Genomic DNA, 56,935 nt, shown 5'->3' on the forward strand with positions numbered 1-56,935 from the left:
GGGGGGGATTTTCCGATGACACAACGACGTACATTTTCGCGCTCCGCCCTTGCCGGAGTCGCCGCTACAGCGCTCACCGGCGCGATGGTGTGGGGCGGCTCCTCGGGGGCGTGGGCCGCCCCGCCGCTCGAGTTCGCCGACACGGTCACCGTCGAGGCGATCATGGAGCGCCTCGGTGCTCTGCAGAGCATCGCCGACGCGCCCGGCAACGGCGGCAACAGGGCCGCCGGCAGCCCTGGTTATGAGGCCAGCGGCCAGTACGTGGAGAGTGTTCTCCAAGAAGCGGGCTACGTCACGACGAGACAGGTCTTCGATGTCACGACGCAGACCATCGTGTCGCAGTCGGTCGCGGTCGACGGCGAGACGCTGACCGCAGAACAGGCGATCCCCATGACCTACACACCGGGCACCCCGTCGATCACCTTCGATGCGGTCGCGCCCACCGTGAGTACGGGCTGCACCGCCGACGAGTGGGCGGGCGTCTCGGCTACGGACCGGATCGCCGTGGTGAGCCGGGGAGTCTGCTCGTTCACCGAGAAGTCTCTCGTGGCCGCCGCGGCAGGCGCGCGGGCCGTCCTCATCTACAACTCGGAACCGGGACCGCTGAACGGCACGTTCGGTGAGGTGACCGCGGGTACCGTGCCGACCTTCGGCATCGAGGCAGACAGAGGAGCCGCGCTCCTCGCCGCAATCGGAGAAGGGCCCGTCCCCATCTCCGTGGCGCTCGAGCAGACCGTGGAGACCGTCTCCACCTTCAACGTCATCGCCGAGACCGGCACGGGGCGCCCCGACAACGTCGTGATGCTCGGCGCCCACCTCGACAGTGTTCCGGAGGGGCCGGGAATCAACGACAACGGAAGCGGCTCGGCCACACTCCTCGAGGTCGCCGTGCAGCTCGCGAAGCAGGGAGAGCTCAACAACATGGTGCGCTTCGCCTGGTGGGGCGCTGAAGAACTCGGGCTCGTCGGATCGACTCACTACGTGGACGACCTCGCCGTGAACGACCCTGATGCGCTCGGCCGAATCGCGACCTACCTCAACTTCGACATGGTCGGTTCGCCCAACTACATCATCGGAACCTATGACGCCGATGAATCGAGCGTGCCTGCCGACGTGGAGATCCCGGAAGGGTCCGCCGAGACCGAGGACGTCTTCGAGAACTACTTCACGTCTATCGGCCAGCCGTTCGTCGGAACGTCGTTCGACGGCAGAAGCGACTACCAGGCCTTCATCGACAACGACATTCCCGCGTCGGGCCTGTTCACCGGTGCCGACGACGTGAAGACCGACGAAGAGGTGGCTCTGTTCGGTGGCATCGCCGGCGAGACCCACGATCAGAATTATCACCAGGCCGGTGATGACCTCGCCAACATCAACCAGGAGGCGTTGGGGATCATGTCGCGCGCGATCGCCTTCGCCACGGCATCGCTCGCGAATGACACCGTTCTGATCAACGGTGTCGCCGCGCCCGTCGATGAGACGCCCGGCCCGCCGACTGCACCTGCGCCCGCTCCGAAACCCCAGCCGGCGCTCGCCGCCACGGGATCGAGCGAAACCGTTCCGCTGGTGATCGCGTCAGCCCTCACCCTGCTCCTCGGCGCGACGATCGTCACCGTCCGTGCGGGCCGCCGCTACGAGAGGACGTCTCCGAGGTCGTAGGCCACGGGCGTCTCGAGCTGGTCGAAGGTGCACGAGCTGGCGTCCCGATCGGGGCGCCAGCGGTCGAACTGCACCGTGTGACGGAATCGAGAGCCTTCCATCTGGTCGTAACGCACCTCCGCCACCATCGTGGGCTCAAGCCGCATGAAGGACGCGTCTTTGCCCGACGAGAACCGGCTGCGTTCGCCTTCGCCCCTTAGAAACGCGCCATCGGCGCCCCGCATGACGGCATGGTCGAGCTCGGCGACGAGCTCGAGGCGTCGGGCGGCGGTGAAGGCCGATGCGCCACCGACGCTCCGTAGCTCGCCCGTGTGGTCGTAGAGCCCGAGGAGAAGGGAGCCCACGCCCTCGCCGCTCGCGTGCACGCGATAGCCCAGTACGACCACATCGGCCGTGCGGTGATGCTTCACCTTGAGCATGACGCGCTTGCCTGGGGCATACGCGGCCGACAAGGGCTTGGCCACGACACCGTCGAGCCCGGCCCCCTCGAAGTCGACGAGCCAGCGCCGGGCGACCTCGACAGAGAGCGTGAGTTGGGTGAGGTGAAGGGGCGCGACGGCCGTACTGAGCAGCTGCTCGAGTGAGCCTCGACGATCGGCGAAAGATGTCTCGAGCAGCGATTCTCTGTCGCGGTCGATCAGATCGAAGGCGATGAAGCTCGCCGGTGTCTCCTCTGCGAGGCTCCGGATGCGGCTCGCGGCCGGGTGGATCCGTTGCGAGAGCGCATCCCAGTCGAGCCGTTCCGCCCCGGCGGAACCTCGACGCACGACGATCTCTCCATCGATGACACAGGGCGCCGTGAGCTGAGAGCGGAACGCCTCGACGAGTTCCGGGAAATATCGGGTGAGGGACTTGGTTCCGCGGCTGGAGATCTCGACGGACTCTCCGTCGAACGACACGATTCCGCGGAACCCGTCCCACTTGGGCTCGTAGCCGAGACCGCCGACGACGCTGGCCGGGTCGGGAAGAGAGGTGACGGCCTTCGCGAGCATGGGCGAGGGAGCGGGAGGATGTGCCATAGCAACTATCCTTCTCCGCCGTCGACGCGCAGCCAACCCCTTGCCGGGATGGAGGGCAAGCCCCATGTAGGGCGAGACGGCGTCCCTAGCATGGAGGAATGACGAACGACGATACGCCCGACAACAGTCACCGACGACCCGACGGGGTAGACGACGCCACGGTCGAGGCCCTGGGCAAGCTGTCGGAGGCACTCGAGACCGTCGAGCACGCACGAGGCCAGCTGTACGCCTTTCACCGTCTGACCGGAGCGGCCGATCTGGCCTTGGGTGAGGCCGTCGACCTTCTCCGTGCAGCAGGGCACGACGAGATCGCCTCAGAGCTGAACGAGGAGCTCGTCGGTCGAAACGTCATCAAGGGCCGGTGGACGTTCCAGATCGTCGAAGACTACGACGACGGGTACTACTCCGCCTTCCGTCAGGCGGAGGCATCTGCTCGAGCGCTGCTCGCCGATGGACGCCGCCATCTCTTCGAAGCCGAGATGAAGGAGGACAGGCGCACTCACGGTCGACGCGGGCACGAAGCCCGACCGTCGGGCACGTAAGTCAGTTCTCGACGTCTTCTTCGTCTGCGAGAGCGAAGTCCTCGAGTTCGGCTGCCTCTGCATCCGCCGCACGGTCGGCGCCCGGTGTGCCTGCAGTGCCCTCGTCGAGCGTTCCCGTTCCGTCGGGGTAGCCGGCGGCGTCCGGATACTCTTTGTCGGCGCCGGGGCGAGCCGCGGATTCGTTCTGTGACATCGATGATCTCCTTCGTCTGCACACTCAGAATGCCACGTCCGCGCTCCCGAGAACAGGTCGCTCGAGAAACGCCATGCACGTCTTGCACAGAGGTTTAACCGAGAAATCTCAGGGTGGCTTCGCATACTGTCGGCTTCGCCCGCGCGCAGGATCAGGCCGCGGGCGCACCCGACACCGATCGTCACGCCACGAGGCCACGCCCCCGCTTACCCGGTTGCGATGATGGCCTCGTCCCCTCCGGACAGACAGAGAACCACGGGGCAACGCGAGCACCTGCCACGAGCGCGCTCGTTTTCGGCGTGCCGGTCGTAGATCCATTGGACGACATGCACCAGGCTCCACAATCCGTTTCCACCCGAACTGCGTCTACTCGACGTGAGCTGGCGAAGAACCGCCGGCAGACCACCCGCAAGCGGTACCTCGCCGCGACCGCCATCGTGGCCGTCGCAGGCTCGCTCGTCGGCACAGGTCTCATCGTCCAGTCCAACTCCGCATCGGCCGAACGCGCCGCGGCGACAGCGCAGCTGTCGAGCGGCACCGGCCTGCAGCACGAGCAGTTGGGCGTCTACGCGACCATCGCCAAGGCGCAGACCGACCAGAAGGCCAAGGCGACCATCGACGACGCGAACCAGGTGATCGCATCCGTTCAGAACAAGGTCGACACGACCCCGCTGTCGACCACGGTGGCGTCGCTGGCGTCGTATCAGACCCTCGACAGGGACACGGTCTTGTCGCTGATGAAACAGGCCTCTGAGGCGAAGGCGAACGTGCAGGCGGCCGCCAGTCAGGCCGACCAGGCTGCCGCCGAGGCGGCTGCCGCAGCGGAGGCCGCTGCCGCCGAGGCTCTGGCCGCGGGCAACACCGTGGCGGGTGCGAAGGCGACCGCCCAGTCCCTCGCCGCCTCGAAGTACGGCTGGGGCGACGACCAGTTCTCGTGCCTGGTCTCGCTCTGGACGAAGGAATCCGGCTGGAACTACCAGGCCGAGAATGCCTCGAGCGGAGCGGCAGGAATCCCTCAGGCTCTTCCGGGAAGCAAGATGGCCTCGGCCGGCTCCGACTGGGAGACGAACGCGGCTACGCAGGTGAGCTGGGGACTGGACTACATCAAGCGCGGCTACGGAACGCCCTGCGCTGCCTGGTCGCACTCGCAGTCGGTGAACTGGTACTGACGCTCTCCGTCGCAACCCCAGGGTTGCCCTAGACTGGCGACACCCACTGTCGATCTCGTCGAAGGAGTGCTTCATGGCCCACGATCTCGAACATCTGAGGCAGGTCTGCTCGGCACTCGGCGAGGCCACGAGATGGCAGATTCTCGGCAGAGTGGCGGGCGCCGAACTCTCGGCGTCGGCCCTCGCCGAATCGGTTCCGGTCAGCCGGCAGGCCATCGCCAAGCACCTCGCCGCCCTCGACGCCGCCGGATTGGTGTCGTCGAAGCGGGTCGGCCGTGAACTACGGTACTCGGCGCGACCCGATGTGCTGAGCGAAGCATCCCGGCACCTCGGCGAGATCGCCGCCGCCTGGGCTCAGCGAACCGCGGAGTGACCGTCGGCGTCCGCCGAGATCACGATGAGCGGGTCGTGAGAAGACTCTTCATGTACTCGATCTCGCCGGACTGAGCGAACACGATCGCGCGGGCGAGCGTCGTGACGAGCGGATGCGTGCTTCGCTCGAGGACCGCGTCGGCCATGTCGACACCACCACGATGATGAGCGATCATCAGGCTCAGAAAGAGCGACTCGGCCTCGCCCCCGTTCGCTGCGCGCAGCCGCTCGAGATCGGATTCGCTCGCCATGCCCGGCATGGCGACGGATGAGGAGGAGGTCTGCTCGGACGAGACGGAATCGGTCGTGGCCGGTGTTCCATGGTCGTGGCCCTGTCCGGCACCACCTGCCAGCGTCGGAGCAGACATCCACTCCATGATCTCGCCGGGACGGGCCTGGGGAACGCCCCAATCGTTCAGCCATGCGTACATCTGACCCGACTGCTGAGCCTGGCTGGTCGCGATGTCGTATGCCAAGCTTCGGATGTCGGGGTCATCGGTGCGATCCCGAATGATGAGAGCCATCTCGACGGCTTGATCGTGATGCGTCTGCATGTCACGAGCGAAACCGGCCTCGACACTCGACGAGGTCGGGTCGGCGCCCCGAGCGGCGAGCATCCAGCCCCCGGCCAGACCTACCGTGAGAACGAGCGCGCCCGCGATGGCGCCAGCTGCGATGAGGCGCCAACGACCATTCCCGCTCGCGCGCTCCATGGCGGTCACGCCACGCGGCCCGGCGCGTTGATGCCGCCCGTGCAGGCGGCTCCGGGTTCCGGAGCGTCGTTCGAACGCCAGAATCTGTCGAGGAACGATCCGAGGCGCACATCCGAGGGATTGTCGAGGGCGACCTGGGCGCCCCACGCGCTGGCGACGATGGGAGAATCGAGTCCCTCGACGGGGGATACCACGATGTAGGAATCGGGCAGCTCGGAGCGGAGAGCGTCGACACCCTCGGCGTCGAGCTGCGCGGGGTCGTACGCGAGCCAGACGGCACCGTGTTCGAGCGCGTGCACGGCGTTCTCGTTCGGCACGGGCTCAGCGTAGACGCCGCAGTTCAGCCAGGCGGCAGCGTGGTCGCCGCCGACCGGGGGATTCTGGGGGTAGTCGACAGGCGTCGTGACGTGGTTCGCTGTGAGCCCCGGGTAGGTCTGCAAGCCTTCGATGGCGATATTCGACGGATCGGGCTTAGGAGTCGCCGAGGTGACGACGAATCCGATCAGGAGTCCGATGACCGCGACGGCTGCCACGGATCCCGTGACGATGCCGATCACGCGATTGCGTTTCTGTCGAGCCTGCGCCTGGCGGAATGCCGCGAGCTTGGCGTCACGATCCGCGGCGCGCTCCTGCTTCACCGTCAACTTCTGAGGGCGGTCGGATGCTCGGGCGTCTTCGGGCGGCGGGGTCACGTCTCTCGATTCGGTCGGATTCTTCGGTTGTAGCTACAACCTGTCATGAGCGGGCTGGATGAAGACTGTGAATGGGGGATCATCAGGCTTCGTCGTGGGCGAGGCTGGTCGCATCGGCCCACGCGGGAGAGGTGAAGGTCGAATTGCGAGCGAGGAGCGCATCGACGACTTCGACCGAGTAATCGAGGCGAACCTGGTGGGCGCCTCGGAGAAGGACCCAGGGGAGACCGCGGGCGGTCAGACCGTCGATGATCCATCGGGTCATCTCGGGGCGTATGTGCTCGCCGTCTCTCCAGCCGTCCTGATCGAACGGCACGTCGACATGATCGGTCACGAGATAGAGATCGCGACGGGGGAGATCCGTCGTCGCCGCGTCGAGCGCCGCATGGCTGTGCGCGCCGACATAGCGGCGCTCCCATAACGACGTGGCGAAAGCATCGGTATCGGCGATCACGAGGGCACAGTCGACGGCGGCCGCGTGCTCCATACGCGTCTGCTCCCGGGCGATGTGCGCGAAGTGCTCGGGCAGCCAGACGAGGTCGTCGACTGCCGGAACCGGCTCACCGGTCGCCCGGGCCTCCGCCCTGGCGCGGGCGTGCAGCTCATAGGTGAAGCGCCGACCGTACTCGTCGACGTCGGCGATTCGCTCGAAGCCCGGCCGAGTGCGGTAGTGGCGTCGTAGCGCCTCAGCGAGGGTCGTGGTGCCGGTCGACTCGGCGCCGATGACGACGATGCGAGTCGCGAGCTCGAGACGTGCCGGTTCGACGATCTGAGTCCAGCGTTCGGCGAGGTTCTCTCTCGCCGCGGTTCCGCTCATCGGAACGCGACGTCGTTCTGGGTCGTCGAGCACATGCTCAGCCGACAGCCGGGTCGCCAACTCTCGTCCGTAGTTCTCCGAGCTGAAGACCACATCGATCGCATCGATCCCGGCGTTGCGAAGAGCAGCGATGGTGACCTCCTGATGGGCGACCCAGGCGATCTCGCTCTCGTAGTGCACGGGCGCGTCGTCGAGCACGCCGAGAATCGTCACACTCGTCAGGTGCCTCGTCGCGTCGGTCAGCCAGGCCACGCGGCGCTGGAGCGGGATGGTCTCGATCTGCGTCGCCATCACCAGCACCACCAGCCGGTCGGATTCTCTTGCGGCGCGCTCGATCAGGGCCAGGTGCCCGAGGTGAGGGGGGTAGAACTTGCCGATGATCAGGCCGGTGCGCGTCGTCACGTGGCCGACACCCGACGATCGGCGACACCGCTCGAGCCGCGCTCTGCTGAACCTCGCCGCAACTCGATCCTCCATCGACGGAGGCCGTCGATGCACAGCGCGAGGAAACCGGTGTACAAGATCGCGGTGAGCCAGAGGCCTTTCGAGGCGTAGAGGGGAATCGACACCGCATCGACGACGATCCAGACCCACCACTGTTCGATGATCTTCCGGGCCTGCCCCCACGTCGCCAAGAGAGAAGCCGCCAAGACGAAGGCGTCAGGCAGGGGTACGTTCGAATCCGTCGCTGCACCCAGGAGCAGCGCCGCGGCTGCGGTGAGCGCAACCGTGCCTCCGAGCCCCCAGTACCGCTCGCCCCGCGTGGCTCGACGTATCTCGACGACCGTCCGGGACGTGCTCGACGTCCGGCGTGTCCAGAGAACCCACCCGTACACGGCGATCGCAGCGAAGATCACCTGCAGAACGGCATCGGCGTAGAGGCCGGCGCCCACGAACAGGATCAGAAACGCGACGTTGTTCGCGATACCGACCGGCCAGTTCCACACGAATTGACGCGTGACGGCCCACACACAGAGTGCCCCCGTGACGAATCCGATCACCTCGATGACGGTCACGTCCTCGCCGAAGATGGAGAAGGCCGTGGCCTGGAAGAAGTCGAGCAGATCGAACATGACGAAGCGCGGCCTTTCTCGGGCATTGGACAAGCGGGGAGAATTCAAGAGTAACGATCGCGCGCACCGCGGAGGATTTGGCCTGCACGACCCGGCTTGCGAGCATGGATGAGGTCATTCGGCCCGATCAGCCACATCCCGGTCGCACCATCAAAAGGGGAACACGATGCTCACCGATATCCTGCAGTCTGAGGTCGTGCGAAGCATCCTCGGTGCGCTCATCGCCGTGGCGGCCGCCGTCGTCATCGTCGTCGTCACCGCGATCGTGTTCCGAGTCACCGCTCGCCACCGGCCGTGGGCGGGCCAATTGATCGACACCGCACGGAGGCCGTTCAGGGCTGCCCTCGTCGTGGGCTTCGTCTGGGCGTCGTTGGCGATCACCGTGACAGATCAACAGCTCGCCTCCGCCCTCGGACTTATGATGCGGATCCTCACCATCGTCACCGTCGCGTGGCTGGTCGGCGCGATCATCGTGTTCCTCGAGAATCTCGGGCTCGCGCGCTATCGCATCGACACTCCCGACAACCGTGTCGCTCGGCGGGTGCGCACGCAGGTGCTCATTCTCAAGCGGCTCAGCATCGTGGTCGTGGTGGTGGTCGCTCTCGGCGCCGTCCTCCTCTCGTTCCCCGGTGCCCAGACCTTCGGTGCCAGCCTTCTCGCGTCTGCTGGACTGCTCTCGATCATCGCGGGCCTCGCAGTCCAGTCGAGTCTCTCCAATGTGTTCTCGGGAATGCAGTTGGCCTTCAGCGACGCGATCCGCGTCGATGATGTCGTGATCGTCGAAGGCGAGTGGGGCCGAGTGGAGGAGATCACCCTCACCTACGTCGTCGTCCACATCTGGGACGACCGGCGCATGATTCTGCCCTCGACGTACTTCACCTCGAAGCCCTACCAGAACTGGACGCGGCGCAACTCCGAACTCCTCGGCTCCGTCGAGTTCGACCTCGATTGGCGGGTCACTCCGCAGCACATGAGAGAAGAGCTCGACCGGGTCCTGTCACGCACCCCGCTGTGGGACGAGCGGGTGAAGGTGCTCCAGGTGACGGATGCGGTGGGAGGCTACGTGCGGATCCGCATCCTGGTGAGCGCGGTCGACGCTCCCACGCTCTTCGACCTGCGCTGCTTCGTGCGAGAGGAGCTCGTGACCTGGTTGCACGAGCAGAGCCCCGTCTCGCTTCCCCGCGTGCGTGTGCAGGACACGAAGGACGCCGACATGCGCCGTCCCTCGCTCGACCCCGAGCCGAACCCGGGAACGGGTGGTCTCTTCTCGGGCGATCCCGATGCCGTGGACAGAGCGAACCTCTTCACGGGCCGGATCGACGTGATCCGCCCGCCCGAGGTCGACTAGGAGTCAGGATGAAGTCCTAGCGCCGTCTCGCGGGGCGATCAGTCCGGCGGCGCCGCGTCGCAGGTGAACCGCGACGACGATGAACATCACACCGAAGATGATCGCGTAGACGCCGACGATCCAGACGAGGCTCAGCACGGTGGCGCCGGGGGTCACGAGAGTGACGATGGCGAGCAGGATGCCGAACACCAGGGTCAGCACACCGGATACGATTCCGATCGTCCTGCCCCGACCATGGTGCAATCCTGCGGCGGATCGGAGTCCGATGGCACCGTGCACCACCGCGTAGATCACGATCGTCCACAGGGCGAACAGGCCGCCGACGAGCCCGGCGAGAGCCGGCACGACAAGCGCCACCAGCCCCGCGATGATCGAGACGGCGCCCTGGAATACCAGCCATCCCCATCCGCTGCCCGGAACGCGCATCTGCAGGGCGTGCGCGACCGCCGTCACACCATCGACGATGGCGTAGGCGGCGAACACGATCACGATGCCTGTCAGCGCGGCGCCCGGGGCAGCGATGGCGATGATGCCGAAGATCACGGCGAAGATACCGCGGAGAAGTACGGCCCACCAGATGCCCTTGGCGACGGTGGCGAGCGGATTATTCGTCATGCTGCGTAACGTAGTCCCGCACGTCCCCGTTGCTCAAGAGGGCTGCGTCAGGGCGTGAGGACCACCTTGATGCATCCGTCTTCCTTCTTCTGGAACACGTCGTACATCGCCGGCGCTTCTTCGAGCGACACGCGGTGGGTGGTCAGGTCGAGCACCCCCAGGGGATCCCGAGAGTCTTCGACGAGGGGGAGCAGATCGTCGATCCAGCTGCGCACGTTGCACTGCCCCATACGCAGCGAGACCTGCTTGTCGAACATCGACTTCATCGGCATCACATCGGCCTCTCCGCCGTAGACGCCACTGAGCGACACCGTTCCCCCTCGGCGCACGACGTCGAGTGCCGTGTGGAGTGCGGCCAACCTGTCGATGCCCGCCTTGTCCATCGCCGGCCTCGCGAGCGCGTCAGGCAGGATGCCCACCACGGCCTGGGCGAATCCGGCACCCGGCGACCCGTGCGCCTCCATGCCGACGGCATCGACGACGGAGTCAGGGCCGCGGCCCTCTGTCTGATCGCGGAGGACGTCGACGATGTCGTCGTCGAGATCCCAGACCTCGGCGCCGTAGCGAGCGGCCAGCTCACGCCGCTCGGGCACGGGATCGACGGCGAGCACTCGATAACCGAGGTGGGTGCCGACGCGCGCGACGAACTGGCCGACCGGCCCCAATCCGAGCACACCCAGGGTGCCGCCATCCGGCACATTCGCGTACTTCACGCCCTGCCAGGCCGTGGGCAGGATGTCGCTCAGGAACAGGTAACGGTCGTCCGGCCCTTCCGGCGAGACCTTCACGGCATTGTAGTCCGCCAGGGGAACGCGCAGGAGTTCCGCCTGCCCTCCCGGTACCTGTCCGTACAACTTCGTGTAACCGAACAGCGACGCCCCGGATCCCTGGTCTCGGACCTGAGTCGTCTCGCACTGCGACTGCAGACCGCGGCGACACATGTAGCAGTGGCCGCAGGCGATATTGAAGGTCACGACGACGCGATCCCCGACGGCGATGTTCCGCACGTCGGACCCGACCTCCTCGACGATGCCCATGGGTTCATGACCGAGGATGTCGCCGCGGTCGAGGAAGGGCCCGAACAACTCGTAGAGGTGCAGATCGGAGCCGCAGATCGCTGTCGACGTGATGCGGATGATCGCATCGGTCGGGTCCACGATCTTCGGATCGGGGACCGTCTCGACGTGCACGTTTCGTTTTCCTTGCCAGGTGAGTGCTCTCATGTATCCATCGTGCACAGAAACTGCCGGGTCGAGTCGACGGGTGGACAGGCGTGGAGCGACCGTGTACCGGGCGGGCCGCCACGGGGCGCGGCCTCAGGATTGGCCGGTATTCTCGTGCTCGGGGGGTGTGAGTCACACCCTGATCAGGAAGGTTCACGAGCGGCATGTCTGACAGTCCGGCCTCGGCCACTCCTTACGAGGTGCTGGGGATCACACCCGCGGCGAGCGTCGACGAGATGCGCCGCGCTTACCGGCGGCGTCTGCGCGAGACGCACCCCGATACGGGTGGGTCTCCGGCGAGATTCCACGCGGTTCAGGCGGCCTGGGAGGTGCTGGGCGACCCTTCCTCTCGCTCGGCCTACGACCGGGGATCGTCGGCGACATCGGCCCGTAGTGGCTCCGCCCGTCCTGCGGGCTCGTCCTGGACCGCCCGAGCCTCGGCACCGTCCAGCGCATCCAGTTTGAAGGCGCGCTCGTATGGGCACCCCGGGGGACAGGCCAGGGAGCGTTTCCTCACTCTCATCAGGGAGTGGGCGGGGCGTGGAGCGGATCTGGCGGATCCCTATGACGCAGCTCTCGTGCGAAGCGCACCGCGCGAGATCCGCTGGCTCCTCGGCAAGGCGCTCGCGGAGGAGCAGACGGCTCGCGCCCTCTCCGACCTCGGAATGGGATTCACCGTCTGGAACGACGTCGCGACCCCCACGGGCAACAAGCTCGATCACATCGTCCTCGGACCAGCCGGTCTCTTCGCCGTGATGTCGGAGGACTGGGGCGAATCCGTGCGCCTTCATCGGGGAGAATTGTCGGGCGACGCGATCGACGACGGGGAACAGCCGGTCCGTGATCTCGTTCGGTCGGCGCGCAAACTCGGTAGATCGCTCGGCGTGCGATTCGATGGCCAGGTGATCGTCGTTCCCGACGGTGCGCTCACCGACGCGTCGGCGGAATCGATCGAGCGAGGCCGCAATGCGGGCACGGTCGCCATCGAGCGATCGCGGCTGTCGGACGTGATGCGTTCCGGTGTGTCGAACGGCGATGCGCGCCGCGGTGACGTCTTCGAGGTTCGAACGCGACTGCAGCAGGGTGTGCAGCTGGTCTGACGCTCGGCAGGAACCGAGGAGCTCCTCGACGGCGTCAGTGGCCCCGGAGCTTCTCTATATCTCGTCGCTCGCGCTTGGTCGGTCGTCCGGCTCCTCGATCGCGGATGGGCACGAAGGGCACGTCCTCGCGCGCGGGCGGAGCGGGAGTGTTGTCGGTCATGCTCTCCGCGGCGACGGTGGCGCTCACCCGCTTGGCGAGGATCCTCGTGACGACGACGATCCGCTCGGCGTCGGGCGTTCGGAGCCTGACCTCGTCGCCCACGCGAACCGCGTGTGCCGCCTTCACCTTGTCGCCGTTCACTCGCACATGCCCGGCGCGGCAGGCCGCGGTGGCGAGGGAGCGTGACTTGATCAGGCGAACGGCCCAGATCCAGCTGTCCACGCGGATCGACGAACCTGCTTCCATGCCTCGACTCTACGAGACCCGGACCGCCGTGAAGGTCGACTAGAACATGTGTTCGAATATCCGTATGCTCGAGATATGACTCTCGCGTACCAGGCCTCACTGTTCGATGATCCGGGCGCCCCGCCTGTCGTGGGTGCGCTGGGCGACGAGGTTCGCCGCATCTCGCTCGAATCGGGTGCGTGGATCGATGTGAGGCCGGGGTGGGTCGCCAACTCCGACTCGCTCTTCGAAGATCTCGTCAGCGCGGTCGAGTGGCGAGCCGACACCCGCGAGATGTACGACAGGGTCGTCGAGGTGCCGCGGCTCGTGAGCTGGTTCGGTGCTCGGGATCGACTGCCGCACCCGACGCTCGACGAATCGATGCGTGTGCTGAACGAGCACTACTCCCGTCTCGATGCCGAGCGATTCGCGACGGCGGGCCTGTGCTTCTATCGAACCGGCGACGACAGCGTCGCCTGGCACGGTGATCGAGTGGGCAGGTCGGTGCAGCGCGATACCCGAGTGGCGATACTCTCTGTCGGCGCCGAACGTGTGCTGTCCGTGCGTCCGGTCGGCGGCGGTGAGATCTCCCGCTTCCCGGTTGGCCACGGTGATCTCATCGTCATGGGTGGCAGCTGTCAGCGCACCTACGAGCACGCGATTCTCAAGTCGGCCAAGGCCGTGGGTCCTCGCATCAGTGTGCAGTTCCGCCGGGCCTGAGCGACAGCTACACCGAAACGGCGAGGTTCGCCAGCTGCTGCGCGAAGGGGATGACGGGTTCGTCGACGGGGCGCGTCGCGGGGCGTCCGTCGACGATCTCTGCCAGTTCGCCGGCCGCCCTCGTGATCCGTACGGCGAGATCCCCGTGCGCGCCGCCGGTGCTTCCCCAATCCTCAGACGCGGCGAAGACCGACGTGGGCACGACGACGGACTGCAAGTACGCGAAAAGCGGGCGGACCGAATACTCCAGGGCGAGCGAGTGTCGAGCCGTGCCGCCGGTCGCCGCGATGAGCACGGGCTTGCCGGCCAGGCTGCGGGGCTCGAGGATGTCGAAGAACGACTTGAAGAGTCCGCTGTACGACGACGAGAAGATCGGAGTCACAGCGATGACGGCATCGGCCTCGACGATGGTCTCGATGGCGGAGGCGAGCGCACCCGAGGCGAAGCCGGTGAGCATCGTGTTCGTGATCTCGTGCGCCAGGTCGCGCAGTTCGATCACCGTGACCTTCGCGTCCGAACCGGCGTCTGCCAGCGCCCGTGTGGTCGCCTCGCCCAATCGGTCGCCGAGCAGGCGGGTCGACGAGGGCTGGCTGAGTCCCGCCGAGATGATTGCGATCGACTTGTTCATGATGATCTCCACTCCGACATTTCTATGCGTTTGCATCTACATCGATTCGAAACCCTACGGGCGCGCTGAATATTCCCGGCAGGTGGTGGCGGTGGCTTCTCGTCGAGATGAGGCAGAATCGGGTCATGGATACCCTCGAGCCCGGTGCGTACATCCACTACAAAGGCGGCCACTACGACGTCGTAGGCGATGCGCGGCACAGTGAGACAGAAGAGAGGCTGGCCGTCTACCGATCGGCGGACGGTTCGCTCTGGGTCCGGCCGCTCGACATGTTCCTTGGCGAGGCCATCGTCGATGGCGTAGCGGTGCCGCGCTTCACCAAGCTGTGATGGCGACGAACCCGCTCGACGCGGCGGGTCGTCGGCCCCAGGGAAGCGGAGACGCGTGGGTCACCGCCCCCGATGGTCGGAAGTTCTGGGGGACCTTCGGCGCAGCAGGTCTTCTCGTGCACGACGACCGGGGTGTTCTCCTGCAACTCCGAGTCGAGTGGAGTCATCACGGTGGAACCTGGGGTCTGCCCGGGGGAGCGCGCCACGAGGGCGAGTCGGCTGTGCGCGGCGCCCTCCGGGAGGCCTCCGAGGAGGCCGGGGTGCCGGCCGAGGCGCTCGTGCTCGAATTCACGAGTGTGCTCGATCTCGGGGTGTGGAACTACACGACCGTCGGCGCTCGAGCCACTCGCCCGTTCGAGGCTGTCATCGGCGACGCCGAGAGTATCGAGCTTCGCTGGGTCCCGATCGACGAGGTCGACGCGCTGCCCCTGCACCCCGGTTTCGCCGCCCGCTGGCCTGTGCTCAAAAGCCTTGTAAAGGAATCGACCACTGTTGTCGTCGACGCGGCCAATGTGGTCGGCTCGCGTCCCGACGGCTGGTGGAAGGATCGGGCCGGGGCGGCCACGAGCCTGCTCGAGTCCCTGGCCGTTCGGATCGACGAGGGAATCCCGGGCGCGTATCTCGGTCTCGACGTCGATACCTACTGGCCGTCGATCGTCGCCGTCCTCGAAGGACGGGCGAGAGAGGCGCACGATCCGCCCGTCCGGAGTTCGGTGCGCGCTCTCGCCGACGGTGTACGTGCGCCGGAACTCGTCGTCGCCCGAGCCGAGGGTGAGGGAGACGATCTGATCGCCGACGTCGCTGCATCGCTCAGGGGTTCCGGTGATTCCGTTCTGGTCGTGACGGCCGACGCGGGTCTTCGAAGTCGCGTTGAATCGTCGAGCTGCGAGACGAGAGGCCCGCGATGGTTGACCGACATTCTCGAGAGACCAACGGACGCGCCCGCGTGACCGGCGATCCAGTCGTTCGACGCGCCCACTCGTGCAGTCATACGGCGGATTCCCTGCTCGCGAGCAGACTCGCATCGGCTACGCTGGACACCCTAGGAGGTCACGAACTTGGCTGATGACACGAACGCACACGAGTCCGCGAACCGCGCACGCAATGAGACTGACACGACCCTGCACTTCACGGCGGAGTTCGCGGCCCAACTGGCCGCCCTCGAGGGCGGAGTCACGGCAGAAGAACTCGAGGCGATCGCTGCATTGCCCTCGGGTTCAGCGCTGCTGATCGTTCGCCGCGGGCCGAACAACGGCGCTCGCTTCCTCCTCGACTCGGACAGCACGATCGCCGGGCGTCACCCTGAGGCGGACATCTTCCTCGATGACGTCACGGTGTCGCGTCGGCACGCGTCGTTCACCCGCCGCGCGAATGCATTCGAGGTGACCGACCTGGGTTCGCTCAATGGAACGTATTTCGATGGCGTGCGGGTCGACCGGGCGCTCCTCAGCGACGGAGCCGAGGTGCAGGTCGGCAAGTTCCGCCTCACGTTCTACCCGTCGCGACTCGACGTCGTCACCGCTCCCGGCGAGTAGATGGCGGCCACACCCGCATCGGCGCGCGGATCGGCATCGGCTCAGCTTCTCAGCATCGGCCAGGTGCTGGCGCGGCTGACGCCCGAATTTCCTGATCTCACTCCCTCGAAGCTTCGTTTTCTCGAAGAGCGGGGTCTGGTGCGGCCCGCTCGAACCGAATCGGGCTACCGCAAGTTCTGTCAGCAGGATCTCGAACGGCTTCGACTCATCCTCACGATGCAGAGAGATCGCTACCTGCCCCTCGTCGTCATCAAGTCCTATCTCGACGATGTCGACGCAGGTCGAGGTCCGGTTCTTCCTGGTTCGACGGCTGAACACGGCCCATCCATGCTGCCGAGCGGACGCCGTCTGAGTCGCGACGAGCTGATCCGTGATGCCGGAGCAACCCCGATGCTGCTCCAGGACGCCGTCTCGGCCTCGGTCATCACTCCTGGTGAGACCTTCGGAGACGACACCCTCGCCGTCTTGAAAGCTCTCGTCGAACTGCAGCGCTGCGGCATCGAACCGCGCCACCTGCGCGGCTTCCGCGTCGCGGCCGAGCGTGAACTCGGACTCATCGAGAGCGCCCTCGTGCCGGTGTCGAGACGCAACGATGCCTCGAGTCGAGCGCGGGCGGCAGAGCTCGCCGTCGAGATCGCCGGCCAGCTCGAAATCGTCAGGGGAAGTCTGATCAGATCTGCCCTGGGGCGACTCGTTCCCTGACGGATGCGCGCCGTAGACTGACTGCAGCTCGTCTCTGCACGACACGCCGACTCTTAAACGCGGATGTCATTGCCGCCGGTCGATCCCCTCGATAGCGTGGACTGAGTAGACACACACGGTTTTCACCAGCCGACAATTTTTCTGGAAGAGGCGCGTTTCTTGAGCGAGAACATCGGGACCGGTGCCGGACCAGGCACCAAGCGCAGCGACGATGCTCGCTTCGACGGCCTTCTCTTCACCGACGGTATGGCCGAACTCGACGCCGACTCCGGATACCGCGGTGCAGTTGCCGCTCGTGCAGCGGGCATCACCTACCGCCAGCTCGACTATTGGGCTCGCACTGCGCTGGTCGAGCCCACAGTGCGTGGCGCGGCCGGGTCAGGCTCGCAGCGTCTCTACGGATTCCGCGACATCCTCGTACTCAAGCTGGTCAAGCGACTGCTCGACACGGGCATCTCTCTTCAGCAGATCCGAACGGCGATCGAGCAGCTCCGCGAGGCCGGCATCAACGACCTCGCCCAGACGACTCTGATGAGCGACGGAGCAAGCGTCTACCTCTGCACGTCGAACGACGAGGTCATCGACCTGGTCAGTCGAGGCCAGGGCGTCTTCGGTATCGCTGTCGGCAAGGTCCTGCGAGAGGTCGAGACAACGCTCGTCTCGATCGATTCAACCGTTCCCGATCCGATGGATGAACTCGCCGCTCGCCGGGCGAACCGCAAGATCTCCTAGATCCGACCCCACAAACACCACAAGCTCAGCGAACGGTTTCCGTTCTCTGAGCTTGTTTGTGTCGGTGCTTGTTTTCGGTGGGGCTAGTTCGTGGTGGAGCGTCTTCTAACCGCGGGAGGTCTTGGCCTCGGCGTATTCGCCGAGTCGACCTGTGCGCATCACGCGCTCCAGAAGGAGGTCGAAGTTGCGAGCCATCTCCTGGGCGCCCTCGCCAGGCCAGACATGCAGAGGCTTAGCGGCTCCCTGCGCCTGCTGAAGCGACGTGCGCTCGGGCAGTTGAGGACTCAGAACCAAGGGGCCGAACATGTCGCGCAGCTCCTTGATGCGGAACTGGTGCTCGAGCGACTGCGAACGCACACGGTTGACGATGATGCCGAGGGGCTGCAGGCGCGGACTGAGGCCGCGACGAATCTCTTCGATCGCTCGGAGCGCTCGGTCTGCCGCGGCGACGGAGAAGAGGCCGGGCTCGGTGACGACGCTGACACGGTCGCTCGCGGCCCACGCGGTTCGCGTGAGGGCATTGAGCGAGGGCGCGCAGTCGATGAGCACGAGGTCGTAGTCGGCCTCGACGGTGGCCAGGGCCTCTTCGAGCTTCCAGATGTCTCGGATGCTCGGGTGGGGCCCGTCGAAGTTGAGCGCAGACGGGCTGCCGATCAACACATCGATCTTGCCACCGCGATCCTTGGTCCAGCCGCTCGGAGCGATGGCCGCGCGAACGACCTTCTCCTTCGGGCTGGCCAGAACATCGGCCACATTGAGGTGACCGGCGACACGGATGTCCATGCCGGTCGAGACATCGGACTGGGGGTCAAGATCGACGACGAGGGTACGCAGGCCCTTTGCAAAAGCGGCCGAGGCGAGCCCGAGCGTCACCGTGGTCTTGCCCACTCCTCCCTTGAGGGAGCTGACGCTGAGTACATGCACGGACACCACGTTACCTTTACTAGGCTGAGACAACCTAACCGTGCGCTGTATGCGCGCGTATTTGTGAAAGGCCCCCATGTTCTCCAAGATCCTCGTCGCCAACCGTGGAGAGATCGCCATCAGGGCATTCCGCGCCGCGTATGAACTCGGTGCTAAGACCGTCGCGGTCTTCCCCTACGAAGACCGAAACAGCATGCATCGGCTCAAGGCCGACGAGGCGTATCAGATCGGCGAGATCGGTCACCCGGTGCGCGCTTACCTCGACGTGGCCGAGATCATCCGCGTCGCCGTCGAGAGCGGCGCCGACGCCATCTACCCCGGCTACGGCTTTCTGTCAGAGAACCCGGATCTCGCCGAGGCTGCTCGTTCCGCGGGCATCACGTTCATCGGGCCTGGCTCCCACGTGCTCGAGATGGCCGGAAACAAGGTCACGGCGAAAGACCACGCAATCGCAGCCGGTGTTCCCGTACTCCGATCCACGCCGGCATCACGCGACCTCGACGTGTTACTGGAAGGCGCTGACGAGATCGGCTTTCCTCTGTTCGCCAAGGCGGTCGCCGGTGGCGGAGGACGCGGCATGCGCAGGGTCGAGTCGAGAGGCGACTTGAGAGAGGCGCTCGAAGCAGCGATGAGAGAGGCCGACAGCGCGTTCGGCGACTCGACCATGTTCCTCGAGCAGGCCGTCCTCCGCCCCCGGCACATCGAGGTGCAGATCCTCGCGGATTCGACGGGGGAGACCCTTCACCTCTTCGAGAGGGACTGCTCCGTTCAAAGGCGCAATCAGAAGGTCATCGAGATCGCCCCCGCGCCGAACATCAGCGACGAATTGCGCGAAGCGCTGCACCGCGACGCGATCGCGTTCGCCCGATCGATCGGGTACGTGAACGCCGGAACGGTCGAGTTCCTCGTCGACACCGTGGGGGAGCGCGCGGGCGAGCATGTCTTCATCGAGATGAATCCGCGCATCCAGGTCGAGCACACCGTGACCGAAGAGGTCACCGACGTCGACCTGGTGCAGTCGCAGATGCTCATCGCTGCCGGGGCGACCCTTGCCGAGATGGGCCTGTCGCAAGAGAGCATCGTGCTTCGCGGCGCCGCCCTGCAGTGCCGCATCACGACAGAAGACCCGACTGCCGGGTTCCGGCCCGACACGGGCAAGATCACGACCTACCGCTCCCCGGGTGGCGCCGGTATCCGGCTCGACGGCGGAACCATCAACCCGGGCGCACAGATCAGTCCCCACTTCGACTCGATGCTGGCGAAGCTCACCTGTCGCGGACGTGACTTCTCGGCCGCTGTGCGGCGTTCGAAGCGAGCCCTTGCCGAGTTCCGCATCCGAGGCGTCGCCACGAACATTCCGTTTCTGCAGGCCGTGCTCGAGGATCCGAGCTTCGAGGCGGGCGACCTGAGCACCTCCTTCATCGACGAGCGACCCGAACTGCTTCGAGGGCATGTCTCGAAAGACCGCGGAACGAAGATCCTCAACTGGCTCGCCGATGTGACGGTCAACCAGCCCAACGGGCCCCGACTGTCGAGCGTGAACCCTCTCGACAAGCTTCCCTCGATCGATCTCGACGCTCCTGCGCCGAGCGGCTCGCGGCAGCGGCTCCTCGAGCTCGGCCCGCAGGGTTTTGCGAGCGCCCTTCGCGCCCAGACCGCCCTCGCCGTGACAGAGACAACGTTCCGAGACGCGCATCAGTCGCTGCTCGCCACCCGCGTGCGCACCCGTGATCTGCTCGCCGTCGCCCCCTACGTGGCTCGTATGACCCCCGAGTTGCTCTCCGTCGAGGCCTGGGGCGGCGCGACCTACGACGTCGCGCTCCGATTCCTGGGGGAGGACCCCTGGGAGCGCCTCGCTTCGCTGAGAGAGGCGGTTCCCAACGTCGCCCTGCAGATGCTGCTGAGAGGACGCAATACCGTCGGCTACACCCCCTATCCGACGGAGGTGACCGATGCGTTCGTGCGCGAGGCGGCGAAGACGGGCGTCGACATCTTCCGCATCTTCGACGCGCTCAACGATGTCGGCCAGATGCGTCCCGCCATCGACTCGGTGCTCGAAACAGGTCATTCCCTCGCCGAGGTAGCGGTCTGCTACACCGGAGACCTGCTCGACCCGGCCGAAGATCTCTACACGCTCGACTACTATCTGAGGCTCGCGGAGCAGATCGTCACCGCCGGCGCGCATGTGCTCGCGATCAAGGACATGGCCGGCCTACTGCGTCCGGCCGCGGCCGAGAAGCTGGTCACGGCATTCCGAGCCAACTTCGATCTGCCCGTGCACGTGCACACGCACGACACCCCCGGTGGTCAGCTCGCGACGCTCCTCGCGGCAAGCCGGGCGGGTGCCGATGCCGTCGACGTGGCGAGCGCCCCCATGGCCGGCACGACGAGCCAGCCGTCGGCATCCAGTCTTGTCGCCGCCCTCGCGCACACCGATCGGGACACGGGTATCTCGCTGCCCTCGGTGCTCGACCTCGAGCCGTACTGGGAGGCAGTGCGTACCGTGTACCGCCCGTTCGAATCGGGCCTCGCCGGGCCCACCGGCCGGGTGTACAGCCATGAGATCCCGGGCGGGCAGCTGTCGAATCTGCGCCAGCAGGCCATCGCGCTCGGTCTCGCAGACGACTTCGAGCGCATCGAAGACCTGTATGCGGCCGCGAACAAGATCCTCGGCCGGGTGCCGAAGGTGACGCCGTCGTCGAAGGTGGTCGGTGACCTCGCTCTGCATCTCGCGGCTGTCAAAGCCGATCCGAAGGACTTCGAGGAGAATCCTCAGAACTACGACATCCCCGACTCGGTCATCGGGTTCATGGCGGGCGAGCTCGGCGAGCTGCCGGGCGGATGGCCGGAGCCGTTCCGCACCAAGGTCTTGGAGGGCCGCGAGGTCAAGATCGGGGTCACCCCGATCGACCAGACAGATGCCGCGACCTTGGCGGGAGACGACAGTGCGGCAATCAGATCGACGCTGAACAGGCTGTTGTTCGCGGGGCCGACGAAGACATTCGAGCAGGTGCGCGAGCAGTACGGAGACCTGTCCGTCGTCGACACGGTCGACTATCTCTACGGCCTGCGCGAGGGCGTCGAGAACGTCGTCGAGATCGACAAGGGCGTCAAGCTCTATGTGGGGCTCGAAGCCATCGGAACGGCCGACGACAAGGGCATGCGCACCGTCATGACGATCCTCAACGGTCAGCTCCGCCCGGTGTTCGTGCGAGACCGCAGCATCACCGTCGACACCACATCGGCTGAGAAGGCCGACCTGTCGAAGCCGGGGCAGGTCGCTGCTCCGTTCTCGGGTGTCGTCACGCTGAAAGTGTCCGAGGGCTCGATCGTTGCGGCGGGAGAGTCGGTCGCGACCATCGAGGCCATGAAGATGGAGGCTGCCATCACGGCCCCCATTGCCGGGCGTGTGAGCCGTGTCGCCATACCGGTGACGCAACAGGTCGAAGCGGGCGATCTGCTCGTCGTGGTGGTCGCCCCGTGAGCGCTCGTGAGATCCGCCTTTTCGGCGACCCGGTTCTGAAGACCGTGTCCGATCCGGTGACCGAGATCGACGATCGCATCCGTGGTCTCGTCGAGGATCTACTCGACAGCGTGCGCCTGCCGGGCCGCGCCGGAGTCGCCGCATCGCAGATCGGCGTCAACCTGCGCGCCTTCAGCTACAACGTCGACGGCCGAATCGGCTACATTCTCAACCCGACGATCGTCGAGTTGTCGGGTGAGCCCGAACTCGTCGACGAAGGGTGCCTCTCCGTACCCGGGCTCTGGTTTCCCACGCTCCGGCATCCGTTCGCCCGGGCCACGGGCATCGATCTCGACGGCAATGAGATCGAGGTGTCGGGCACGGGCGTCATGGCGCAGGCGCTCCAGCACGAGACCGATCACCTCGACGGCCTGCTCTACCTCGATCGGCTGGACAAGCCGGCGCGGCGAGAGGCCATGAAGCAGGTTCGGGAGTCCGACTGGTTCTAGAGCTCTTCGGTGTCGGGCGCGGGGTGGCCGACCAGGGAGGTGTCGATCGCACTCACCCGCTCGACCCGCAATGCCGCGTCGGCGATTCCCCAGGACTCGAACAGCGGCGCCCACAGCGTCTTGAGCCGGATCTCGAACTCCTCGGCGCTCACGGTCAGCGATCCGCCCAGAAGGCCGAACGTCGCACTGAGCAAAAGACCGACCGTTCGTTCGGGCAGATCATCGGGGTTGCCGCCGGAGTCGCGAATGGCTACCTCGAGTTGCTCTCGCACGGTCGATGCCCAGTCGAAGTCTCGTGGAACCTCGATGCCCGCCTCCAGGAGCTCGTGCAGCAGCCGGGTCGCGCCTCCCGCAATGGGGCATGAGCGAGCGTCGAGAGACGTCGTCAAGAGGAATGCGGTGAGTCGCTCGAGACCCGGCTGCTGAGGCAGCTGTTCGTACAGGCTCCTCCACCGGTGCTGCTGCTGTTCGATCACAGCGGTGGCAAGGGCGAGTTTCGAAGGGAACAGATGGTAGCCGATGGCGGATTTCGGCTTTCCCATGGCCTCGGCTACACGAGAGAAGGTCGTCGCCTCGTAGCCGTAGGAGCCGAACTGTAGACCCGCGGCCTCGATAATGGCCGCCTTCGAGGCTTCCATCGCCTGTACTCGCCGGTTCATTGCCCTCCTCTGCCGCTACTGTGGCACTTCGCAAAAGACCAATTATACGAAAGATGGAGTGTCTCTACCAGCTCGAGGACATGGTCGCGGACCGAGGGGTCAGCGGGCGCAGAAAGAACCCCAGGCTGCTTTGACGGCCTTCCGTTCGAGGGAATCCATGCCCGGGTAGGTGCGATCGCGCTCAGAGTCGACGGCGTGTGAGCAGCGCGCGTCACTCGCGACGGAGGATGCGTCGCCGATGGCCGTCACGAGCGCCGTATCGATGGAGTCGAGCTGAGGCCGGATCGTCGCCAAGTCGGGCGCCGTGGTCGGAGCCTCCTGCGCGTTGTGCGTCCATTCCGTGAACAGGCCGTTCTGCACTACTTTGCTGGCACTGATCTGAGCCCGCACGACCCTCGCCACCAGGTCTGTGTCGACGCCGTCCTTCGTCGCGAGCGCGACGGCGTCGTCGACCACGGCCTGCTCGCGAGCGGGGTCGGTGATGGGCTTGCCGCTCAACCACTTGGACTGGGCGACGGGGGTCGCGAGCGCGAGCCGCTGGGCCACGAGGGTGCCGATCGGATCGAGCCTGGAGGCGTCGTCGATCCGGTGCTGCGCAGACGCGGAGGACTGTTCGACGGGCGAAGACATGTCGGCGGCCATGGCACCCGGCCCTGAGCCGACGATCGCTGTGAGGGAGAGGCCGATGATGACCGCCCCGGCGAGCGAGAGGGGGATGGCGCGGTGAGGCGCCGAGGACGGTGTCGTCGAGTGTGTGCGTGGCATGGTGATCTCCCTGGTCGAGTGGGTCAACCGCGTCGGCGACGTGCCGCTGCGGTTCGTCGGATGAAGCTCGCCAGGGAGTGAGCCAGGTCGGCGCTGAGTGAGTAGCTTCCGAGATGGTCGTGACCGATCAAGCAGTCGCACTCCAACACGAGCGGTTGATCGACGTACGCGACGTGACAAATCGCGTTGTGCGTGACTCGGGTCTCGAGCTCGTCCATACCTGTACCCACCTCCCTAGACGATCGTCTATGAAGATGATTCCCGAGCTGCACCGCACCCGTCGTGCAACGGGGCAAGTTGCCAGCGAACGAGGAGCTAGACGGGAGGTAGGGCGAGCGCGCCCGGGCAGATCACAGGATGAGCGACTGACCCTCGGTCGCCGGAGCGGCCTGATAGATGCGCTCGACGTCGTCGGCGAAGTCTTTCATGATGACGTGCCGCTTGATCGTGAGCTTCGGGGTCAGATGGCCCGAGTCCTCTGTCAGGTCGTCGCTCAGCACGACGAACTTGCGAATCGACTCTGCTCGTGAGACCGCGCTGTTCGCCTCGTCGACTGCCCGTTGGATCTCCGCGAGGACGGCCGGATTCTGGGCCGCCTCGGCGAGTGACAGTCCGGCCGACTGACCGTTGTTGCCGAGCCAGACGGGCAGCATTTCGGGATCGAGCGTGATCAGAGCCGAGATGAAGGGCTTCTGATCTCCGACGACGATGACCTGCCCCACCAGGGGATTCGCGCGAATCGGATCCTCGAGAACGGCGGGTGCGACGTTCTTGCCGGCGGCGGTCACGATGATCTCCTTCTTCCGACCCGTGATGGTGAGAAAGCCGTCGGAGTCGAAAGCGCCGATATCGCCGGTCTTGAACCAGGCTCCGTCCATGGCCTCGCGAGTCGCCTCGTCGTTGTTCCAGTATCCGGCGAACACGTTGACGCCGGTGACCTGGATCTCGCCGTCGTCGGCGATGCGGACACCGACCCCCGGGAGCGCGGGGCCGACGGTGCCGATCTTGAACTTCGATACGAGGTTGACGGTTGCAGGCGCAGTCGTCTCGGTGAGACCGTACCCTTCGAGGATCTTGATACCGAGGCTGCGGTAGAAGTGGCCCAGGCGGTGTCCGAGCGGGGCCGAGCCCGACACGGCGTACTCCACACGACCGCCCATCGCCTGTCGGATCTTCGACAGGACGAGGCGGTCGAAGAGGGCGAACCTCAGACGAAGGCCCAGAGAGACCTTTCCTTCATCGAGTGCGACGGAGTGCTCGATCGCCGTGGCCGCTGCCTTGCGGAAGATCGCGCCCTTGCCACCCGACTCGGCCTTCTGCTCCGACGAGTTGTAGACCTTCTCGAAGACACGGGGCACAGCGAGCAGGAACGTGGGTCGGAAGCTGCCGAGCGAGGTCAGCAGCTTCTTCGTGTCTGGTTGGTGCCCGACCTTGACGCCGGCGTGCACGCAGAGAACGGAGATAAACCGCGCGAAGATGTGCGCCGTCGTGATGAACAGAAGGGTGGATGCTCCGGGCTCGAGCATCTCTTTCATCGCGACCCCGGCGTTGCGGCTGAGCTCCACGAAGTTGGAATGGGTGAGCATGCACCCCTTCGGTCGGCCCGTGGTTCCGGAGGTGTAGATGAGCGTGGCGAGGTCGCTGCCCGACGCGCTCGATCGTGCGACCTCCAGAGCCTCATCGCTCACGGCGGCTCCCGACGCCACGATCTTGTCGAGATCGCCGAGGTCGATCTGCCAGACCTGGTTGATCAGGGGCAGGTCGGGGTGCACCTCATCGAACTTCGCGAAGTGGTCGGCGGTCTCGAGGATGACCGCGACCGCGCCGGAGTCGCTCAGGTTCCACTGCACCTGGCTGGGAGCCGATGTCTCGTAGATCGGCACGAGAATCGCGCCGGCGAACCACGTCGCGAAGTCGACCACGGTCCACTCGTAGCGCGTCTTGCACATGAAGCCGATCTTGTCGCCCGGCTTGATGCCGTTGGCGATGAGGCCCTTCGCTGTCGCACGAACGCGATGCAGGAACTCGGCGACGGTGATCTCGCTCCATCCGTCGTCGCCATCGGGAACGGCGAACAGAGGGGCATCCGGGGTAGCTGCGGCTCGAGCCAGCAGCAGGTCGGTGGCGTTCGCGTCAGGGTCAGCTTTCACGACGGCGGGTACAGAGAATTCTTCCACGTCAACTCCTTCGTCAACAGGTCTATGTGCTCGTCGGCGCTTGAGGCCGATGCTCCGGCCAAATGGTGCTGATCGGCGCCGGATAACTACACTCTACTTGGCGCATTCGATCCTTTGTCGGAACGCGCATCGTAAGCGACGTCTTCGCCCAGCGGCCGGCGACGTGGAAGGGCACGGATTCAATGCACGCCATCGGCATCGACATCGGCGGAACCAAGATCGCCGGCGCGCTGGTCGACGACCTCGGACAGATCGTGCGCTTCGACCGTCGCCCCACCCAGGCCGTCGACATCCAGAACATCGAGGATTCGGTGGTCGCGATGATCACCCAACTGGCCGAAGGCTACGACGTGGCAGCCGTGGGCGTGGCCGCGGCCGGATTCATCGACGCGGCGCAGTCGACCGTGTACTACGCACCGAACATCAGCTACCGCAACGAGCCGTTCCGCGAGAAGCTCGAGCGTCGGGTGCCCTACCGCGTCATCATCGAGAACGACGCGAATGCCGCCGGTTGGGCGGAGTTCCGCTACGGCGCGGGCCGACTCGTGAGCGACATGTGCATGCTCACCATCGGTACCGGAGTGGGAGGAGCCATCGTCTCGTCCGACCGCATGTTCCGAGGCGGATTCGGCGCCGCTGCCGAGCTCGGGCACATGAGAGTCGTTCCCGACGGCTTGCCCTGCGGCTGTGGCGCCCGCGGCTGCATCGAGCAGTACGGCTCGGGCCGCGCGCTCCTGCGCTACTCGAACGACTTGGCGGATGCCGGGGGTATCGGCATCGCGTTGGCGGCCGCGCGGAGTCGCGTGGGCGTGCTCACCGGCCACGAGGTGAGCGAGCTCATCCAGGCGGGCGACCCCGGCGCCCTGGCCGCCTTGCGCGAACTCGGCCACTGGATCGGGCAGGCGAGTGCCAGCCTCGCCGCGGTGCTCGATCCCCAACTCTTCGTGATCGGCGGGGGAGTCGCTCAGGCCGGAGATCTGCTGCTCGATCCCATCCGGCAGTCGTTCTTCGACAACCTGCCCGCTCGTGGGTACCACCCAGAACCGGAGTTCAGGATCGCCGAACTCGTCAACGATGCGGGAGTCGTCGGCGCCGCCGACCTCGCACGTCTCTACGCCGCGCAGATCTGAGCCGAAGGCACACGATGTTCTACTGGATCATGAAGAACCTGATCGCCGGGCCGATCGTGCTCACGGTGTTCCGCCCCTGGATCAGAGGACTCGAGAACGTGCCGCGCACGGGCGGAGCGATCCTGGCGAGCAATCACCTGTCGTTCATCGACTCGGTGATCCTTCCCCTCGTGCTGTCCCGGCGCGTGTCGTTCCTCGCCAAGAGCGACTACTTCACGGGTAAGGGAATCAAGGGCGCCCTGGTTCGCGGCTTCTTTCTCGCGACCGGACAGCTGCCGATCGACCGTTCCGGAGGTAAGGCCTCCGAGGCCTCTCTGAACACGGGGCTGGGCGTGCTGGGCAGAGGCGACCTCCTCGGCATCTACCCCGAGGGCACGCGGAGTCCCGACGCGAAGATGTACCGAGGCCGCACGGGCGTGGCGCGGATGGTGCTCGAGGCGGGCGTTCCGGTCATTCCCGTCGCCATGATCGACACGCACAAGGTCATGGCCATCGGCACGAAGGTTCCCAAGATCAGGAGAGTTGGCGTCATCATCGGCGAGCCGCTAGATTTCTCTAGGTTCGAGGGGTTGGAATCCGACCGATTCATCCTTCGAAGCGTCACCGACGAGATCATGTATGAACTGCAGAGGCTCTCGGGCCAGGAATACGCAGATGTCTACGCGACTTCGGTAAAGGAGAAGCGGACGAACGTCGTCCGTTGACGCGGCCGGCCCGTGATGGCCGGATTCGCACCCGAAAAGAAACAGATACGGAAACCCTCACGTGGTAGATCCAACCGAACTGGTCGTTCAAGCAGATGAGTCTGTGATCGCCGGGTTGGACTATTGGCGAGGACTCCCGGTCAAGCAGCAGCCGAGCTGGCCCGACAGCATGGCCGTCGAGTCGGCCTCGGCCGAGATCGCGGGTCTGCCCCCTCTCGTCTTCGCGGGCGAGGTCGACAACCTGCGCGACAGACTGGCCGTGGCGGCCCGTGGAGAGGCCTTCCTCCTCCAAGGAGGCGACTGCGCCGAGACCTTCTCCGGCGCTACGGCGGAGCAGATCCGCAACCGGGTCAAGACGGTGCTGCAGATGGCCGTCGTGCTCACCTACGGCGCCTCGATGCCCGTCATCAAGATGGGGCGCATGGCGGGGCAATTCGCCAAGCCGCGCTCGAGCGACACCGAGACGCGAGGGTCCGTCACGCTGCCTGCGTACCGTGGCGACATCGTCAATGGATACGACTTCACTCCTGAGTCCCGCGAGGCAGACCCTCGTCGACTCGTGCAGGGGTACCACACGGCGGCGTCGACCCTCAATCTGATCCGCGCCTTCACCCAGGGCGGCTTCGCCGACCTCAGGCAGGTGCACGACTGGAACAAGGGCTTCACGTCGAACCCGGCCAACGTCAGATACGAACACCTCGCCCGTGAGATCGACCGCGCCGTCAAGTTCATGATCGCTTGCGGAGCGGACTTCGAGGCGCTGAAGCGCACCGAATTCTTCGTGAGCCACGAGGCGCTGCTGTTCGACTACGAGCGCCCCATGACGCGTATCGATTCGCGCACGGGCACTCCGTACAACACCTCGAGCCACTTCCTGTGGATCGGTGAGCGCACCCGCGACCTCGACGGGGCCCACGTCGACTTCCTCAGCCGCGTGCGCAACCCGATCGGTGTGAAGCTCGGCCCCACCACGAGTGGCGACGACATGCTCCGTCTCATCGACAAGCTCGACCCGAACAGAGAGCCCGGCCGCCTCACATTCATCACACGCATGGGCGCCGGCAAGATCCGCGATGCGCTGCCGCCCCTGCTCGAGACGATCAAGTCTGCGGATGCGACGCCGCTGTGGGTCACCGATCCGATGCACGGCAACGGACTCACGACTCCCACGGGATACAAGACGCGCCGTTTCGACGACGTCGTCGACGAGGTGAAGGGCTTCTTCGAGGCCCACCGTGCCGCGGGCACCCACCCCGGCGGCATCCACGTCGAGCTCACGGGCGACGACGTCACCGAGTGCCTCGGTGGTTCGGAGCACATCGACGAGGCCGATCTGGCCACCCGGTACGAGTCTCTGTGCGACCCGCGCCTCAATCACATGCAGTCTCTCGAGCTCGCTTTCCTCGTGGCCGAAGAGCTCGGCCAGGTCCGCAAGGCCTAGTCGCGCCAGACGGCGGCGACGCGCCCGCCCGGATGCCCCTAGCATCCGGGCGGGCGCGTCGCGTTAACCCCGCCGATGTCGTGTCAGGCCGAGTGGCCTAGAAGCTGACGCTGACCGTCAGCTTGGACCCGCGCGGAACGCTCGTGCCGGCGACCGGGTTCGTCGCCGTGACGGTCACGAGTGCCGGGACGATGTCCGCGCCGGCCGGGTAGCTGAGATCGAAGCCGGCTGCGACCAGAATCGACTTGGCGTCGATCCACGGTTTGCCGACGACGTCGGGAACGGTGACCGGCTCGGGACCTCGGGAGATCTGGAGCGACATCGTATCTCCGGGGCGCACGGTGTCGGAGGGTGCGATCGCCTGGATCACCTTGCCCTCCTTGATCGATTCGCTGTAGACCTGCTCGCCTGCGGCGGCGGCGAGACCGACCGCCTGCAGGGTCGCCGTGGCTTCGTCGACGGTCTTGTCGGAGACGTCGGGGATCGCACCGGCGGACACCAGGAGTGAGATCGGTTGTGCCTCGCTGTAGAGCACTCCCTCGGTCGAACCGTTGGTCGCGAGGCTCGCGCCATCGACGTTGTAGGCGTCGAGGACTATTCCGGCCGCGGCATCGCTGGAGAAGACCTGCGACTCGCTTCCGAGGGTGAACTTCGCCTGCTCGATGGCCTGTTGCGCGGCGGCCTTATCGGCGCCGATCAGCTGGGGCAGCGGTAACTGCGCTGGACCGGTAGACACGATGACGCTGACCGTCGAGTCGCGCGCCACGTGAGCACCAGATGAGGGATCCGTGCCGATGACCGTGCCCGCAGGAACAGTCACGCTCGACTGATCGGCCCGGGTCACCACGACGCCGAGCTCCTCGAGGGTGGACTGCGCCGCGTCTGGCGCTTGACCGGCCACGTCGGGGATCGTCAGCTGCGCCCCTGGACCGATGCCGAAATACCACCCGGTGCCGCCGGCCAGGGCGACGAGAAGGATCACGATGCCGACCAGCCAGAAACCACGGCGGCGGCGAACGGCGGACGAGGCTTTCAGACGAGCGGCGGGTGCCGAGGCGACGGCGCTCTGAGGGGCCGCCGTGCGGGGTGCCCTCTGCGGCGCGGGAGCGCGTGTCGGAGTGGTCAGCGCCGAGGTCATTCCGGTCTTCTGAAAGGCCTGGGTCTGTGCTGAGGTCATGTCAGGGGTGAGAGCCGCGGGCATCACCACGGTGCGCTGGATGCCCGTCGTCGCCGCCTGGGTCGCCGACATGCTCTGCTCGGTGAGGCGAAGCTGTTCGAGCATGGCGCGGCCGTCGGTCGGACGGTCGACAGGGTCTTTCGCCGTCGCCCACAGCACGAGGTCGTCGAGATCGCGCGGTACAGAGGGATTCACGGCGCTCGGCCGCGGAACCTGGTCGTTGGCGTGTTGGAAGGCGATCTGCATGGGCTGATCGCCGACGAACGGCTGCGCGCCGGTGAGCATCTCGTACATCATGATGCCGGCGGCATAGATGTCGCTTCGTGCATCGGCTGTGCCGCGGGTCAGCAGCTCGGGGGAGAGGTACGCGATCGTTCCGAGCAGCGCCTGGCCGGTGGCCGTATTGGCCGAGGTCGCCCTCGAGAGTCCGAAGTCGCCGATCTTGATCCGGCCGTCATCCGCCAGGAGAACGTTCTCGGGTTTGAGGTCGCGGTGCACGATACCGGCCTTGTGCGCGGCGGCGAGCCCGCCGAGAACGGCATCCATGATGTCGAGGGTCTGCTCGGTGGTGAGCGTTCCATAGTCTTTGAGCAGGTCGCGGAGCGTCATGCCCGGCAGGTACTCCATGACGAGGTACGCCATGTCCGAATCCTGCCCCTGATCGAAGACGTTGACGACGTTGGGGTGCGCGAGCCGCGCCGCGGAGCGAGCCTCCTGCACGAAGCGCTCTTTGAAGTTGGACTCGTCGGCCAGGTGGCCGTGCATGATCTTGATGGCGACGCGGCGCTCGAGTCGGAGGTCTGTCGCGAGGTAGACCGTGGCCATGCCTCCGCGAGCGATCCGCGACCGCACCTGGTACCGACCGTCGATGAGACGTCCGATCATAGGGTCAGTGGGCGCGGTGGTCACGAATGAAGTTTAGAGAGCAGTGGCCGAGGAAGTCGGCATAGACACCACGAAGATCGAGACCCGCCGTTCTGGTTGCGCGGGTGATCAGTCGACGCGCGGGTCGCGTTTGTCCGAGGCTTCCGCGGCCGGCCATTCGAGATCGTCCGGGATCGGCTCGAGACGGAGCATCTGGCCGGGGAAAATGGGGGTTTTCCAGCTCAGGCCGTTCTGGGCAAGCACGTGGGCGGTCGGCAGGCCGTGGCGAATGGCGATCTCGCTGACGGTGTCACCCAATTCGACGCGATACGACGGCTCCACCGATGGTGATTGCGTCGCTTCTGCACTCTTCGCGGCTGACTCCTCGACCGGGGTCCGGTCTCGACGGCGATTCGACGATGCAGCGACCTTCGAGGCGGCAAGACCCAGGAGAACGAACGGAACGGCGACCAGCGCGATGAGCGACCGAGGTTGGGGCCGTGCTCGTCCGCCAGGGCGGCTCGGCAACCTCGTCATAGCGGCCGTGCACCTCGCAAGTCTCGTTTCGTCCGTGCGTCAACAGTTCCACGGATGCCCGTGATCGTCAACGATCTGATCAAGCGTCGATCGTGTCGTGGATAACGATGCGATATCGGCGCCAGGGTGCCGGGCGCGGCCCCGATCGTGGCAGGCTTGGTACGTGAGTGAAAACACCCCCGCAAGAACCTGGTTGACCATTCCCGACGTGGCCGAGATCTTCGGCTCAACCCCGGGTCGCGTCCGCAAGATGATCGAAGAGCACTCTCTGCTCGCAACCCGGCGCGACAAAGTCCTCGTCGTGCCGGATGTGTTCATTCGCGACGGCGAGCCCCTTCCCGAGTTGAAGGGCACGATCATCGTGCTCCTCGACTCCGGATTCGTGCCCGATGAGGCGATGCAGTGGTTGCTCGAAGAAGAGGAGTCGCTGGGTGTCGCTCCCATCGATGCCCTGCTCGCCGGCCGCAAGGCCGAAGTGCGTCGGGTGGCCCAGGCTCTCGCCTGATCCATGGATGCTCAGGACGAGCGCTCGGTGAGAAGCCGAGCCAGCTCCTCCAGTTCCTCCGTGGCGTGGGCGTCGAGGTGTGCGGCCTGAAGCGCCTTCAACGCCTCGGCGGTGTACGCCGAGATCGATCGCTCGGCGCTCTCGAGTGCCCCCGTGAGCTCGATCTGCCGCTGCAGGTCGGCGATGGCGGCGTCGTCGAGTTCCGGTCGACCGAGCGCGTCGTCGAACGCCTCTCGCTGAGAGGCAGTCATGCCCTGACGGGCAAGCGCGACCAGAACCGTGCGCTTTCCCTCGCGCACATCATCGCCAGCGGGTTTTCCCGTGATGGCCGCGTCGCCGAAGACTCCCAGAACATCGTCTCGAAGCTGGAACGCGAGCCCGAGCGGGAGTCCGAACGCCCGTAGCGCCGAGACGTGCGTCGCAGAGCCGCCACCGATCAGGGCACCCAGCGCGAGGGGTGCTTCGACGCTGTACTTGGCCGACTTGAAAGTCATCACGCGTTCCGCGCGACGAATCGTGTCGCTCTCCGGCACGGTGGGCCAGGCGTTCTCCTCCAAGATGTCGAGGTATTGGCCGACGGTGACCTCGGTGCGCATGCGATTGAACTCCGCGCGCGTCGATCGTGCGTCGTCTCGATCGACGAGGAGGTCCAACGCGGCGTCGACGAGCTCGTCACTCCATCCCAGAAGAAGGTCGCCGTGCAGGATAGCGCTGGCGCGGCCGAACGTGTCGGCCGAGCCGACGAACTGCTGATCTCGGTGAAGAGCGGCGAATCGCACATGCGCCGCGGGCATGCCTCGGCGCGTATCCGAGTTGTCGATGATGTCGTCGTGCACGAGTGCCGCGGCGTGGAAGACCTCGAGGGCTGCCGCCAGGGTGATCACCGCTCGTTCCTGCGCGGAATCAGTGCCGTCCGACGTCGCCTGCCACCCGGCGATGCAGAATCGTGCGCGGAACCGTTTGCCGCCGCTGAGAAGATCCCGGGAGAAATCCGTGAACGCGGACAGTTCGTCCGCGACAGCGGCGAGAATAGGTTCACGAGAGGCGAGAAACTCGGCGATTTCGGTGTCGACCCGGCTTACCAGGTGCGTGCTTTGTATCACGCACCTAGCCTAGCCAGATGCTGGGCACTACAATCGCTTCAAGAACGACGCGTGTGACAGAGCCTGAGGTGAATAGGATGCCGCTTTCCGAGCAGGAGCAGAAGCTTCTAGATGAGATGGAGCGCAGTCTCTATCACAACGATGCCGATTTCGTCTCGGCGGTCAACGCCGGTAGAGGCAGACTCAACTACGGCGCGCTCGTTCTGGGCATCCTCCTCGCCATCGCGGGCCTCGTCGTGGTCATCGTGGGCGTCATCACCCACCTCCTGATCGTCGGCCTGGTCGGCTTCGTGGGAATGTTCGCCGGGGTGCTCCTGGCTCTCCGGCCCTCGACGTCATCAGCAGCCCGTCCGGCCTCGGGCCCACGCACCGGTTCATCGCCCAGCGCTTCCGCATCCAACAAGACCAATCTGATGGACAAGCTCAACGATCGTTGGGATAAGCGCCAGGATCGCGAGGAGTAGGCCCAGAGCCGCTTCTCCACACACCTCCACACAAGGGGGCCGACCTTCGGGTCGGCCCCCTTTTTTGTCGTTCCTCTCCTATGGCACGACTTTTCCTCCTGCGCGCGGCATGAATCGCTCTCGAAACGCCGAAAGCCCTCCATTTCCCTCCACTCAGATAATTCCCGTAATCACGCCGGAGTCTGGGCCGATTCACGGCTTCGATCGGATAATTCCGTTGTTTGGTGGTGTGAAGTGGAGTAACGTGGAGGAACACCCAACACCTGGCCGGATTCGAGGGGGAGAAAGGACGATGTTCCTTGGCACGTACGCTCCCAAACTCGACGACAAAGGTCGCATCATCCTCCCGGCGAAATTCCGAGACGAACTCGAAGGTGGAGTCGTGTTGACGCGGGGGCAGGAGCACTGCGTCTACGTGTTCAGTTCGTCCGAATTCGAAGAGCTCCACAACAAGATCCGACAGGCTCCCGTCACCAGCAAGCAGGCCCGCGACTACATGCGTGTCTTCCTGTCTGGCGCCGATGCATCCGTGCCCGACAAGCAGAACCGGGTCAGCATTCCTGCCCACCTGCGCAGCTACGCAGGACTCGAGCGAGAACTGGTCGTCATCGGCGCCGGATCGCGCGCCGAGATCTGGGACGCCGAAGCATGGAACACCTACCTGGCGGCCCAGGAGGCCGCATTCTCCGAGACCGACGAGGAGGTGATTCCCGGCCTCTTCTAGTCGTTCCGCGTGACTCCCAGCCGTTCCTCGCCCTGACACACTTCCCCGGTGCCAGGTCGGAATGGATGGGGATCAGGCAGAACGAACAGGTCGATAAATCATGGACGACGTCACACGCATCCACACACCCGTCATGCTCGAGCGCTGCATCAGCGTCCTCGGCCCGGCGCTCGAACGACCCGGAGCCGTTCTCGTCGACACCACGCTCGGCCTGGGCGGTCACGCAGAGGCTTTCCTCACGCGCTTTCCAGAACTGACGCTCGTCGGTCTCGACCGCGATCTCCAGGCTCTCGCCCTTGCCGAGGGCAGACTCAAGCCCTTCGGCGATCGGGTGCGCCTGGTTCATTGCGTCTACGACGAAATCGCCTCGGCTCTACAGAAACTCGACATCGACTCGGTCGACGGCATCCTCTTCGATCTCGGTGTGTCGAGCATGCAGCTCGATAGAGCCGAGCGCGGGTTCGCTTATTCCAAGGACGCACCGCTCGACATGCGCATGGATCAGGACGCGCCGCTGACGGCTGAGATGATCCTGGCCGAGTACTCGGAATTCGACCTCCGCCGCATCTTCCGCGACTACGGAGAAGAGAAACTGGCCGACCGCTATGCGCGACGCATCGTGCAGCGGCGCGCAGAACAGCCGCTGGTACGCTCCGCCGATCTCGTCGATCTTCTTCAGCAGGCCACGCCGGCCGCCCTCTCTCGGGCGGGTCATCCGGCCAAACGCGTCTTCCAGGCTCTGCGCATCGAAGTCAACCAGGAACTGAGTGTGCTGGAGCGTGCAGTGCCCGCGGCCATCAGCACGCTCCGGGTCGGCGGTCGCATCGTCGTCATGTCTTACCAGTCACTCGAGGACCGCATCGTCAAACGCGCGCTTCAGGCGTTAAGTGTGTCGACCGCACCTCCGGGCCTTCCTGTAGAGCTGCCGCAGCACAAGCCGGAGCTGTCGCTTCTCGTGCGTGGCGCCGAACTGGCGACCGATGAAGAGAAGGCCGAGAACCCTCGCGCCACCCCTGTCCGTTTTCGAGCTGCCGAACGCATCAGGAGTGCCTCATGACGAATCTGGCCACCGTGCCCATCGCGCAACTCGGTGCGCCGGCCTACGCCCCCGAGGCGGAGCCGCGGCGCCGATGGCTCAGGCCGGCACCCGACGCGGTGCCGCGCGCTCGTCGCCGACCGCGGATCGTCTACGCGGCGGTCGCCATCGGCGGAATCGCGATCATCGCGCTCGCGCAGCTCCTGCTCACGATCGGCCTCTCCGACGGTGCCTACCAAGTCTCGGCGCAGCAGGCGAAGCTGAAAGATCTGTCGCGAACGAACCAGGCCCTGAGCGAGCAGCTGACGGCCTTCTCCTCACCGCAGAACCTGGTGCAGAACGCACAGGCACTCGGAATGGTCGCCAACGGCAACACCGTCTATCTTCGACTCTCCGACGGCGCGGTTCTGGGCTCCCCTGCCCCTGCGACCTCCGCCAACGCACCGATCACCGCCAACCAGGCGCTCGTCCCGAACTCGTTGCTGCAACCCGAACCCGTGAAGGCCGCGCCCATTCCCGATGCGTCGAGCGCGCCTCCGGCGGCCGCGCCGGACCCGAGCGTACCGTGGCAGGGTGCTCTTCCTTCTCCACAGACGCACTAACCGACCGGTGAGCTGCTCATCAGCCGAATGAAAGGCCGCACGTGACCCCGACGACAGCCAGAACAACTCGAGGACGCGTGACCATCGCGGTGCTCATCATCGTCGCCGTGGTCTCCGTCTTCTGTGTGAGGCTCGTCGACATACAGATCGTGCAGGCAGACAGCCTGAACGCGATCTCTCTCGCGAGCAGGTCCGACAGCACCGTCACCTTGGGAACGCGAGGCGACATCGTCGACGCCAACGGCGTCGTCCTGGCCACCAGCATCCTGCGGTACGCCATCGAGGCCGACCCGTCGGCCGTCGCCGAGTTCGAACGCCCGGGCCCTGACGGCACCGGCGAAGTGAAGGTCAGCGCAGAACAGGCCATCGGCGAACTCGCGTCGGTCATGGGGTTGGAACCGTCTGTGGTCACCGCCATCGTCACCGCGGACCCGACCTCGCGCTACGCGCTGATCTCCAAGTCGGTCGATGTCACGACGTACAACGCGATCCGCGCCCTCGACATCCCGTGGCTCTACTACAAGGCCGATCAGTCGCGTACCTATCCCGATGGAAGCGTCGCCGGCAACCTCGTGGGCTTCGTGGGGGCGGATGGATCGGCCCTGGCCGGTACCGAGCTGACGCAGAACGCCTGTCTCGCCGGCAGCGATGGCAGCGAGGTGACCGAGACCGGTGAAGACGGAGTGGCGATTCCCGGGTCGACCGTGACCCTCAAGAAGGCTGTCGACGGCGGCAAGGTGCAACTGACGATCAACGCCGACCTGCAGTACTTCGCGCAGGAGGCTCTGGCGCAACGCGTCACCGAGGTCGGCGCCGAATCGGGCACCGTGGTCGTGACCGAGGCCAAGACGGGCAAGATCCTGACGGCGGCCGAGTACCCCACGGTGGATCCGAACAATGTCGACGCCACCGACCCGGCCTTCCGCGGAGCGAAGGTGTTCAGCGACCCCTTCGAGCCTGGATCGACGTTCAAGTCGATCACTGCCGCCTCGCTGATCGACGCCGGAGCGGCGACTCCCTCGAGTCAGGTCATGGCTCCATACGAGTACAAGTCCGGCAGCGCCGTCATCCATGACTCGTTCTTTCACCCAGACATGCCCTGGACCTTGACCGGTGTCATCGAACAGTCGTCGAACACGGGCATCTCCATGCTCAGCAACAACATGTCGGTCGATCAGCGCTGGGACTACATGAACAAGTTCCATCTGGGAAAGCCGACCGAGGTCGGCTTCGTCGGCGAGGACTCGGGCGACATTCTTCCCGGAGGTGTCAGCGGGCCCACCCAGCTCGACGATCAGACGATCTACAACACGACCTTCGGCCAGGGGCTCACCGTGACCGCCGTGCAGATGGCGAGTGCCTACCAGGCGATCGCGAACAACGGCGTGCGTATGCCCGTGCAGCTCTTCGAGGGGTGCAAACACGAAGACGGCACGGTGACGGATGCTCCGCCCACGTCGACCGGCGAGCAGGTCATCTCGCCTCAGGCGGCTCAGGACACCGTGCACATGATGGAGTCGGTCGCCACCACCGGTTACGCCGCAGACGCCCTGAAGATCCCGGGATACCGAGTGTCCGCAAAGACCGGAACGGCCGAGATGAGCAATGGTTCGGGTGCATATGGCGGGGCATACCTCACCTCGATGGCCGGTATGGCACCATCGGACGATCCTCAGTACGTCGTTTCGGTGACCATCAGGAAGCCCGTTACCATTACATCTGGACTGGCCGCCGCGCCGGTCTTCCAGAAGGTGCTGTCGCAGGCGCTGAAGACGTATCGGGTGCAGCCCTCCACGGTTCCCGCCCCCGATCTACCCACTACTTACTGAATGAAGGAGTCATCTGTGCCGGATCGGGTTTCGCAGGGACTGCGCCCGGAACATCCGATCGCACGATCGCTCTCACAGCTCGTCGCAGACTTCGAGCTGGAGCAGATCGGCGAATTCGCACCCGACTCCGTCACCGGGATCAGCCTGACGTCGCGAGACATCGTGCCCGGTGATCTCTATGTCGGTCTGCCCGGACGCAATGTGCACGGAGCGACGTTCGCCTCGGCCGCCGCTCAGAGCGGTGCGGTGGCGATCCTCACCGATGCGCAGGGCGCCGAGCTAGCCGCAGACAGCGGACTCCCGGTGATCGTCACGCCGCAGCCTCGCGAGGCTCTGGGTGCTGTGTCAGCCTGGATCTATCGCACGCTCGACGACCCGCCCACTCTCTTCGGGGTCACAGGCACCAACGGCAAGACGAGCGTCACGTACATCCTTGACGCGATCCTGTCGCAACTCGGCATCGTGGCGGGCTTCAGCACGACGGCCGAGCGCGGCATCGGCGAGCTCCGAATCACGAGCACCTTGACGACGCCGGAGGCGACCGAGGTGCATGCTCTACTCGCTCGTATGCGCGAGGCGGAGGTGCGGTCGGTCATCATCGAGGTCTCGGCGCAGGCTCTGACTCGTCACCGCGTCGATGGCATCGTCTTCGACGTCGTCGGGTTCACGAATCTCACGCACGACCATCTCGACGACTACGGCCGCATGGAAGACTACTTCGAGGCCAAACGCGCCCTGTTCGAGCCCGATCGGGCTCGGCGCGGAGTGGTGCTCGTCGACGGCGAATGGGGTGCCCGCCTCGCTGACGAGTCACGGATTCCGGTCGCGACGATCTCGACCAAGACCGGCGTCCCCGCAGACTGGCAGGTCACGATCCTCGAAGAGACCGTCGACTTCACGCGGTTCAGCATCGAGGGCCCCGATCACCGTTCCCTCACCACGAGCATTCCCATCCTCGGCCGCTTCATGGCCGAGAACGCGGCACTCGCGATCGTGATGCTCGTCGAATCGGGGTACGACCTCGAGGCCATCGCGCACGTCCTCGATCGAGACGGAGGAATCGACGCCTTCGTGCCAGGTCGTGCCGAGAAGGTGTCCGCCGACGCGGGACCGCGGGTCTACATCGACTACGGGCACAGTCCGGATGCGTTCCAGAGTGCGCTCGAGGCGCTCCGGCGCGTCACCGATGGCCGGGTCATCATGGTCTTCGGTGCCGACGGAGACAGGGACACGACCAAGAGGGTCGACATGGCGTCGATCGCCGCCAGGCTCGCCGACGTCGTCGTCATCACCGACTACAACCCGCGGTTCGAAGACCCGGCGTCTATCCGATCGGTTCTTCTGGATGCCGCGCGAGCGGTCCGAGGCGACGTCGAGCTCTACGAGGTTCCCGACCCCCGGCTCGCGTTCCGCAAGGCACTTTCCGTGGCCGGCGAGGGCGACGTGATTCTGCATGCCGGTCCGGGCCACGAGGACTATCAGGAAGTCGCGGGCGAGAAGATTCCCTATTCCGCGCGCGACGAGGCACGGCTCGCCCTGCAGGAATACGGATGGCTCTGACCCATGCTCCAACTCACACTTCATGACATCGCCGGCATCATCGGCGGCCGACTGGTCATTCCCGACGCCATCGCGGCTGCGGGCATCTCGTCCGACACCGTCGTCTCCGGGGTCATCGACACCGACTCTCGAGAGATTCGCGACGGCGGCATCTTCGTGGCGAAGCCCGGCGAATTCAGCGATGGATTCCTGTTCATCGACAAGGCAGTGTCCGCCGGTGCGGCCCTGGTGATCGCCGAGCGCACGTCTGATGCGCTCGTCGCTCAGATCGTCGTCGATGACGCCGTGCTAGCGCTGGGAGCACTGGCGACGGAGGTGGTACGCCGTGTTCGGCAGCACGGACTGCTGCGCATCGTGGGCATCACGGGATCGAACGGCAAGACCACCACGAAGAACCTCCTCCGCTCGATCCTCGATGCCGAGGGCGAGACGGTCGCGCCCCGTGACTCGTTCAACAACGAGGTGGGCGCTCCGCTCACCATGCTCAAGCTGACGCCGTCGACCAGGTACCTCGTCGCCGAGATGGGCGCATCCGGCCCGGGGGAGATCACGCGGCTGGTCCGCATGGCCAAACCCGATGTCGGTGTGGTGCTCACAGTGGGGCTCGCCCACGCGGGAGAGTTCGGCGGGATCGCCACGACATTGGCCACGAAGACCGAGATGGTCACGGATCTCGACGACACGGATGTCGCGGTGTTGAACATCGATGACCCTCGAGTCGCGGGGATGGCCGACAAGACCGCAGCGCGAGTCGTCTGGTTCGGCCTCGACGAGCGGGCCGCTGTGCGGGCGCACGACGTGTCCGCGCACGCCGGCGGCACGGAGTTCACGTTGACTCTCGCGTCGGGCGAGAGCCGAGCTGTGCGGTTCAGAGTGCTCGGCGAACATCACGTCATGAACGCTCTGGCCGCCGCGGCTGCAGCAGAGAGCCTCGGCGTCGGCATCGACCGCATCGTCGACGGACTGCAGGCGGTGACGCGTGCGGAGCGTTGGCGCATGGAGGTGCTCGGAGGACGCGACAATGTGACCGTCATCAACGACGCCTACAACGCGAGCCCGGACTCGATGGTCGCGGGGCTCAAGACGCTTGCCCAGATCGCGACGCCGACATCCCGCAAGATCGCGGTCCTCGGCGAGATGAGCGAGCTCGGTGAATTCTCGCTCGAAGAACACGACCGCATCGGTCGCATGATCGTGCGGCTCGGCATCGAGAAGCTGATCGTCGTGGGAGAGGGCGCACGAGCCCTGCACCTCGCTGCGACGCACGAAGGATCGTGGGATGGCGAGTCGCAGTTCGTCGACACCGCCGACGAAGCCTACGACGCGCTTGCTCCCGAGCTGAGACCGGGCGACATCGTGTTCGTCAAGTCGTCGAACTCCGCGGGGCTCAGGTTCCTCGGAGACCGACTGGGGGAGCTCTTCGCATGAAAACCCTTCTCGCAGCCGGGGCCATCTCCATGGTTTTCACACTGCTCATGACCCCCGTCTTCATCCGGCTCTTCAAACGGCTGGCGTGGGGCCAGTTCATCAACATGGATGGCCCAGAGACGCACCACGTGAAGCGCGGAACGCCGACGATGGGCGGAATCGTCATCGTGCTGGCCACCCTGTTCGGCTACTTCGTCGCGCTGCTCCTGACTCAACGCGGCATCTCGATCTCCGCACTCCTCGTGCTCTTCCTGATGGTCGGTCTCGCCGTCGTGGGATTCATCGACGACTTCATCAAGACGCATCGGAAGCGCAGCCTGGGTCTCGGCCCGGCGGCCAAGCTCATCGGCCAGATCGTGGTCGGCGTCGCCTTCGCGATCCTCGCGTTGAACTTCCCTGACGGCAACGGCGTGACACCGGCCTCGACGGCGATCTCGATCGTGCGCGACACGCACATCGACTTCGACATGCTCGTCATCCCCGCCGTCATCGTCATCGCCTTCGTCGTCTGGGTATGCGTGATCGTCATGGGCACGTCGAATGGCGTGAATCTGACAGACGGTCTCGACGGTCTGGCCCCCGGATCGAGCATCCTCGCCATCGGAGCCTTCATCTTCATCGGGTTCTGGCAGGACAGTCAGAACTGCTTCAACCCGAATCTCGCCTCGGATGTGCTCGGCAAGTGCTACGAGGTGCGGGATCCTCTAGATCTGGCGATCGTCGCCGCCGCCATTGTCGGCGCTCTCATCGGATTCCTGTGGTGGAACACCAACCCGGCGAAGATCTTCCTCGGCGACACCGGCTCGCTCGCACTCGGTGGCGCACTCGCTGCGCTGGCCATCCTCAGCCGCACGGAACTGCTCCTCGTCGTCATCGGCGGTATCTTCGTGATCGTCGCCGGTCAGGTCGTCATCCAACTCACGTACTTCAAGCTCACCAAGGGCAAGCGCATCTGGCTCGCCAGCCCGCTCCATCACCATTTCGAGGTGAAGGGGTGGGCAGAGGTCACCATCGTGGTGAGATTCTGGATCATCGCCGGAATTCTCGTCGCCGCCGGCGTCGGGTCCTTCTACCTCGAGTGGATCTCGCGATGACCGATCCCGCTTCCGGCAGGGCGCTCGATCTCACCAGCTGGCACCACGACTGGTCCGGACTCCGTGTCGGAGTCCTCGGACTCGGCGTCACGGGCTTCTCCGTTGCGGACACGCTCGCCGAACTCGGCTCGCGCGTTCTCGTGGTCGCAGAGAAGGTCGACGACCGCTACCGGCTCATGCTCGAGGTGATCGGCGCCGAGCTCGTGCAGGCCACGTCGCTGGACTCGGTTCCCGCCGAGCTCGAATCGCTCGATCCCGAACTGCTGGTCGTCTCGCCGGGGTTTCACCCGGACCACTCGGCGATCACCTGGGCGATCGAACGGGGCATCCCCGTATGGGGCGACGTCGAGCTGGCGTGGAGACTGCGAGACAAGGTCGGCGTCTCGGGCGCCGGCAGCGCTCCGGCTGAATGGATCGCGGTCACCGGCACGAACGGCAAGACGACCACCGTTCAGCTGACGGCCGCCATGCTGGCCGCCGGTGGGCTGCGCGCGGCGCCGTGCGGGAATATCGGAGTGCCCGTTCTGGATGCCGTGCGCGATCCGCAGGGTTTCGACGTCTTCGTGGTCGAGCTGTCGAGCTATCAGCTCTACTCGACATCGAGCATGTCGCCGTGGGCAGCCGTCTGTCTCAACGTCGCCGAAGACCATCTCGACTGGCACGGATCGATGGAGGCCTACGTCGCCGCCAAGGCTCGGGTCTATACGAACACTCGCAGCGCCTGCGTCTACAACCGCGCCGACGAGCTGACCCTGAAGATGGTGGAAGACGCAGAGGTCGTCGAGGGTGCTCGCGCCATCGGATTCGACCTCGGTGTGCCCGGCCCCAGCGATCTCGGTATCGTCGACGGCATCCTGGTCGACCGGGCTTTCCACGACGACCGGCACAGCTCGGCTCTCGAGGTCACCACGGTCGCCCGCTTGGCCGCTGCCGGTCTGGGCGCTCCGCACACGGTGGCCGATGTCCTGGCCGCGACGGCGCTCGCGCGCAGCGTGGGCGTCACGATTCCTGCGATCCGCTCGGCCCTCGACACGTTCCATCTCGACCGGCATCGCATCGAGGTCGTCGAGATCCGCGACGACATCACCTGGGTCGACGACTCGAAGGCCACGAACCCGCACGCGGCCGCCGCATCGCTCTCGGCGTATCCGTCGGTGGTCTGGATCGCGGGAGGACTCTTGAAGGGCGTCGACATCGAGCCGCTGGTGCGCGCACGCGCGGCCAAGATGCGCGGAGTCGTGCTCGTCGGCGAGGATCGAACCGCGCTTCGGGAGGCATTCCAGCGACACGCGCCGCACCTTCCCGTGCGAGAGGTGACGGGCACGGAGACTAAGGGTGTCATGTCGGTCGCCGTCGAACTGGCTGCCGCTCTCGCGGTGGCTGGCGACGTGGTGCTTCTGGCACCGGCGGCCGCGTCGATGGATCAATTCACCGACTACTCCGACCGTGGCGACCGCTTCGCACACGCCGTGCGAAACTACCTGGGAGGCGATCCGACTGACGACGACACGACCGGGCGTTCGGCCTCACACGCTGCGCCCGCAGACGCTGAGACCGACGACGACGCCGGCCTCGACGGTGAAGCCCCGAACGAGCGCCCCCACCTCCTCGACTGAGCAGGCTCGTTCTGCCCGCACCGCGCGGATCTCCCTCGGCCGGGCCTTGCAGCCCGAATCGCGGAGCTACTTCCTTCTTCTCGGAACGACCCTGTTCCTTCTGCTCTTCGGCCTGGTCATGGTGCTCTCCTCGAGCTCGGTGTCGTCGTACGCGGGCTCGCAGGGATCGTTCGGGGTGTTCTGGCGCCAGGCCATCTTCGCGGTCATCGGCGTTCCCCTCATGCTCATCATTTCCCAACTCCCCGTCCGCGTCTGGCGACGCTGGGCCTGGCTGCCGTTGGTGGCGGGGATCGTCCTCCAGCTGCTCGTCCTCTTCACTCCGCTCGGCATCGAGGTCGGCGGCAACCGCAACTGGATCGGCATCGGCGGATTCAATGCGCAACCGTCGGAGCTCATCAAGGTCGGTCTGGTCGCCTGGCTCGGAGTGATCCTGTCGAAGAAGGAGCCGCATCTGCACCGGTGGGGCCACGTCCTGATTCCCGCTCTGCCCGTCGCCGGGCTGGGTATCTTCGTCGTGATGCTCGGAGGCGACCTCGGCACCGTCATGATCATGACGGCACTCGTCTTCGGTGCGCTGTTCTTCGCGGGCATCAAGTTCCGTCTCCTCGTCATCCCCGTGCTCATCGGGATCGCCCTGACCCTCGTGATCGCTCTCACGAGCTCGAACAGGTTGTCGCGCATCGAGAACTTCCTCGGCATCGGTTCGGGTGACCAGACGGGTCTGTCGTACCAAAACCAGCACGCCGACTGGGCCATGGCCGCCGGGGGAGTGTTCGGAGTCGGTCTGGGTAACAGCAAGGCCAAGTGGCTCTGGCTGCCCGCCGCGGATAACGACTTCATCTTCGCCATCATCGGTGAGGAGCTGGGGCTCGTCGGCGCGATCGTCGTGCTCGCACTCTTCGTCGTCCTGGCCGTGTCGTTCCTGCGCATCGTGAGGTCGTCGACCGACCTCTTCTCGAGAGTCGTCACGGGGTCGGTCATGGTTTGGCTCATCGGCCAGGCGTTCGTGAACATCGCGGTGGTCCTGCAGGTCGTCCCGGTCCTCGGTGTGCCCCTACCGCTCATATCGTCGGGAGGCTCGGCGCTCGTGACGACCCTGGTGGCGATCGGCATTGTGCTCTCGATCTCGAGGCACAGCGAGGCCACAGCCGACGGGCTGTCTCAGAAGAAGGTCCGATGACCACGTATCTCCTCGCCGGCGGCGGAACGGCCGGGCACGTGAACCCTCTCCTCGCGACCGCCGACGAGTTGATGCGCCGCGAGCCGGATGCATCGATCATTGTGGTCGGCACGGCGGAGGGACTGGAAGCGCGTCTCGTCCCGTTGCGCGGCTACGAGCTCGTGACCATTCCCAGACTTCCCTTTCCTCGCAGGCCGGGAAAGGCTGCAGTCGCCTTCCTTCCCCGCCTCCTCGGTGTCATCACGCAGCTGCGCTCGCTCATCGCCGAGAGATCCGTCGATGTCGTTGTGGGGTTCGGGGGATACGCGGCGGCACCCGCCTACCTGGCGGCACGTCGCGCCGGCGTTCCCATCGTCATCCACGAGGCCAACGCGCGGCCAGGCTTAGCGAACAAGCTCGGCGCCCGGTTCACCCCCTACGTCGGCGTCGTCTTCGCGGGCACGCCCTTGCCCCACGCCCAGCTCACGGGGCTGCCTCTCCGAAGCGAGATCGCCGCACTCGACACGACCGCGGCGGCGGAGCCCGCCAGGCGGAATTTCGGCCTCGACGCCACGGCACCCGTGCTCCTCGTCACCGGCGGGTCGCTGGGGGCGCAAAGACTCAATCACACGATTCGGGATGCCTACGGTCAGGTTCTCGACGCGGGGTGGCAGATCCTTCATATCTGGGGCGACAAGGCAGACCTCGTCGATCCCGGTGTCGACGGCTACGTGGTCGTGAGGTATTCCGACCGCATGGACCTCGCGTTCGCCGCGGCCGACCTGGTCGTCGCACGAGCGGGGGCGGCGACGGTCTCCGAGCTGGCGGTGCTCGGTCTGCCGAGCGTCCTCGTTCCCTACCCGGTCGGCAACGGTGAGCAGAAGGTCAACGCCCACGACCTCGTCGAGGCCGGCGCGGCCATTCTCGTCGACGATGCTCGGTTCACTCCGAGCTTCGTCGCCGACGAGCTGCGTCGCCTGCTCGCCGATCGTTCGCGTATCGCGACGATGGCTCAGGCCGCCCGCAGCGTCGGCATTGACGATGGCGATGCGCGGCTGGCCGAATTGATCCGGCGCGCAGTGGCGAGAGCGTAACCTTGTTCACTGATCCGGCGCACTGTGCCGGGTTCCGTTCGAAGAGATGAGTCGTACCCGTGATCAAGCCAGACCTCAGTCAAGAGATACCCGCCGAGCTCGGCGCGGTGCATTTCGTGGGCATCGGCGGCTCCGGCATGAGCGGCATCGCACGGCTCATGATCGACGCCGGCATCCCGGTCTCCGGGTCCGATGCCAAGGAGTCGAAGGGCACGAAGGCTCTGCGGGAGCGCGGCGCGCGCGTCAGCATCGGTCACGCGGCCGAGAACCTCGGTGACGCAGACACCCTCGTAGTCACGAGCGCGCTGTGGCCCGACAACCCCGAATATCTCCTCGCCAAAGAACGCGGCATCCCCATCCTCCACCGCTCTCAGGCGTTGGCCTGGGTAGCCGGCCGGCATCGCCTGATCGCGGTCGCGGGCGCGCATGGAAAGACCACCTCGACGGGCATGATCGTGACGGGACTCATCGAGCTCGGTCAGAAGCCCGGCTTCGTCAACGGCGGAGTGATCTCGGCGCTCGGCACGAGCTCTGCGAGCGGGGAGGGCGAGATCTTCGTGCTCGAGGCCGACGAGTCCGATGGATCGTTTCTTCTCTACGACAAGGCCGTCGCGCTGATCACGAACGTCGATCCAGACCATCTCGACCACTACGGCTCGGTGCAGGCCGTCGAGGATGCGTTCGTGACATTCGCCGACGAGGCCTCGGAACTCGTCGTCATCTCCGCCGACGACGCCGGCGCGATCCGGGTGTCCGAGCGGCTCGGCGCTCACCGTGTGTTGAGCTTCGGCGAAGACGTCGACGCCGACGTGCGCCTGCATTCGGTCGAGACCGGCGACAACGTTACGTTCCAGGTGCGGTACCTCGGCAACGACTACGCGGGATCGCTGCTCGTCCCCGGTCGGCACAATGCGTTGAATGCAGCGGGGGCCTTCGCCGTTTTGGTCGGCATGGGTTTCGCGCCCGCCGAGACACTGGATGCGATCGCCCGATTCGGCGGGACCGGTCGCCGATTCGAATTGCACGACACCGTGAGGGGAGTCAGCGTCTACGACGACTACGCCCATCACCCGACCGAGGTCGAGGCGGCGCTCACCGCGGCGCGCACCGTAGTGGGCGAGGGCCGCATCATCGCCGTGCATCAGCCCCACCTGTACTCACGCACTCAGCTGATGGCCGGCGAGTTCGCCGAGACTCTCGAGCGCACGGCTGATTTCACCATCGTGCTCGACGTCTGCGGAGCGCGTGAAGATCCGGTGCCCGGCGTGACGGGAGCTCTGGTCTCCGAGAGGTTCGCCGATCCCGAGACCGTCCGTTACATCGACGACTGGCAGACGGCTGCCGACTTCATGGCGTCGATCGCCCGACCCGGCGACTTCGTCGTGACCCTCGGATGCGGTGACGTGAACTTGATCGTGCCGCAGCTGCTCGACGCGCTCGCCCGTGAGACGCAGGCGCCCCCGGCGGCATGAAAAGACCTCCTGGCGTGACCCCGCCGCCTGCCGGGCCACCGGAGGCCGAGCAGCCGTCGGCACCCCGCGACGCCGGTTCTCGCAGGCGTTCGCCGGGTGGCGTGCGTCGTTCGAAGAAGACTCCGGCGTCCGGCGTCGAGGCGATCACCGAGCCGATCGCTGTCGTCCCGACGTCAGCAACGCCGCCTGCCCAGTCTCCGGCCGTATTCCGCCCCCTGCCCCCTCTGCCCGAGGTATCGCCTGTGCCGGAGGTATCGCCTGGCGACGACCGCGAACAGGTGGGCGTCGACGGCGACGAGTCGGGCTCCAAACCGTGGTGGCTCACCCGGCGAACCGACCCGACCGTCGAGAAGGCGGCCGAAGCCGAGAAGAGTCTCGCCCACGCCGAGAGGCGTCGTCGAAAATACGAGCGGGCTGAGGCTCGGCGGTTCACGCAGGCGACCCGCTCGCGTCGCCGCAAGTATCTGGTGGGTTTCGCCGCGACCGTAGCGCTGGTTCTCGTCGTGGTTCTGACCGCCTATTCCCCCCTGCTCGCCGTGCGCACGATCACGGTCGAGGGCGCATCGCGTGTCGATGCGGGCGCGGTGTCGACCGCGCTCGGCGATCAGCTCGGTCGGCCGCTCACACTGGTCGATTTCGGTGAGGTCAAAAAGACTCTCGAGACGTTCCCTCTCATTCAGAGCTACGTCACCGAGGCTCGCCCGCCGGACACGCTCGTCATCCGGATCGTCGAAAGGCGCCCTGTCGTGACCGTCGCCGCCGACGGCGCCTTCAATCTGGTGGATGCCGCCGGCGTCGTCGTCGAGACCACGCCGGCCCGGGCGCCTGGGTACCCCACCATCGATGTGGCGGCCAACCCGGTCGATTCGCCCGGCTTTGCCGCCGCGAGCCAGGTGCTCCTCGCCCTCAGTCCCGAGTTTCTGGCCCAGGTCGACTCGGTGAGCGCGGCGACACCGGATTCCGTGACGCTCGCTCTCACGAATGGGCAGAGGGTCGTGTGGGGGAGCGCCGAGGATTCGGCTCTGAAGGCGCGCATCGTCGCGAGCATGATCTCGAATCCGGGCATCCCCGACGTCACCGAATACGATGTGTCCTCGCCCGAGGCTCCGATCACCCACTGAGCGCGCGGTCGACTCTCGGCATCCCGTCATTGCGCGCTCAGTTCGCGACACGCGGGGCGTGTGGAGGAGCAGGACCCAGCCACGCCCTTAGGTTCGAAACAAAGAAATGCATACTCGATATAACTTTAAGTCTCAGCTAGAGGTTTAGGGTTCCAGCGGAGGCCGGACGTGACAACCAACCAGAACTATCTCGCAGTCATCAAAGTTGTCGGAATCGGCGGCGGTGGCGTCAACGCCGTCAACCGCATGATCGAACTCGGACTGCGGGGTGTCGAGTTCATCGCCATCAACACCGATGCTCAGGCGCTGCTGATGAGCGACGCCGATGTGAAGCTCGACGTCGGTCGCGAACTCACCCGCGGACTCGGCGCCGGCGCCGACCCCGAGGTGGGCCGTCGAGCCGCCGAGGACCACGCGGAGGAGATCGAGGAGGCCCTGTCCGGCGCCGATATGGTCTTCGTCACCGCGGGCGAGGGCGGAGGAACGGGAACGGGCGGTGCTCCCGTCGTCGCGCGCATCGCGAAATCGATCGGCGCGCTGACCATCGGTGTCGTCACGAAGCCCTTCGGTTTCGAGGGCAAGCGCCGCGCGGCTCAGGCAGAAGACGGTGTCGCGACCCTGAAGAACGAGGTCGACACTCTCATCGTCGTTCCGAACGACCGCCTGCTCGAGATCAGCGACCGCGGCATCAGCATGCTCGAGGCCTTCTCGACGGCAGACCAGGTTCTGCTCGCCGGTGTCCAGGGCATCACCGACCTCATCACCACTCCCGGTCTCATCAACCTCGACTTCGCCGACGTCAAGAGCGTGATGCAGGGTGCGGGCTCGGCTCTGATGGGCATCGGGTCGTCTCGCGGAGCCGACAGGGCCATCAAGGCTGCCGAGCTCGCCGTTGCTTCGCCTCTTCTCGAAGCGAGCATCGAGGGAGCCCACGGAGTGCTCCTCTCGATCCAGGGCGGATCGAACCTCGGAATCTTCGAGATCAACGATGCTGCCAAGCTCGTTCAAGACGCCGTGCACCCGGAGGCGAACATCATCTTCGGTGCCGTCATCGACGACACGCTGGGCGACGAGGTGCGTGTCACCGTCATCGCCGCCGGTTTCGACGGCGGCGACGCCACGGAGCAGAGGCGTGGAAGCTTCGTCGCATCGGCAGACGAGAAAGATCCATACGGTGCAGGTGGAACCGCCATCTCGACCCTGGCCCCGGTGCGTCACGCCGAGGAGCCGGCCACCGAGACTCCGTCGTGGTCGCAGACCGGCGAGCACCACCTCACCGGTGCCGTCGCCTTCGACCCCGCGTCCGAAGACGACGACACCGACCTGGACGTTCCCGACTTCCTCAAGTGACGCTCGAGGAACGCCTCGCCGAGGTCACCGCCCGGGCCGCAGCAGCTGCGGCCCGGGCCGGGCGTACCCTCGACGACCTCACGATCATTCCCGTGACCAAATTCCATCCGGTCTCCCTCGTTCGCGAACTCTACGAACTGGGAGTTCGTGACGTCGCAGAGAATCGCCACCAGGAGGCTCGCGAGAAGGCTCTCGAGCTCGCCGACCTCGCCGATCTCCGATGGAACTTCGTGGGGCAGCTGCAGGGCAAGAAGGCCAGGCAGGTTCGCTCCTACGCTCACATCATCCACTCCGTGGACAGGGCATCGCTCATCGATGCCCTCGCCTCCGACGACACACAGACGTCGATCTTCCTGCAAGTGAATCTCACGGAAGATCCCGCGCGCGGGGGAGCGGCGGCCGGCCAACTCGACGAGCTGACCGAGCACGCACTCCGAGCCCCCGGCATCCGGCTCGAAGGGCTGATGGCCGTGGCGCCCCTCGACGTGGAGCCCCGGGCCGCCTTCGCTCGGGTCCGAGCACTGTCGGAGCGCATCCGGCTGATCGCGCCCGCCGCACTGTCGATCTCGACCGGAATGTCGGCCGACTTCGAATCGGCCATCGCCGAAGGGGCGACACACCTACGAATTGGAACCGCAATCACTGGAAATCGTCCGACGGACGGTTAATCTTGCGACTAGGCACCTGAATCACATACCGGAGGAACACAATGGCCAACCCGCTTCGCAAGACGATGGTGTACCTGGGCCTGGCGGACGAAGAGCTGGAGTACGAAACTCCTGCCCCCGGTCCCGTCGCCCCGGTCCCCGCTCCCCAGTCCCACTCGGCGCAGACGCACGCCGCACCGGCCGCAACGCGGGCACCGGTCACTCCGCTGCGCAAGACGCACATCCAGAAGAACGTGGCACCCACTGAAATGAACGAGATCCTCACGGTTCACCCGAAGCAGTACAAAGATGCCCAGGTCATCGCCGAGAACTTCCGCGAGGGAATCCCTGTGATCATCAACCTGTCGCAGATGACCGACGCCGACGCGCGTCGTCTCATCGACTTCGCAGGAGGCCTGTCGCAGGGGCTGTACGGAAAGATCGAGCGCGTCACCAGCAAGGTGTTCCTGCTCTCTCCCTCGCACGTCTCGGTGTCCGGTGACACCTCGACGGACACGCGCGCGGAGTCTTCCTTCTTCGTCCAGTCATAATTGACGAGTGGATCTACTCGTCATCATCCTTGCGACAGTCGCGTACTACGCGCTGCTCGTGTACTTCTTCCTCATGTGGGGACGGTTCGTTCTCGACCTGGTGCAGAGTTTCCAGCGTTCCTGGCGACCCACGGGTTTCGTCCTGTTCATCGCGGAAGTCGCGTACACGGTGACCGATCCTCCGATCAAGTTCTTCCGCCGCATCATCCCACCGCTTCGTCTCGGACCCGTGGCGTTCGATTTCGGGTGGAGCATCGTGATGCTGCTCGTCATCATCGCCATGTCCATCCTGAACTTCGTCAGGTATCCGGCGTAGCTGGCTGTAGTGTGTGTCATGCACAATCGAGACACGTGTCTGTGGGCCATTCGGCCTGCCGCCGTGTCTATTGCTAGCGTTGGTTAGCGATATCCCCGTTCGTCGAATGTAATAAAGGTGGAAGAACATGGCGTTAACTCCAGAAGACGTTGTTAACAAGCGCTTCGCGCAGACCAAGTTCCGCGAGGGCTACGACCAGGACGAGGTCGATGACTTCCTGGACGAGGTCGTCGTCGAACTCCGTCGACTGACCCAGGAGAACGAGGAGCTTCGCGCTCAGCTCTCCTCCGGTGGTTCCGCTCCGTCGGCCGCCGCCGACGCGCCTGTCGTCTCCGAGCCCGTCTCCGACGCGCCCGTTGCCGACGAGGTCGTCCCCGAGCCCGTCGCGGCCGCTCCGGCCCCGGTCTCCGCTGTTCCGGCCACGTCTGTCGAAGACGACGCCGCCTCGACCACGAACCTCCTCCAGCTGGCCCGCCGCCTGCACGACGAGCACGTCAAGGAGGGTGCGGACAAGCGCGATTCACTCATCGCCGAGGGTCACGCCACCGCCGCGCGCATCGTCGCTGAAGCCGAGACCAAGCAGCGCAACGATCTCGCGCGCCTCAACCAGGAGAAGGCTGCCATCGAGCACCGCATCGACGAGCTTCGCTCGTTCGAGAAGGACTACCGCGTGAAGCTGAAGAGCTACATCGAGGGCCAGCTCCGCGACCTCGACTCGTCGGGCACCGAGGGCGGATCGAACTCGTCCGCTCCGAGCTACACCGGCTTTGGAGGCTAGGACTGCCGCGAAGGCCAGTCCCAGGGTCCTGATCGTCCTGGTTCTCGTTGCAATCGCTGCGTTTATCCTCGATCAAGGCTCCAAGTATTTCGTTGTCACAACGCTGAAACCGGATGAGGTCGTCCCTGTGCTGGGCGACCTCCTCCAGTTTCAGTTCGTCAAGAACCCGGGCGCTGCCTTCTCTATAGGCAACGCCTACACCTGGATCTTCTCGATCCTCGCGTCAGCGGTCACCGTCTTCATCGTCTGGTTCTCGCGGCGCATCCGCTCGCTCGGCTGGGCGATCGTCTTCGGTCTCCTCCTCGGCGGCGTGCTCGGCAATCTCACGGATCGTTTGTTCCGGGAGCCGGGCTTCGGAGTCGGGCACGTGATCGACTTCCTCCGTATCCCGCTGCTGCCGGCCATCTTCAACATCGCCGACACGGCGATCGTCGTCAGCATGGGGCTCTTCCTCATCCTGACTCTGCGAGGCATCGGTCTCGACGGCTCTCGACCGGTTCGCCCGGGCGACGAGGAGTCGGACGAGCTCCAGGGATCGTCTGCGGCATCGCCCGGCGAGACCTCCTGATGGCAGAGAACCGGTCATTCCCGGTGCCGGATGGCCTCGACGGCAGTCGGGTCGACGCGGCTCTGGCGAAGATGCTCGGATTCTCGCGGACCTTCGCGGCCGAGATCCTCGATGCCGGCGGGGTGACGGTCGACGGAGTCGAGGTCGGCAAGTCCGATCGGCTCAGGGCCGATTCATGGCTCGAGGTCACATGGAGCCCCAAGACCGAAGTCCAGATCGTGCCGATCGACGTTCCTGACCTGGGAATCGTCTACGACGACGACGATATCGTCGTCATCGACAAGCCTGTCGGTGTCGCGGCGCATCCCTCCGTCGGCTGGACCGGTCCGACGGTGCTCGGAGCCCTAGCGGGTGCGGGCTACCGCATCTCGACGAGCGGTGCCGCCGAGCGCGCCGGTATCGTGCATCGACTCGACGCGGGAACCAGCGGACTCATGGTGGTCGCGAAGAGCGAAGAGGCCTACACCTGGCTCAAGAGCGCGTTCCACGACCGCGAGGTCGACAAGATCTATCACGCTGTCGTGCAGGGACATCCCGACCCCCTCGCGGGTACCATCGACGCTCCCATCGGTCGCCATCCCCGCTCAGACTGGAAGTTCGCGGTGACCGCCGCGGGCAAGCCGAGTGTGACGCACTACGAGACGCTCGAGGCCTTCCCCTCGGCTTCTATGCTCGAGGTGCATCTCGAGACCGGACGCACACATCAGATCCGTGTCCATATGGCGGCACAGCGGCATCCGTGCGTCGGAGACGCGATGTACGGCGCCGACCCGACCATCTCTGCGCGTCTCGGTCTCACCAGGCAGTGGCTGCACGCAAAGCGTCTGGGCTTCATCCACCCGAGAAGCCGCGAGTACGTGTCGTTCGAATCGCCGTACCCGCTCGATCTGCAGAACGCGCTCGACATTCTCCGACGCGACTGAGGTCGTGTGTCGGGGGAGCCGACGTAAACTTGAGACCTCTCACCCCAGCTTTAGTCGGAGTCATCTGTGCCTTCTCAGGATTCATTCGTTCACCTCCACGTGCACAGCGAGTACTCGATGCTCGATGGTGCCGCACGGGTGAAACCCCTGATCGAAGCCGCTGTAGAGCAGGGGATGCCGGCCGTTGCCGTCACCGACCACGGCAACGTGTTCGGGGCGTTCGATTTCTGGAAGACGGCCACGGATGCGGGTATCAAGCCCATCATCGGGACCGAGGCCTACATCACGCCGGGAACCGCTCGCGGCGACAAGACGCGAGTGAAGTGGGGCGGGCCGAACTCCGGGCGAGACGATGTCTCCGGATCGGGTGCCTACACCCATATGACGCTGCTCTCCGAGACGACGGAGGGTATGCACAATCTCTTCCGGTTGTCGTCGCGCGCGTCGATCGAGGGCTATTACTTCAAGCCGCGTATGGACCGCGAGCTGCTGAGCATGTACTCGAAGGGGCTCATCGCCACCACCGGCTGCCCGAGCGGCGAGATCCAGACTCGTCTGCGCCTTGGGCAGTACGACGAGGCGCGTAAGGCTGCTGCGGACTACCGCGACATCTTCGGCAAAGAGAACTACTTCGCCGAGATCATGGATCACGGGCTCGGCATCGAGCGGCAGATCATGCCGGACCTTCTGCGGCTTGCCAAAGAACTCGATCTGCCGCTGGTCGCGACCAACGATTTGCACTACACGCATGCCCACGATGCGACGAGCCACGCGGCGCTGCTGTGCGTGCAGTCGGGTTCGACGCTCTCCGATCCCAACCGGTTCAAGTTCGACGCAGACGAGTTCTACCTGAAGTCAGCGGCCGAGATGCGACACCTCTTCCGCGACCACCCCGAGTCGTGCGACAACACGCTGCTCATCGCAGAGCGTTGCGAGACCGTCTTCAACACGTCGGCGAACTACATGCCCCGTTTCCCGGTCCCCGAGGGCGAGACCGAGGACACCTGGTTGGTCAAGGAGGTCGAGACGGGCCTCATGGCCCGCTACCCGGGCGGCATCCCCGACGATGTGCGCGCGCGTGCGGAGTACGAGACGGGAGTCATCCTGCAGATGGGGTTCCCGGGCTACTTCCTCGTGGTCGCCGACTTCATCAGTTGGGCGAAGAAGAACGGAATCCGGGTCGGTCCGGGTCGTGGTTCGGGAGCGGGCTCGATGGTCGCGTACGCGCTGAACATCACGGGCCTCGACCCCATCAGACACGGCCTCATCTTCGAGCGATTCCTCAACCCCGACCGCGTCTCCATGCCCGACTTCGACGTCGACTTCGACGACCGTCGCCGCGGCGAGGTCATCAAGTACGTCACCGATAAGTACGGCGACGAACGCGTGGCCCAGATCGTCACCTACGGAACGATCAAGGCAAAGCAGGCGCTGAAGGACTCCTCCCGGGTGCTCGGCTTCCCCTTCGGCATGGGCGACAAGCTCACCAAGGCGATGCCGCCGCCCATCATGGGCAAGGACATCTCGCTCTCGGGCATCTTCGATACGAAGCACCCGCGCTACAAGGAGGCGTCCGACATCCGGGCCGTCATCGAGAGCGATCCCGAGGCGCGCACCGTCTTCGACACCGCCGTCGGCATCGAGAACCTCAAGAGGCAGTGGGGTGTGCACGCGGCGGGCGTGATCATGTCGAGCGAGCCGCTGATCGACATCATCCCGATCATGAAGCGTGAGCAAGACGGGCAGATCGTCACGCAGTTCGATTACCCGGCGGCCGAGGCGCTCGGCCTCATCAAGATGGACTTCCTGGGTCTTCGCAACCTGACGATCATCGACGACGCGCTCGACAACATCCAGTCGAACCGTGGGCACCGCCCCGTCCTCGAAGAGCTCGAGCTCGACGACGTGCCCTCCTACGAACTCCTGGCACGCGGCGACACCCTGGGCGTGTTCCAGCTCGACGGAGGGGCCATGCGCTCGCTCCTGCGTCTGATGAAGCCCGACAACTTCGAAGACATCTCGGCCGTGATCGCCCTCTACCGGCCCGGCCCCATGGGTGCCGACTCGCACACCAACTACGCGCTGCGCAAGAACGGGCTGCAGCCGATCACCCCGATTCACCCCGAGCTCGAAGAACCTCTTTTCGAGGTGCTGGGAACGACACACGGCCTGATCGTGTACCAGGAGCAGGTGATGTCGGTCGCGCAGAAGCTCGCCGGCTTCACTCTCGCCCAGGCCGATCTGCTGCGCCGTGCCATGGGAAAGAAGAAGAAGTCCGAACTGGACAAGCAGTTCGAGGGCTTCTCCGCCGGCATGAAGGCCAACGGCTACTCGATGGAAGCGGTCACGAAGCTGTGGGACATCCTTCTGCCGTTCTCCGACTACGCCTTCAACAAGGCGCACTCGGCGGCGTACGGTGTCGTCTCGTATTGGACGGCCTACCTCAAGGCGCACTACCCGGCCGAATACATGGCGGCGCTTCTCACCAGCGTCGGCGACTCCAAAGACAAGATGGCGCTCTATCTCAACGAGTGTCGTCGCATGAACATCAAGGTCCTTCCGCCCGACGTCAACGAGTCGATCGGCTTCTTCGCCGCTGTGGGGGAGGACATCCGCTTCGGCCTCGGCGCGGTGCGCAACGTGGGCTTCAACGTCGTCGACGGCATCAAGAACGCCCGCGAAGAGAAGGGCCGCTTCGAGTCGTTCCATGACTTCCTGCGCAAGGTTCCTCTGCCCGTGACCAACAAGCGGGCCATCGAGTCGTTGATCAAGGCCGGCGCATTCGACTCGCTCGGTTCGTCGCGTCGTGCTCTGATGGAGATCCACGAGGATGCGGTCGAGAGCGCGGTCAGCGACAAGAGGGCCGAGGCGAACGGCCAGGTCGGATTCGACTTCGACAGTCTCTGGGATGAGCCTCAGACCGAGAGTCAGGTTCCGGAGCGGCCCGAATGGACGAAGCGCGACAAGCTCGCCTTCGAACGCGAGATGCTCGGGCTCTACGTGTCAGATCACCCCCTGGCCGGGCTCGAGATCCCCCTGGCGAAACACGCCTCGACCTCGATCACCGACCTGCTCGCGA

56 protein-coding genes (1 of these 56 cut by a window edge) are annotated in these 56,935 nt (G+C 65.5%); 39 read left to right on the plus strand and 17 right to left on the minus strand.

Annotation, left to right across the window (positions count from 1 at the left end; translation table 11 throughout):
• Positions 1–15 precede the first annotated feature (15 nt).
• Positions 16–1,659, plus strand: a complete 1,644-nt coding sequence (locus tag ASF79_RS06020) for a M28 family peptidase (RefSeq protein ID WP_082495734.1) — start codon at positions 16–18, stop codon at positions 1,657–1,659.
• On the opposite strand, the gene ASF79_RS06025 is transcribed toward ASF79_RS06020, so the two are convergent.
• Positions 1,632–2,678, minus strand: a complete 1,047-nt coding sequence (locus ASF79_RS06025) for an ATP-dependent DNA ligase (RefSeq protein WP_055853214.1) — start codon at positions 2,676–2,678, stop codon at positions 1,632–1,634. The genes ASF79_RS06020 and ASF79_RS06025 overlap by 28 nt on opposite strands.
• Positions 2,679–2,776: 98 nt before the next feature.
• Between ASF79_RS06025 and ASF79_RS06030 the strand changes: the two genes are divergently transcribed.
• Entirely contained in the window at positions 2,777–3,220 is a 444-nt protein-coding gene (locus tag ASF79_RS06030; protein WP_055853217.1) for a hypothetical protein, read from the plus strand.
• 1 nt (position 3,221) lies between these two features.
• Here ASF79_RS06030 and ASF79_RS06035 read toward each other — a convergent pair whose 3' ends face one another.
• On the minus strand, positions 3,222–3,413 hold the full coding sequence (locus ASF79_RS06035) for a hypothetical protein (RefSeq protein ID WP_055853219.1): 192 nt from the start codon (positions 3,411–3,413) through the stop codon (positions 3,222–3,224).
• Positions 3,414–3,739: 326 nt separating this feature from the next.
• Between ASF79_RS06035 and ASF79_RS17035 the strand changes: the two genes are divergently transcribed.
• A complete protein-coding gene (locus ASF79_RS17035) occupies positions 3,740–4,582 on the plus strand; it encodes a hypothetical protein (protein ID WP_082466379.1) in 843 nt (280 codons plus the stop codon).
• Between the two features lie 73 nt (positions 4,583–4,655).
• Positions 4,656–4,955, plus strand: coding sequence for an ArsR/SmtB family transcription factor (locus tag ASF79_RS06045; protein ID WP_055853221.1), 300 nt, complete (start codon positions 4,656–4,658; stop codon positions 4,953–4,955).
• A gap of 19 nt (positions 4,956–4,974) precedes the next feature.
• Here the strand turns inward: ASF79_RS06045 and ASF79_RS06050 are convergent, their stop codons facing one another.
• The 4 genes from ASF79_RS06050 to pnuC all read right to left on the minus strand — a co-directional run bounded on the left by ASF79_RS06050 (position 4,975) and on the right by pnuC (position 8,249).
• Positions 4,975–5,667 (minus strand): DUF305 domain-containing protein, encoded by a 693-nt coding sequence (locus tag ASF79_RS06050; RefSeq protein ID WP_055853223.1) that lies wholly within the window; start codon positions 5,665–5,667, stop codon positions 4,975–4,977.
• 5 nt (positions 5,668–5,672) lie between these two features.
• Entirely contained in the window at positions 5,673–6,359 is a 687-nt protein-coding gene (locus ASF79_RS06055; protein WP_082495735.1) for a DUF3105 domain-containing protein, read from the minus strand.
• Between the two features lie 82 nt (positions 6,360–6,441).
• Positions 6,442–7,578 carry an AAA family ATPase gene (locus ASF79_RS06060; protein ID WP_055853225.1) on the minus strand — a complete coding sequence of 379 codons (1,137 nt, stop codon included), beginning with the start codon at positions 7,576–7,578 and terminating at the stop codon, positions 6,442–6,444.
• The gene (pnuC, locus tag ASF79_RS06065; RefSeq protein WP_055853226.1) at positions 7,575–8,249 is read right to left on the minus strand and encodes a nicotinamide riboside transporter PnuC; all 675 of its coding nucleotides are present in this window, start codon (positions 8,247–8,249) and stop codon (positions 7,575–7,577) included. The genes ASF79_RS06060 and pnuC overlap by 4 nt, the downstream gene beginning before the upstream one ends.
• Positions 8,250–8,415: 166 nt before the next feature.
• On the opposite strand from pnuC, the gene ASF79_RS06070 reads away from it, so the two are divergent.
• Positions 8,416–9,597: a mechanosensitive ion channel family protein gene (locus tag ASF79_RS06070; protein ID WP_055853229.1), complete on the plus strand. Its 1,182-nt coding sequence runs from the start codon at positions 8,416–8,418 to the stop codon at positions 9,595–9,597.
• A gap of 3 nt (positions 9,598–9,600) precedes the next feature.
• Here the strand turns inward: ASF79_RS06070 and ASF79_RS06075 are convergent, their stop codons facing one another.
• Entirely contained in the window at positions 9,601–10,212 is a 612-nt protein-coding gene (locus tag ASF79_RS06075) for an HdeD family acid-resistance protein (protein ID WP_055781705.1), read from the minus strand.
• Between the two features lie 47 nt (positions 10,213–10,259).
• Positions 10,260–11,435: an alcohol dehydrogenase catalytic domain-containing protein gene (locus ASF79_RS06080; protein ID WP_055853231.1), complete on the minus strand. Its 1,176-nt coding sequence runs from the start codon at positions 11,433–11,435 to the stop codon at positions 10,260–10,262.
• A 164-nt stretch (positions 11,436–11,599) separates the two neighbouring features.
• Here ASF79_RS06080 and ASF79_RS06085 point away from each other — a divergent pair, with 164 nt between their 5' ends.
• On the plus strand, positions 11,600–12,535 hold the full coding sequence (locus tag ASF79_RS06085; RefSeq protein WP_055853232.1) for a DnaJ domain-containing protein: 936 nt from the start codon (positions 11,600–11,602) through the stop codon (positions 12,533–12,535).
• A 34-nt stretch (positions 12,536–12,569) separates the two neighbouring features.
• Here the strand turns inward: ASF79_RS06085 and ASF79_RS06090 are convergent, their stop codons facing one another.
• Positions 12,570–12,941, minus strand: a complete 372-nt coding sequence (locus tag ASF79_RS06090) for an RNA-binding S4 domain-containing protein (protein ID WP_055853234.1) — start codon at positions 12,939–12,941, stop codon at positions 12,570–12,572.
• 75 nt (positions 12,942–13,016) lie between these two features.
• Here ASF79_RS06090 and ASF79_RS06095 point away from each other — a divergent pair, with 75 nt between their 5' ends.
• Positions 13,017–13,640, plus strand: a complete 624-nt coding sequence (locus ASF79_RS06095) for an alpha-ketoglutarate-dependent dioxygenase AlkB (protein ID WP_055781698.1) — start codon at positions 13,017–13,019, stop codon at positions 13,638–13,640.
• A 7-nt stretch (positions 13,641–13,647) separates the two neighbouring features.
• On the opposite strand, the gene ASF79_RS06100 is transcribed toward ASF79_RS06095, so the two are convergent.
• A complete protein-coding gene (locus ASF79_RS06100) occupies positions 13,648–14,271 on the minus strand; it encodes an FMN reductase (protein WP_442853860.1) in 624 nt (207 codons plus the stop codon).
• Between the two features lie 122 nt (positions 14,272–14,393).
• Here ASF79_RS06100 and ASF79_RS06105 point away from each other — a divergent pair, with 122 nt between their 5' ends.
• From ASF79_RS06105 to ASF79_RS06125, 5 genes are all read left to right on the plus strand, one after another.
• The gene (locus tag ASF79_RS06105; protein WP_200933549.1) at positions 14,394–14,597 is read left to right on the plus strand and encodes a DUF1653 domain-containing protein; all 204 of its coding nucleotides are present in this window, start codon (positions 14,394–14,396) and stop codon (positions 14,595–14,597) included.
• Entirely contained in the window at positions 14,597–15,547 is a 951-nt protein-coding gene (locus tag ASF79_RS06110) for an NUDIX domain-containing protein (RefSeq protein ID WP_055853238.1), read from the plus strand. The genes ASF79_RS06105 and ASF79_RS06110 overlap by 1 nt, the downstream gene beginning before the upstream one ends.
• A 108-nt stretch (positions 15,548–15,655) precedes the next feature.
• Positions 15,656–16,132, plus strand: a complete 477-nt coding sequence (locus ASF79_RS06115; RefSeq protein WP_055781690.1) for an FHA domain-containing protein — start codon at positions 15,656–15,658, stop codon at positions 16,130–16,132.
• On the plus strand, positions 16,133–16,834 hold the full coding sequence (gene ftsR / locus ASF79_RS06120) for a transcriptional regulator FtsR (protein ID WP_055781687.1): 702 nt from the start codon (positions 16,133–16,135) through the stop codon (positions 16,832–16,834). It abuts the gene before it with no gap.
• Positions 16,835–17,080: 246 nt separating this feature from the next.
• On the plus strand, positions 17,081–17,566 hold the full coding sequence (locus tag ASF79_RS06125; protein ID WP_055782105.1) for a MerR family transcriptional regulator: 486 nt from the start codon (positions 17,081–17,083) through the stop codon (positions 17,564–17,566).
• A 105-nt stretch (positions 17,567–17,671) separates the two neighbouring features.
• Here the strand turns inward: ASF79_RS06125 and ASF79_RS06130 are convergent, their stop codons facing one another.
• Entirely contained in the window at positions 17,672–18,490 is an 819-nt protein-coding gene (locus tag ASF79_RS06130; protein WP_055782104.1) for a ParA family protein, read from the minus strand.
• A gap of 76 nt (positions 18,491–18,566) precedes the next feature.
• Here ASF79_RS06130 and ASF79_RS06135 point away from each other — a divergent pair, with 76 nt between their 5' ends.
• Entirely contained in the window at positions 18,567–21,974 is a 3,408-nt protein-coding gene (locus ASF79_RS06135; RefSeq protein WP_055853240.1) for a pyruvate carboxylase, read from the plus strand.
• Positions 21,971–22,462, plus strand: coding sequence for a peptide deformylase (def, locus tag ASF79_RS06140; protein ID WP_055781683.1), 492 nt, complete (start codon positions 21,971–21,973; stop codon positions 22,460–22,462). The genes ASF79_RS06135 and def overlap by 4 nt, the downstream gene beginning before the upstream one ends.
• Here def and ASF79_RS06145 read toward each other — a convergent pair.
• The 3 genes from ASF79_RS06145 to ASF79_RS06160 all read right to left on the minus strand — a co-directional run bounded on the left by ASF79_RS06145 (position 22,459) and on the right by ASF79_RS06160 (position 26,063).
• The gene (locus ASF79_RS06145) at positions 22,459–23,121 is read right to left on the minus strand and encodes a TetR family transcriptional regulator (protein WP_082466314.1); all 663 of its coding nucleotides are present in this window, start codon (positions 23,119–23,121) and stop codon (positions 22,459–22,461) included. The genes def and ASF79_RS06145 overlap by 4 nt on opposite strands.
• A 99-nt stretch (positions 23,122–23,220) precedes the next feature.
• Entirely contained in the window at positions 23,221–23,886 is a 666-nt protein-coding gene (aroQ, locus tag ASF79_RS06150; RefSeq protein WP_055853243.1) for a gamma subclass chorismate mutase AroQ, read from the minus strand.
• 350 nt (positions 23,887–24,236) lie between these two features.
• Positions 24,237–26,063, minus strand: coding sequence for an AMP-dependent synthetase/ligase (locus tag ASF79_RS06160; RefSeq protein ID WP_055853248.1), 1,827 nt, complete (start codon positions 26,061–26,063; stop codon positions 24,237–24,239).
• A 182-nt stretch (positions 26,064–26,245) separates the two neighbouring features.
• On the opposite strand from ASF79_RS06160, the gene ASF79_RS06165 reads away from it, so the two are divergent.
• The 3 genes from ASF79_RS06165 (at position 26,246) to ASF79_RS06175 (ending at position 29,338) form a co-directional block, all read left to right on the plus strand.
• The gene (locus tag ASF79_RS06165; protein WP_055781669.1) at positions 26,246–27,193 is read left to right on the plus strand and encodes an ROK family glucokinase; all 948 of its coding nucleotides are present in this window, start codon (positions 26,246–26,248) and stop codon (positions 27,191–27,193) included.
• A gap of 14 nt (positions 27,194–27,207) precedes the next feature.
• On the plus strand, positions 27,208–27,897 hold the full coding sequence (locus ASF79_RS06170; protein ID WP_055781667.1) for a lysophospholipid acyltransferase family protein: 690 nt from the start codon (positions 27,208–27,210) through the stop codon (positions 27,895–27,897).
• A 61-nt stretch (positions 27,898–27,958) separates the two neighbouring features.
• Positions 27,959–29,338, plus strand: coding sequence for a class II 3-deoxy-7-phosphoheptulonate synthase (locus tag ASF79_RS06175; protein WP_055853251.1), 1,380 nt, complete (start codon positions 27,959–27,961; stop codon positions 29,336–29,338).
• Positions 29,339–29,435: 97 nt separating this feature from the next.
• On the opposite strand, the gene pknB is transcribed toward ASF79_RS06175, so the two are convergent.
• Together pknB and ASF79_RS17825 are read right to left on the minus strand one after the other, a co-directional pair.
• Positions 29,436–31,424 (minus strand): Stk1 family PASTA domain-containing Ser/Thr kinase, encoded by a 1,989-nt coding sequence (pknB, locus tag ASF79_RS06180; protein WP_055781660.1) that lies wholly within the window; start codon positions 31,422–31,424, stop codon positions 29,436–29,438.
• 84 nt (positions 31,425–31,508) lie between these two features.
• A complete protein-coding gene (locus ASF79_RS17825; RefSeq protein WP_326939950.1) occupies positions 31,509–31,721 on the minus strand; it encodes a LysM peptidoglycan-binding domain-containing protein in 213 nt (70 codons plus the stop codon).
• A 358-nt stretch (positions 31,722–32,079) separates the two neighbouring features.
• On the opposite strand from ASF79_RS17825, the gene ASF79_RS06190 reads away from it, so the two are divergent.
• Positions 32,080–32,421, plus strand: a complete 342-nt coding sequence (locus tag ASF79_RS06190) for an Rv2175c family DNA-binding protein (RefSeq protein ID WP_055781654.1) — start codon at positions 32,080–32,082, stop codon at positions 32,419–32,421.
• A gap of 11 nt (positions 32,422–32,432) precedes the next feature.
• Here the strand turns inward: ASF79_RS06190 and ASF79_RS06195 are convergent, their stop codons facing one another.
• A complete protein-coding gene (locus tag ASF79_RS06195; RefSeq protein ID WP_055853253.1) occupies positions 32,433–33,524 on the minus strand; it encodes a polyprenyl synthetase family protein in 1,092 nt (363 codons plus the stop codon).
• A 77-nt stretch (positions 33,525–33,601) separates the two neighbouring features.
• On the opposite strand from ASF79_RS06195, the gene ASF79_RS06200 reads away from it, so the two are divergent.
• The 21 genes from ASF79_RS06200 to dnaE form a co-directional block, all read left to right on the plus strand.
• On the plus strand, positions 33,602–33,988 hold the full coding sequence (locus ASF79_RS06200; protein ID WP_055853255.1) for a DUF3040 domain-containing protein: 387 nt from the start codon (positions 33,602–33,604) through the stop codon (positions 33,986–33,988).
• A gap of 292 nt (positions 33,989–34,280) precedes the next feature.
• A complete protein-coding gene (gene mraZ / locus ASF79_RS06205; RefSeq protein WP_044443213.1) occupies positions 34,281–34,712 on the plus strand; it encodes a division/cell wall cluster transcriptional repressor MraZ in 432 nt (143 codons plus the stop codon).
• Between the two features lie 100 nt (positions 34,713–34,812).
• Entirely contained in the window at positions 34,813–35,769 is a 957-nt protein-coding gene (gene rsmH / locus ASF79_RS06210; protein ID WP_055781644.1) for a 16S rRNA (cytosine(1402)-N(4))-methyltransferase RsmH, read from the plus strand.
• Positions 35,766–36,350, plus strand: coding sequence for a hypothetical protein (locus tag ASF79_RS06215; RefSeq protein WP_055853258.1), 585 nt, complete (start codon positions 35,766–35,768; stop codon positions 36,348–36,350). The genes rsmH and ASF79_RS06215 overlap by 4 nt, the downstream gene beginning before the upstream one ends.
• A gap of 77 nt (positions 36,351–36,427) precedes the next feature.
• Positions 36,428–38,179: a peptidoglycan D,D-transpeptidase FtsI family protein gene (locus tag ASF79_RS06220; RefSeq protein ID WP_235480626.1), complete on the plus strand. Its 1,752-nt coding sequence runs from the start codon at positions 36,428–36,430 to the stop codon at positions 38,177–38,179.
• 15 nt (positions 38,180–38,194) lie between these two features.
• Positions 38,195–39,739, plus strand: coding sequence for a Mur ligase family protein (locus ASF79_RS06225; RefSeq protein ID WP_235500675.1), 1,545 nt, complete (start codon positions 38,195–38,197; stop codon positions 39,737–39,739).
• 3 nt (positions 39,740–39,742) lie between these two features.
• Positions 39,743–41,167, plus strand: a complete 1,425-nt coding sequence (locus tag ASF79_RS06230) for a UDP-N-acetylmuramoyl-tripeptide--D-alanyl-D-alanine ligase (RefSeq protein ID WP_055853262.1) — start codon at positions 39,743–39,745, stop codon at positions 41,165–41,167.
• A complete protein-coding gene (gene mraY / locus ASF79_RS06235) occupies positions 41,164–42,261 on the plus strand; it encodes a phospho-N-acetylmuramoyl-pentapeptide-transferase (protein WP_055781630.1) in 1,098 nt (365 codons plus the stop codon). The genes ASF79_RS06230 and mraY overlap by 4 nt, the downstream gene beginning before the upstream one ends.
• Positions 42,258–43,877, plus strand: a complete 1,620-nt coding sequence (gene murD, locus ASF79_RS06240; protein ID WP_082495737.1) for a UDP-N-acetylmuramoyl-L-alanine--D-glutamate ligase — start codon at positions 42,258–42,260, stop codon at positions 43,875–43,877. Before mraY ends, murD begins: the two co-directional genes overlap by 4 nt.
• Positions 43,878–43,923: 46 nt before the next feature.
• A complete protein-coding gene (gene ftsW, locus ASF79_RS06245; RefSeq protein WP_235500676.1) occupies positions 43,924–45,057 on the plus strand; it encodes a putative lipid II flippase FtsW in 1,134 nt (377 codons plus the stop codon).
• Positions 45,054–46,130, plus strand: coding sequence for a UDP-N-acetylglucosamine--N-acetylmuramyl-(pentapeptide) pyrophosphoryl-undecaprenol N-acetylglucosamine transferase (locus tag ASF79_RS06250; RefSeq protein WP_055853264.1), 1,077 nt, complete (start codon positions 45,054–45,056; stop codon positions 46,128–46,130). The genes ftsW and ASF79_RS06250 overlap by 4 nt, the downstream gene beginning before the upstream one ends.
• 59 nt (positions 46,131–46,189) lie before the next feature.
• A complete protein-coding gene (murC, locus tag ASF79_RS06255; RefSeq protein WP_055853267.1) occupies positions 46,190–47,602 on the plus strand; it encodes a UDP-N-acetylmuramate--L-alanine ligase in 1,413 nt (470 codons plus the stop codon).
• Positions 47,599–48,723, plus strand: coding sequence for an FtsQ-type POTRA domain-containing protein (locus ASF79_RS17040; protein ID WP_082495738.1), 1,125 nt, complete (start codon positions 47,599–47,601; stop codon positions 48,721–48,723). Before murC ends, ASF79_RS17040 begins: the two co-directional genes overlap by 4 nt.
• 168 nt (positions 48,724–48,891) lie before the next feature.
• A complete protein-coding gene (ftsZ, locus tag ASF79_RS06265) occupies positions 48,892–50,073 on the plus strand; it encodes a cell division protein FtsZ (protein WP_055781624.1) in 1,182 nt (393 codons plus the stop codon).
• On the plus strand, positions 50,070–50,741 hold the full coding sequence (locus ASF79_RS06270; protein ID WP_055853269.1) for a YggS family pyridoxal phosphate-dependent enzyme: 672 nt from the start codon (positions 50,070–50,072) through the stop codon (positions 50,739–50,741). Before ftsZ ends, ASF79_RS06270 begins: the two co-directional genes overlap by 4 nt.
• Positions 50,742–50,782: 41 nt before the next feature.
• Positions 50,783–51,271, plus strand: coding sequence for a cell division protein SepF (locus ASF79_RS06275; RefSeq protein ID WP_055781618.1), 489 nt, complete (start codon positions 50,783–50,785; stop codon positions 51,269–51,271).
• A gap of 7 nt (positions 51,272–51,278) precedes the next feature.
• Positions 51,279–51,587, plus strand: coding sequence for a YggT family protein (locus tag ASF79_RS06280; protein WP_055781614.1), 309 nt, complete (start codon positions 51,279–51,281; stop codon positions 51,585–51,587).
• A gap of 127 nt (positions 51,588–51,714) precedes the next feature.
• Positions 51,715–52,365 (plus strand): DivIVA domain-containing protein, encoded by a 651-nt coding sequence (locus ASF79_RS06285; RefSeq protein ID WP_055781612.1) that lies wholly within the window; start codon positions 51,715–51,717, stop codon positions 52,363–52,365.
• Positions 52,355–52,933 (plus strand): signal peptidase II, encoded by a 579-nt coding sequence (gene lspA / locus ASF79_RS06290; protein ID WP_268751127.1) that lies wholly within the window; start codon positions 52,355–52,357, stop codon positions 52,931–52,933. The genes ASF79_RS06285 and lspA overlap by 11 nt, the downstream gene beginning before the upstream one ends.
• Positions 52,933–53,856: an RluA family pseudouridine synthase gene (locus ASF79_RS06295; protein WP_055853272.1), complete on the plus strand. Its 924-nt coding sequence runs from the start codon at positions 52,933–52,935 to the stop codon at positions 53,854–53,856. Before lspA ends, ASF79_RS06295 begins: the two co-directional genes overlap by 1 nt.
• A gap of 117 nt (positions 53,857–53,973) precedes the next feature.
• Positions 53,974–56,935, plus strand: partial view of a DNA polymerase III subunit alpha gene (gene dnaE, locus ASF79_RS06300; protein WP_055782089.1) — the 5' portion only. 506 nt of this gene lie beyond the right edge of the window; the window shows 2,962 of its 3,468 coding nt (coding positions 1–2,962); the start codon lies at positions 53,974–53,976; the stop codon falls past the right edge of the window.

The organism is Agreia sp. Leaf335 (assembly GCF_001423605.1).
Classification (GTDB): Bacteria; Actinomycetota; Actinomycetes; order Actinomycetales; family Microbacteriaceae; genus Agreia.

What these genes read in the sequence shown, in the direction of transcription:
- ASF79_RS06020 (WP_082495734.1), top strand. Translation starts at nt 16, where the DNA reads ATGACACAACGACGTACATTTTCGCGCTCCGCCCTTGCCGGAGTCGCC.
- ASF79_RS06025 (WP_055853214.1), bottom strand. Translation starts at nt 2,678, where the DNA reads ATGGCACATCCTCCCGCTCCCTCGCCCATGCTCGCGAAGGCCGTCACC.
- ASF79_RS06030 (WP_055853217.1), top strand. Translation starts at nt 2,777, where the DNA reads ATGACGAACGACGATACGCCCGACAACAGTCACCGACGACCCGACGGG.
- ASF79_RS06035 (WP_055853219.1), bottom strand. Translation starts at nt 3,413, where the DNA reads ATGTCACAGAACGAATCCGCGGCTCGCCCCGGCGCCGACAAAGAGTAT.
- ASF79_RS17035 (WP_082466379.1), top strand. Translation starts at nt 3,740, where the DNA reads ATGCACCAGGCTCCACAATCCGTTTCCACCCGAACTGCGTCTACTCGA.
- ASF79_RS06045 (WP_055853221.1), top strand. Translation starts at nt 4,656, where the DNA reads ATGGCCCACGATCTCGAACATCTGAGGCAGGTCTGCTCGGCACTCGGC.
- ASF79_RS06050 (WP_055853223.1), bottom strand. Translation starts at nt 5,667, where the DNA reads ATGGAGCGCGCGAGCGGGAATGGTCGTTGGCGCCTCATCGCAGCTGGC.
- pnuC (WP_055853226.1), bottom strand. Translation starts at nt 8,249, where the DNA reads ATGTTCGATCTGCTCGACTTCTTCCAGGCCACGGCCTTCTCCATCTTC.
- ASF79_RS06070 (WP_055853229.1), top strand. Translation starts at nt 8,416, where the DNA reads ATGCTCACCGATATCCTGCAGTCTGAGGTCGTGCGAAGCATCCTCGGT.
- ASF79_RS06075 (WP_055781705.1), bottom strand. Translation starts at nt 10,212, where the DNA reads ATGACGAATAATCCGCTCGCCACCGTCGCCAAGGGCATCTGGTGGGCC.
- ASF79_RS06080 (WP_055853231.1), bottom strand. Translation starts at nt 11,435, where the DNA reads ATGAGAGCACTCACCTGGCAAGGAAAACGAAACGTGCACGTCGAGACG.
- ASF79_RS06085 (WP_055853232.1), top strand. Translation starts at nt 11,600, where the DNA reads ATGTCTGACAGTCCGGCCTCGGCCACTCCTTACGAGGTGCTGGGGATC.
- ASF79_RS06090 (WP_055853234.1), bottom strand. Translation starts at nt 12,941, where the DNA reads ATGGAAGCAGGTTCGTCGATCCGCGTGGACAGCTGGATCTGGGCCGTT.
- ASF79_RS06095 (WP_055781698.1), top strand. Translation starts at nt 13,017, where the DNA reads ATGACTCTCGCGTACCAGGCCTCACTGTTCGATGATCCGGGCGCCCCG.
- ASF79_RS06105 (WP_200933549.1), top strand. Translation starts at nt 14,394, where the DNA reads ATGGATACCCTCGAGCCCGGTGCGTACATCCACTACAAAGGCGGCCAC.
- ASF79_RS06110 (WP_055853238.1), top strand. Translation starts at nt 14,597, where the DNA reads ATGGCGACGAACCCGCTCGACGCGGCGGGTCGTCGGCCCCAGGGAAGC.
- ftsR (WP_055781687.1), top strand. Translation starts at nt 16,133, where the DNA reads ATGGCGGCCACACCCGCATCGGCGCGCGGATCGGCATCGGCTCAGCTT.
- ASF79_RS06125 (WP_055782105.1), top strand. Translation starts at nt 17,081, where the DNA reads ATGGCCGAACTCGACGCCGACTCCGGATACCGCGGTGCAGTTGCCGCT.
- ASF79_RS06135 (WP_055853240.1), top strand. Translation starts at nt 18,567, where the DNA reads ATGTTCTCCAAGATCCTCGTCGCCAACCGTGGAGAGATCGCCATCAGG.
- ASF79_RS06145 (WP_082466314.1), bottom strand. Translation starts at nt 23,121, where the DNA reads ATGAACCGGCGAGTACAGGCGATGGAAGCCTCGAAGGCGGCCATTATC.
- aroQ (WP_055853243.1), bottom strand. Translation starts at nt 23,886, where the DNA reads ATGCCACGCACACACTCGACGACACCGTCCTCGGCGCCTCACCGCGCC.
- ASF79_RS06165 (WP_055781669.1), top strand. Translation starts at nt 26,246, where the DNA reads ATGCACGCCATCGGCATCGACATCGGCGGAACCAAGATCGCCGGCGCG.
- ASF79_RS06170 (WP_055781667.1), top strand. Translation starts at nt 27,208, where the DNA reads ATGTTCTACTGGATCATGAAGAACCTGATCGCCGGGCCGATCGTGCTC.
- ASF79_RS06200 (WP_055853255.1), top strand. Translation starts at nt 33,602, where the DNA reads ATGCCGCTTTCCGAGCAGGAGCAGAAGCTTCTAGATGAGATGGAGCGC.
- mraZ (WP_044443213.1), top strand. Translation starts at nt 34,281, where the DNA reads ATGTTCCTTGGCACGTACGCTCCCAAACTCGACGACAAAGGTCGCATC.
- rsmH (WP_055781644.1), top strand. Translation starts at nt 34,813, where the DNA reads ATGGACGACGTCACACGCATCCACACACCCGTCATGCTCGAGCGCTGC.
- ASF79_RS06215 (WP_055853258.1), top strand. Translation starts at nt 35,766, where the DNA reads ATGACGAATCTGGCCACCGTGCCCATCGCGCAACTCGGTGCGCCGGCC.
- ASF79_RS06230 (WP_055853262.1), top strand. Translation starts at nt 39,743, where the DNA reads ATGCTCCAACTCACACTTCATGACATCGCCGGCATCATCGGCGGCCGA.
- mraY (WP_055781630.1), top strand. Translation starts at nt 41,164, where the DNA reads ATGAAAACCCTTCTCGCAGCCGGGGCCATCTCCATGGTTTTCACACTG.
- murD (WP_082495737.1), top strand. Translation starts at nt 42,258, where the DNA reads ATGACCGATCCCGCTTCCGGCAGGGCGCTCGATCTCACCAGCTGGCAC.
- ASF79_RS06250 (WP_055853264.1), top strand. Translation starts at nt 45,054, where the DNA reads ATGACCACGTATCTCCTCGCCGGCGGCGGAACGGCCGGGCACGTGAAC.
- ASF79_RS17040 (WP_082495738.1), top strand. Translation starts at nt 47,599, where the DNA reads ATGAAAAGACCTCCTGGCGTGACCCCGCCGCCTGCCGGGCCACCGGAG.
- ASF79_RS06275 (WP_055781618.1), top strand. Translation starts at nt 50,783, where the DNA reads ATGGCCAACCCGCTTCGCAAGACGATGGTGTACCTGGGCCTGGCGGAC.
- ASF79_RS06285 (WP_055781612.1), top strand. Translation starts at nt 51,715, where the DNA reads ATGGCGTTAACTCCAGAAGACGTTGTTAACAAGCGCTTCGCGCAGACC.
- ASF79_RS06295 (WP_055853272.1), top strand. Translation starts at nt 52,933, where the DNA reads ATGGCAGAGAACCGGTCATTCCCGGTGCCGGATGGCCTCGACGGCAGT.